Below are 57,671 nucleotides of genomic sequence, written 5' to 3'. Positions count from 1 at the left end.
GGTTCTTGCCCTGGAAGACGATCTCGCCCTTGGTGATGAAGCCGGGCGGCGAGTCGAGGATGCCCATGATGGCCTGCGCGGTCACGGACTTGCCGGAGCCGGACTCGCCGAGCACGGCCAGCGTCTCGCCCTCGGCCACCGAGTACGTGACGCCGTTGACCGCCTTGGCGACCCCGTCCCTGGTACGGAATTCGACGTGCAGATCGTGGACGTCCAGCAGGTTGCCGCTGGGCGGGGCGCTGGTGTGTTCTGCGGCCAGGTACTCGGTGCTCATGTACGGGCTCCTCAGCGCAGCTTGGGGTCGAGGGCGTCGCGCACCGCGTCGCCGAGCATGATGAAGGCCAGCACGGTGATGCTCAGCGCGCCCGCGGGCCACAGCAGCATGTGCGGCGCGTTGCGGATCTGCGAGGACGCGTCGGAGATGTCGATGCCCCAGGAGACGGTGGGCGGTTTGAGGCCCACGCCGAGGTAGGACAAGGTCGCCTCCAGCGCGATGTACGTACCCAGCGCGATGGTGCCGACGACGATGACCGGCGCGACGGCGTTGGGCGTGATGTGCCGCAGCAGGATGCGGGAGTTGCCCGCGCCAAGCGCCCGCGCGGCCTGCACGTAGTCGTTCTCCCGCGAGGTGATCACCGAGCCGCGGGCGATACGGGCGATCTGCGGCCAGCCGAGCAGCACCATGAAGCCGATGACCGGCCAGACGGTGCTGTTGGTGACCACGGACAGGAAGACCAGGCCGCCGAGGATGACCGGGATGCCGAAGAAGATGTCGCTGATCCGGGAGAGGACCGCGTCCCACCAGCCGCCGAAGAACCCGGCGAGGCCGCCGAGGACGCTGCCGAGGAGGACCACGCCCAGGGTCGCGCAGACGCCGACGGTGACCGAGGCGCGAGCGCCGTAGACCACGCGCGTGTAGACGTCGCGGCCCTGCTGGTCGTAGCCGAAGGGGTGGCCGGGGCTCGCGCCCTGCTGGGCCTTGGACAGGTCGGCCTTCAGCGGGTCCTGGGTGGCGATCAGTCCGGGCCAGATCGAGATGATCACCAGGAAGAGGATGATCAGCGCGGCGATGATGAAGATGGGGTTGCGCCGCAGGTCGCGCCAGGCGTCCGACCACAGGCTGCGCGGCTTCTCCGCGGGGTCGCCGCCGTCGGGCCCCGGCCCCTTCTCCAGTGACCCGGCCTCCTCCGCCGCCAGGTCGAAGCCGCCGCCACCGCCCGCGGCCGAGACGGACTGGCCGGGGTCGAGCGGGTTGCTCTGTTCAGGCATAACGAATCCTCGGGTCCAGGACCGCGTACAGCAGGTCGACTAGCAGATTCGCCAGCAGGAAGACCAGCACCAGGATCGTGACGAAGCCGACCACCGTCGGCGAGTTGTTGCGCAGGATGCCCTGGTAGAGCTGGAAGCCGACGCCGTGGATGTTGAAGATGCGCTCGGTGACGATCGCGCCGCCCATCAGGCCGCCGATGTCGGTGCCGATGAAGGTGACCACCGGGATCAGCGAGTTGCGCAGCAGGTGCCGGAAGATCACCTTGCGGCGTGGCAGGCCCTTGGCGACGGCGGTGCGCAGATAGTCGGCGCGGGTGTTCTCGGCGATCGAGGTACGGGTCAGCCGGGTGACGTACGCGAGCGAGACCAGGGCGAGGACCAGGCCCGGCAGGATCAGTTCGTTGAACGGGGCGCTGGGCGAGACCGAGGGGCTGACCCAGCCGAGCTTCACGCCGAACAGGTACTGGAGCACGTAGCCGGTCACGAACGTGGGCACCGAGATGACGACCAGGGTCATCAGCAGCACCCCGGTGTCGATCGGCTTGCCGCGCCGCATGCCGGTGATCACGCCGAGCAGGATGCCGATGATGATCTCGAAGATGATGGCGACGATGGTGAGCCGGATGGTGACCGGGAAGGCGCTGCCCATCAGGGAGGTGACGGACTGCCCGTTGAAGGCGGTGCCGAAGTCGCCGCGGAAGATGTTCCCCATGTAGAGCAGGTACTGCTTCCACAGCGGGTCGTTCAGGTGCAGGTCCGAGCGGATCTGGGCAGCGGTGGCGGGGTCCGGTGCGCGGTCGCCGAAGAGCGCGGCGACGGGGTCGCCGAGCGCGTAGACCATGAGGAAGATCAGGAATGTGCTGCCGATGAACACCGGGATCATCTGGAGCAGCCGCCGGATCACATAGCGTCCCATGCGGTGCCTTCCGAAGGGCCTTCCGGGCAGTGACGGGGAGGAGCGGGAAGCGGAGCGGCCGGAGGCCGCACCGGGTTACCGGTGCGGCCTCCGGCGGACGTCACTTGACCTTGATCTCGTTGTAGACCGGGACGCTGAACGGGTTCAGCTCGACGTTGGTGATCTTGTCGGAGTACCCGGCGCTGCCGTTCTGGTACCACAGCGGGATCGCGGGCATGTCCTTGACGAGCTGGCGCTCGGCGTCCTGGAAGAGGCCGACGGCCTTGGCGGTGTCGGTCTCGGCGTTGGCCTGGTTGACCAGCTTGTCGAAGTTGGCGTTGCTGTAGTGCGAGTCGTTGGACGACGCGTTGGTGTAGTACAGCGGCTGGAGGAAGTTCTGGATCAGCGGGTAGTCCATCTGCCAGCCGGACCGGAACGGGTTGTCCATCTGCTTGTTGACGATCTTGTTGCGGAAGTCGGCGAAGGTGCCGGTGGGGCTGCCGACGCACGCCTTGTTGTTGCCCAGCACGTTGTTGATGCTGTTGCAGACCGCGTCGACCCACTCCTTGTGGGAGCCGGTGTCCGCGTTGTAGCCGATGGTGATGCTGCCGCCCGGCAGGCCGCCGCCCTCCTGGATGAGCTGCTTGGCCTTGGCCGCGTCGTACGTGCACTCGGCGCCGCACAGGCCCGCCTTGTAGCCGCCGGACGCGCCCAGCACCGGGGAGGTCCAGTCGGTGGCCGGGGTGCGGGTGTTCTGGAAGATCTGCTGGGTGATCTGCTGGCGGTTGATCGCCATCGACAGGCCCTGCCGGACCTTCGCGGAGTTCGCGGACGACCACCGCGAGTTGTACAGCGGGAAGGCGAGGGTCTGGATGATGCCGGCGGGCTGGTTGATGTACCGGTCGCCGAGGTCGCTCTTGACGTTCTTGAGCTGCGAGGCCGGGATGTCGTCGACCAGGTCCAGGTTGCCCGCCTGGAGGTCGGTGTAGGCGGTGTTGTTGTCGGTGTAGACCCGCAGGTCGACGCCGCCGTTCTGGGCCGGGTCCGGGCCCTTGTAGCCGTCCCACTTGCGCAGGCTCATCTGCGAGCCCTTGCTGTACGACTGGATGGTGTACGGGCCGTCGCCGATCGGCTTCTTCAGCCAGGCGGCGTGGTCGTCGAAGAACGCCTTCGGCAGCGGGTAGTACGCCGAGTACCCGAGGGTGTCGGGGAAGGTGGAGAACTTCTGGTTGAGCTTCACCTTGAACTCGGTGTCGCTGACCTTGGTCAGACCGGAGAGCGTGGTCGCGGAGGACTTGGCGCCCGCGGTGTCCGGGTGGACCTTGTCGTACCCGTCGATGTACTGGAAGAAGTACGCGTTGATCTGGGCGTTCTTCAGCAGCGCGCCGTAGTTCCAGGCGTTGATGAAGGAGTCGGAGGTGACCTTCTCGCCGTTGCTGAAGGTCCAGTCCGACTTGATCTTGATGTCGAAGGTCTGCGAGTCGGTGGTGGTGATCGAGTCGGCGATCATGTCGGTCGCCTTGCCGGTCTTCGGGTCGTACTTCTTCAGGCCGCGGAAGACCATGTCGAGCACCTTGCCGCCCTGCACCTCATTGGTGTTGGCGGGCTCCAGCGGGTTCTGCGGGTCGCCCCAGGAAGCGCGCACGACGCCGGAGCCGCTGCCGCCGCCGCCCCCACCGCTGTTGTTGCTGCTGCTGCCGCAGGCGGCGGCTGCCAGGGCGACGGCCGTCGCACAGACGGCCCACTTCAAGCGCGTGGCTCCGCGCATCGCGTGCCTCCTCATGGATCACAAATGACACTTAGTCACCCATGACACCGCAATAGAGCCAAAGTCGCACTTCTACTACTCCGTGTCGGCATGTCCAATGCGTTGGCCATGGCGCAACGCACTGTCAGAAAGCCGTGTCACGGCCCGCACGGAGTGACCTGTCCGCGTCAAAAATGGAGGCGGCCGCGCCCGCTCGCCCGTCCGGTCCCGTGCGGCGGGAGAGCGGCACCGTCCGAGGACGTGTCCGGCGGATACCCGGTGGCGCCGGGCGCCGGGATCGGGAAGGCTCGGGCCATGGTCTCGGTAGTGCAGAACGTGGCGATCGACTGTGCGGACGCCTACAGCCTGGCTCTCTTCTGGAGCGGCGTCACCGGCCGTCCGCTGGATCCGGAGGACCGGCCGGGCGACCCGGAGGTCCAAGTGCTCCTCGCGGACGGCCCCCTGCTCCATTTCAACCAGGTGCCCGAGCCCAAGACGGTCAAGAACCGCGTCCACCTGTGCCTGCGGCCCGACACCACCCGCGACGAGGAGGTCGACCGCCTCCTCGCCCTCGGCGCCACCCTCCTCACCGACCGCCGCCACCCCGACGGCACCGGCTGGGCCGTCCTCACCGACCCCGAGGGCAACGAATTCTGCGTCCTGCGCAGCCAAGCCGACCGCGAGGCCGCCGACGCCTGACGGCCACGCCTGACGCGCGCGAGAGGGGCGCCCCCCGGGGTGGGGGGCGCCCCTCTGGGGTGGGGGATCGTCAGGCGGCGCCGACGACGTCCTTTTCTTCGGCGAAGTGGCAGGCCGACTCGTGCGTGGCCGGGGTGGAGCCGCCCTGGAAGCGGGCGGGGATCGCCAGCAGCGGGGTCTCCTCGGCGCAGCGGGACTCGGCCTTCCAGCAGCGGGTGCGGAAGCGGCAGCCGGAGGGCGGGTTGGCCGGGGAGGGCACGTCGCCGGAGAGGATGATCCGCTCGCGGTGCTCACGCGCGGCCGGGTCCGGGACCGGGACGGCGGAGAGCAGGGCCTGGGTGTACGGGTGAGTCGGGTGCTCGTAGATCTCGGTGTCGGTGCCGATCTCCGCCATCCGCCCGAGGTACATCACGCCGACGCGGTCGGAGATGTGCCGGACGATCGACAGGTCGTGCGCGATGAAGAGGTAGGAGAGGGTGAACTCGTCCTGGAGCTTCTCCATCAGGTTGATGACCTGGGCCTGCACCGAGACGTCGAGCGCGGAGACCGGCTCGTCGCAGATGATGATCTCCGGGTTGAGCGCCAACCCCCGTGCGATGCCGATGCGTTGCCGCTGGCCGCCGGAGAACTGGTGCGGATACCGGTTGATGTACTCGGGGTTGAGGCCGACCACGTCCAGCAGGTCCTCGACCCGCTTGCGGCGCGACCCCTTGGGAGCCACCTCGGGGTGGATGTCGAAGGGCTCACCGATGATGTCGCCGACGGTCATACGGGGGTTGAGCGAGGTGTACGGGTCCTGGAACACCATCTGGATGTTGCGCCGGACGGCCTTCAGGGCCCGCCCGGTCAGCTTGGTGATGTCCTCGCCCTTGTAGAACACCTCGCCCGCGGTGGCCTGTTCGAGGTTCATCAGCAGCTTGGCGACCGTGGACTTGCCGCAGCCGGACTCGCCGACGATGCCGAGCGTCTCGCCCCGGTAGAGGTCGAAGGAGATCCCGTCGACCGCCTTGACCGCGCCGACCTGCTTCTTGAACAGGATGCCCTGCGTCAGCGGGAAGTGCTTCACCAGGTTCCGCACCTGGAGGATGGGTTCACCCCGGTTCGAGAGGTCACTCACCGAGCGTCTCCTTCCAGAAGTGGCAGGCACTGCCGCGCCCGTCGCCGATCGTGTGCAGCACGGGCACCTCGGTCCGGCAGATGTCCTGCGCCATCGGGCAGCGCGGGTTGAAGGCGCAGCCCGACGGGATACGCAGCAGGTTGGGCGGCAGCCCCTTGATCGCGTACAGCTCCTGGCCCTTCTGGTCCAGCCGGGGAATCGACTGGAGCAGGCCCTTGGTGTACGGGTGCGCCGGGTTCTTGTAGATCTCGTGGACCGGCGAGCTCTCGACGATCCGGCCCGCGTACATCACCGCGATCTTGTCGGCCACGTCCGCGACCACACCCAGGTCGTGGGTGATCAGGATCAGGCCCATGTTGAACTCCCGCTGGAGTTCGGCCAGCAGATCCATCACCTGCGCCTGCACCGTCACGTCGAGCGCGGTCGTCGGCTCGTCCGCGATGATCAGGTCGGGTTCGAGGGCGAGCGCCATCGCGATCATGATGCGCTGCCGCATACCGCCGGAGAACTGGTGCGGGTAGTCGTTCACCCGCTCCTTCGCCGCCGGGATGCGCACCCGGTCCATCAGCTCGACCGCCTTGGCCTTGGCGGCCTTGCGGGACAGGCCCTGGTGCACCCGGAACATCTCGCCGAGCTGGTAGCCCACCGACAGCACCGGGTTGAGGGACGACAGCGCGTCCTGGAAGATCATCGCGATCTTCCGGCCGCGCAGCTTGCGCCGCTCCTCGCCGGACATCGTGAGCATGTCGCGGCCCTGGAACAGGATCTCGCCCTGCGGGATACGGCCGGGCGGCATGTCGAGGATGCCCATGATCGCCTGCGCGGTCACGGACTTGCCCGAGCCGGACTCGCCGAGCACGGCCAGCGTCTCCCCGGCGTTCACCGAGTAGTTGACGCCGTTCACGGCCTTGGCGACACCGTCGCGGGTGTGGAACTCGACGTGCAGGTCCCGTACTTCGAGCAGCGGAGCCGTCGGCACGCCGGGCGCCGGGGCGCTCGCGGTCTCATCGATGACAGTCAACGCCGTACCTCCTAGCGCAGCTTGGGGTCGAGGGCGTCGCGCACCGCGTCGCCGAGCATGATGAACGCCAGCACCGTCACGCTGAGCGCGCCCGCGGGCCACAGCAGCATGTGCGGCGCGTTGCGGATCTGGGTGGACGCCTGGGAGATGTCGATGCCCCAGGAGACGGCCGGCGGCTTGAGGCCCACGCCGAGGAACGACAGCGTCGCCTCCAGCGAGATGTACGTGCCCAGCGCGATCGTCGCGACCACGATGATCGGGGCGAGCGCGTTGGGCGCGATGTGCCGCAGCAGCATCCGCGCGTTGCCCGCGCCGAGTGCCCGCGCTGCCTGCACGTAGTCCTGCTGCTTGGCCGTGATGACCGAGCCGCGCGCGATACGCGCGATCTGCGGCCAGCCCAGCAGGATCATGAAGAGCGAAACGGTGGTGACGCTGCCGCCCTTGACCACGGACAGGAAGACGATGCCGCCGAGCAGGATCGGGATGCCGAAGAAGATGTCGCTGATCCGGGAGAGGATCGAGTCCCACCAGCCGCCGAAGTAACCGGCCAGGCCGCCGAGGAGCGAGCCCAGCACGGTGACGCCGAGGGTCGCGAAGATACCGACCGACACCGAGGCGCGCGCGCCGTAGACGGTGCGGGTGTAGACGTCGCAGCCCTGCTGGTCGAAGCCGAAGGGGTGCCCGGAGGTCGCCCCGTTCTGCGACTTGGCGAGGTCGCAGGAGAGCGGGCTGCCCCCCGCGATCAGGCTGGGCCAGATCGAGATGACGACCAGGAAGAGGATCAGCAGCCCGGACACGTAGAACATCGGCTTGCGGCTGAGGTCGTGCCAGGCGTCGTTCCACAGGCTGCGCGGCTTCTCGCGCTCCGCGTCACGCGACGGCTTCGACGGCTCCCCCGGGCCGCGCGGTCCGTCCACGGGCAGCCCGGCGGGCGCTGTGGATATCGCGTTCGCGGCGCTCCGGGCGTCGGACATCTCAGACATAGCGAATCCTCGGGTCCAGAACCGCGTAAAGCAGGTCGACGAGCAGGTTGGCGGCCAGGAAGACGATCACCAGGATCGTCACGAAGCCGACGACGGTCGGCGGATTCTGCCGCAGGATGCCCTGGTAGAGCTGGTAGCCGACGCCGTGGATGTTGTAGATCCGCTCGGTGACGATGGCGCCGCCCATGAGCGCGCCGAGGTCGGTGCCGAGGAAGGTCACCACGGGTATCAGCGAGTTGCGCAGCAGGTGGACGGTGACCACCCGGCGCTTGGGCAGGCCCTTGGCCACGGCCGTGCGCAGGTAGTCCGCGCGGGAGTTCTCCGCGACCGAGGTACGGGTCAGCCGGGCCACATAGGCGAGCGAGACACCGGCCAGGACGAGTCCCGGCAGGATCAGGTCACCGATCGGGGCGCCCTCGGCGACCGCCGGATTGGCCAGGCCCCACTTCACGCCCACGAAGTACTGGAGCAGGAAGGCGGTCACGAAGGTCGGGATGGACACGACGAGCAGCGTGAACGCGAGCACGCCCGAGTCCGCGAACCGTCCGCGCCGCAGCCCGGCCAGCAGGCCGAGCCCGATGCCGACGACCGCCTCGATCGCGAAGGCGACCATGGTCAGCCGGATGGTGACCGGGAAGGCCGTGCCCATCAGCTCGGTGACCGGCTGCCCGGTGGCGGCGGTACCGAAGTTGCCGCTGAGGATCTGCCACATGTAGTGCCCGTACTGCGCGGGCAGCGAGTGGTCCAGATACAGGTCGTGCCTGATCTGGTTCGCCGTGGCGGGGTCGGGCGCCCGGTCGCCGAACATGGCGGCCACCGGGTCGCCGAGCGCGTAGACCATGACGAAGATCAAAAAGGTGGTTCCGATGAAGACCGGAACCATCTGGAGCAGTCGTCGAATGACGTAGCGCCCCATCTGTCCTCCAGGGATCGGGGCAGACGTGAGCCGGGGCTTGTGACCCCGGCCGACCTCCGCACCGCGAGCGGTTGCTGTCAGTTCCCCCCGAACGCGCGCCCGCCACGGGGTGCCATGGCGGGCGCGCTTACCGCATCAGGTCAGTTGTTGACCGTGATGTCGGTGAAGACGGGGACACTGAAGGCGTTCTCCGTCACGTTGGACACCCGGGACGACCAGCCGGCGCCACCGTTCTGGTACCAGAGCGGGATGACGGGCATGTCCTTCATCAGGATCTTCTCGGCGTCCTGGTAGAACCCGATCGCCTTGGCGGTGTCCGGCTCCGAGTTCGCCTGCTTGATCAGCGAGTCGAACTGCGGGTTGCTGTAGTGCGAGTCGTTCGAGCTGGCGCCCGTCACGTACAGCGGCGTCAGGAAGTTGTCGATCAGCGGGTAGTCCATCTGCCAGCCGGAGCGGAACGGCTGGGTCATCTCACCCTTGGTGATCTGGTTGCGGAAGTCCGCGAACGTGCCGGTGGGGGCGCCGACGCACGCCTTGTTGTTGCCCACCACGTTGTTGATGCTGTTGCAGACCGCGTCGACCCACTGCTTGTGCGAGCCGGTGTCGGCGTTGTACCCGATGGTCATGTGACCGCCGGGAATGCCGCCGCCCTCCTGGATGAGCTGCTTCGCCTTGACCGGGTCGTACGTGACCGACTCGCCGCCGACGGAGTCGCTGTAACCGCCGGCCGCGCCCAGCACCGGGGAGGTGAGGTCGGTGGCCGGGGTGCGGGTGCCCTGGAAGATCTTCTCGGTGATGGTCTTCCGGTCGATCGCCATGGACAGGCCCTGGCGGACCTTCTCCATGCCGGGGGCGCTCCACGCCTTCTGGTTCAGCGGGAAGGAGACCGTCTGGATGATGCCGGCCGGCTGGTTGAGGTAGCGGCCGCCGAGGTCCGACTTCACGTGGCTGAGCTGCTCGGCCGGAACGTCGTCCAGGACGTCCAGGTTGCCCGCCTGGAGGTCGGCGTAGGCGGTGTTGCTGTCGGTGTAGACCTTCAGCAGCACGCCCTTGTTCTTCGGCTTGCTCGGGCCCGTGTAGTTCGGGTTCGGGACCAGCTTCATGCTGGAGCCCTTGCTGTACGAGTCGATCATGTACGGGCCGTCGCCGACCGGCTTGTTCAGGTAGCCGGCGTGGTCGGTGAAGAACGACTTCGGCAGCGGCGCGAACGCCTTGTAGCCGAGGCGGTCGGGCCACGTGGAGAACTTCTGGGTGAGCTTGACGGTGAAGGTGGTGTCGTCCACGACCTTCAGACCCGACATGGTCTTCGCGGTCGGGGCGGCGCCCTCCTTGTCGGGGTGCACCGCGGCGTAGCCGTCGATGTCCGCGAAGAAGTACGCGTTGAGCTGCTTGTTCGTCAGCAGCGCGCCGTAGTTCCAGGCGTCGACGAACGAGTTGGCGGTCACCGGGGTGCCGTCGGAGAACTTCAGGCCCTGCTTGATCTTGATGGTGAAGTTCTGCTGGTCGGTCGTGGTGATCGAGTCAGCGGCCTCAAGGTTGGCCTTCCCCGTCTTGGGGTCGTACTCCTTGAGGTTCATGAAGATCATGTCCAGGACCTTGCCGCCCTGGACCTCGTTGGTGTTCGCCGGCTCCAGGGGGTTCTGGGGGTCTCCCCACCACGCCCTGACGATGCCGTCGTTGGAACCGCCGGCCTTGTTGTCCGAATCACCGGAACCGCAGGCGGTTGCCGCGAGGGCGACGACTGCCGCGCCTATGACCCACTTGGCGCTCTTGGCACCGCGCATGGGTTTGCCTCCTCAGGAGTCACTGTCGATACGTGAAAGGAAGGCCGGTCGCCGCTGACACTCCTGACACCCCTGACAGGAGAAGGGCCTGGCCTTCCGTGCTCGTGAGTCGGCGCTCCCCATCAGCGCGTGACCCATTGACCCGAGCTCAACTTCGTCCACTATCGGGCACGTTTGAGGTCGCTCGGAACAGGGTCTGGTTTCGCTTCGGTCACGATGGGCAGAGGAGCCTGCTCAAAATTCGGACAATCTGGAACGTACACAGACAGGTTCGAAACGGACAGTGTGATCTTTCTTACGCCGCTGAGCGGAGATGAACGTCCGGATAACGGACAGTGCGAAAAACCCAAAAGGGGCGCGGAGAGCGCGTGACCGGTCTCCGCCGTCCGGCGGCGGAGTCTGGTCGCGCGGCTCCCCGCGCCCCTACGGGCGCTGCGCGGTCAGCGCTTGGCCCGAGCGGCCGAGCGTCCCCGCTCCTTCTGGTCCAGGACGACCTTGCGGATGCGGACCGTCTCCGGGGTCACCTCGATGCACTCGTCCTCGCGGCAGAACTCCAGCGACTGCTCCAGCGAGAGCTTGCGCGGCGGCACCACGTTCTCGGTGTTGTCCGCGGACGCGGCGCGCATGTTGGTGAGCTTCTTCTCCTTGGTGATGTTCACGTCCATGTCGTCGGACCGCGAGTTCTCACCGATGATCATGCCCTCGTAGACCTCCGTGGTCGCCTCGACGAAGATCACGCCGCGCTCCTGGAGGTTGATCATGGCGAACGGCGTCACGACACCGGCGCGGTCGGCCACCAGGGAGCCGTTGTTACGGGTCCGCAGGTCGCCGAACCACGGCTCGTGGCCCTCGAAGATGCTGTGCGCGATGCCGGTGCCGCGGGTGTCGGTGAGGAATTCCGTACGGAAGCCGATCAGGCCGCGGGCCGGGACGACGAACTCCATGCGGACCCAGCCGGAGCCGTGGTTCGTCATGGTCTCCATGCGGCCCTTGCGGGTCGCCATGAGCTGGGTGATCGCGCCCAGGTACTCCTCGGGGCAGTCCACCGTCATCCGCTCGACCGGCTCGTGGATCTTGCCGTCGATCACCTTGGTGACCACCTGCGGCTTGCCGACGGTCAGCTCGAAGCCCTCGCGGCGCATCTGCTCGACCAGGATGGCCAGCGCCAGCTCGCCGCGGCCCTGGACCTCCCAGGCGTCGGGGCGCTCGGTGGGCAGCACGCGGAGCGAGACGTTGCCGATCAGCTCCCGGTCGAGGCGGTCCTTGACCTGGCGGGCGGTGACCTTGTGGCCCTTGCCGCCCTTGCCGACCAGCGGCGAGGTGTTCGTACCGATGGTCATCGAGATCGCGGGCTCGTCGACCGTGATGAGCGGCAGCGCGACCGGGTTCTCCAGGTCGGCCAGCGTCTCGCCGATGGTGATCTCCGGAATACCGGCCACCGCGCAGATGTCGCCGGGGCCCGCCATCTCGGCGGGCTTGCGGGTCAGCGCCTCGGTCATCAGCAGTTCGGTGATCTTGACCTGGCTGACCGAGCCGTCGCGCTTCATCCACGCGACCTGCTGGCCCTTGCGCAGCTCGCCCTCCTCCACCCGGAGCAGGGCGATACGGCCGAGGAAGTTGTCCGCGTCGAGGTTGGTGACGTGCGCCTGGAGCGGCGCGCCCTCGGTGTACGTGGGGGCCGGGACGGTGGACAGGATCGTGGAGAAGAACGGCTCCAGGCTGTCGCTGTCGGCCGGAACCGTGCCGTTCTCCGGCTTGGTCAGCGAGGCGATGCCGTCCCGCGCGCACGCGTAGACGATCGGGAACTCGATCTGGTCCTCGGTGGCGTCCAGGTCCAGGAACAGGTCGTACGTCTCGTTGACGACCTCGTCGATCCGGGAGTCGGGGCGGTCCGTCTTGTTCACGCAGAGGATGACCGGCAGGTTCGCCGACAGCGCCTTGCGGAGCACGAAACGGGTCTGCGGCAGCGGGCCCTCGGAGGCGTCCACCAGCAGCACGACCGCGTCGACCATGGACAGGCCGCGCTCCACCTCGCCGCCGAAGTCGGCGTGGCCCGGGGTGTCGATGATGTTGATCGTGATGACATCGCCACCGCCCTTGGGGTGGTACTTCACGGCGGTGTTCTTCGCGAGAATGGTGATGCCCTTCTCGCGCTCCAGGTCGTTGGAGTCCATCATCCGATCGTCGAGATGCTGGTGGGCGGCGAATGCGCCGGCCTGCTTGAGCATCGCGTCGACGAGGGTCGTCTTGCCGTGGTCGACGTGGGCGACGATGGCGACGTTACGAATATCGTGGCGCGTGGACATGCTGCGGCGCTTCTCCCGGAATCGTGGATGGACGTCGCGTTCCTCGTTGACGCGCTCGCCTGCCGGGCAAGGTCACGCCGCGGCCTTACCCCATGGTACGGGCCCCAACCCCCCTCGGCCGCCGATGGCTGGCTTCAGAGGGGATTTGGGGCCCGTAATCGCACGGTTTTCCGCGACCGCGCGCGCCTACTTGCGGAAGCCGAGGTTCTGGTAGTCCGGGGTCTGGAAGCCGAAGGCGCCCGCGTTGGCGACGGTGGTGCGCAGCGCGACCAGGCCGGGGCGCTGGTAGAGCGGGATGGAACCGGCCGCGGCCCAGATCCGGGCGTCGGCCTTGGAGGTCAGGTCGCGGGCCGCGGAGGTGTCCAGCTCGCCGCCCGCCCGGTCCAGGAGCTGGTCGATCTGGTCGGTGCCGACCCGCGTGTAGTTCTGCGCCACGGTCAGCGAGCCGTCGGGGGCGGGCACCGGCTTGGCGAAGATCGGGGTGTCGTCGGTGGCCGGGTAGGCCGTGCCGGGCCAGGAGTAGAGCGCCAGGTCGAAGTCGCCCGAGGCGATGTGGTCCTGGAAGTAGCTGTCGCCCGCGACCTTGGTGATCTCGGTGCGGATGCCGATGCCGGAGAGCATCGAGGCGATCCGGGTGCCGACGTCGTCCAGCGTCGGGGAGTCCGCCGGGAGCACGAAGCGCATGGTGAGCTGCTTGCCCGCCTTGCTGACGGCGGCTGCGGGCTCCACGACGGTGACGGCGCCGGAGGCCGCGGTACGGCCGGGGCCGCCGGCCGCCTGGTCGCCGGTCTTGGCGTTGCTGCGCGTCCAGCCCGCGTCGGCCAGCAGCGCCTGGGCCTGCTGCACGTCGTTGGTGCCGAGCGCCGAGCTGTTGTCGCGGTAGCCGTCCTGCGAGGGCAGCACCAGGTGGTTGCCGAGCGCCTCGTCGGGCAGCCCGAGCGGCTTGAGCACGGCGGTGGCGATGGCCTTGCGGTCGATGGCGCGGGCCACGGCGTGCCGGATGCGCTCGTCGGCCAGCGGTCCCGTACTGCCGTTGATGGCGAGCTGCGCGTACGCGGCGTCGGGCGCCTTCCGTACGGCCAGGCCCTTGGTCCCGGTCACGGCGGTGACCGCGCCGGGGTCGATCTCGGCCAGGTCGAGGGTGCCCGCGGCGAGCGCGGCGGGGCGCTTGTCCACCGGCACGGCGGTCAGCACGATCCGGTCGAGCTTGGCGGGCTCGCCCCACCACGCCTTGTTGCGGTCCAGCGTGACGGTGCCCTTCTTGGTGTCCACGGCCTCGACCGCGAAGGGGCCCGCGACGACCGGCAGCTTGGTGCGCACGCCGTCGTTGAAGGTGTCCGCGTCACTGGTCACCGACTTCGGGTACAGCGGGCTGAACAGCGACTTCCAGTCCGCGTACGGGCTGGCGAAGGTGACGTCGACCTGCTGGGCGTCCTTGCCCTGCCGGACGTCGGAGATCCGGTCGTAACCGGCGTTGCGGGCCGTCCAGAAGGCGCTGTTCTTGCCGTTCAGCGCCTTCCACTGGGCGACGAAGTCGGCCGCGCCGACCGCCTGGCCGTCGCTCCACTTCGCCTTGGGGTTCAGGTGGTACGTGACCACCTGGCGCGGTGACTGCGCGACGTCCGCGCTCGCCAGGAAGTCGCTGTCGGCCCGCGGGGAGCCGTGGCCGTCGAGCCGGTACATCGCCGGGAGGGTGGCTCCCGCGATCGTCAGCGTGTCGGCGTCCGCGTCCGCCTGGTACGCGTTCAGCGTGCGGGGCAGCTCATCGGTCGCCCAGCGCAGCGTGCCGCCGTCGCGGACGCCCGCGCGCGAGACGGTCGCGATGTCGGTGCCCGCCGTCCCGGCGGCGCCGCCGCCCGAGGAGCAGGCGGTCAGGGTCATGGCCGCCCCGGCGGTCAGCGCCACGGCGGCGCGCAATACGGGTGGGTTCGCGCTGCGGTTCATGGATCGGACACCTCCGGCGGCCCGGCATAGACCGGGGACATACTCATTTGGCCTGATTTCCGGGTAATCACTTCCCAGTGGAGGGGACGAGGAGCGGCTCTCCGCCCCGACACGACCGCAATGCCCCGCTCTTCCACCCGGACGGCCCCTTGGCGCGGGGGGCGGCCCATGAGGGGCGCGGGGGACTGCGCGGGGTGGCCGGGCGGGGTGGCCGGGCGGGCGGCGCGCCCGGAGACCGGCGAACCGCCCCGGAGGGGAATTGGTGCACGCGTCTTCCCAACCGAAGGTGTGACGCGCGACACTTCCAGGCGCGGCAGCGTCATCAACCGCATCACCCCCGCACGGCGGAGAAGGTGAGGCATCCGTATGTCCCTGCAAGACGATCTGACGTCGGTCACCCGGCGGCTCGACGATTTGATGCGCTGCGTCGGGCGGCTGGACGAGCACGTGGGCGACAGCCTGGACATGCGCAGGGTGCGGGCCGACGCGGCCCATCTGCGGGAGAGCCTGGCTCTGCTGCACGAGGCCGTCCCGACGACCGCGGGCATCCGCAAGGTCGAGATGGTGACGATCCCGGACGCGCCGTACGACCGCGGCCTGTGGGCCGACGCGGAGGACGAGGGGCTGGGCTCGCCGCACCGGCACGCGCCGTAGCGCGCGGCACCGGCCCGCGGCGGCCGTACCACCCCCGCACCCCTCGGCGCCCGCACCCGGCGGCGTCCCCTCCCCCGTTCCTTCGGAGTCCTCCTTGGCCACCGGAACCACCCCCTCCCCCACCGCGCGCCGCGGCGTCCTGACGCCGGGGCGCGCGGCCATTTCCGAACGGCATCTGCGGACCGACCGGTGGTGGGTGCCACCGCTGGTCACCGCGCTCGGCCTGGCGGCCTTCGTCGTCTACTCGACCTGGCGGGCCTTCGCCAACAGCCACTACTACGCGGCGCCCTACGTCTCGCCGTTCTACTCGCCGTGCCTGGCGTCGAACTGCGCGGACATGAAGGGCGGCGCCAACTGGCCACTGTTCGGCGACTGGTGGGGCCTGTCACCGGCCCTGCTGGTGCTGGTCTTCCCGCTCGGCTTCCGGCTGACCTGCTACTACTACCGCAAGGCGTACTACCGGGGCTTCTGGGCCTCGCCGCCCGCCTGCGCGGTCGCCGAGCCGCACGCGAAGTACACCGGCGAGACGCGGCTGCCGCTGATCCTGCAGAACGTGCACCGCTACTTCTTCTACTTCGCGCTGCCGGTGGCGGGCATCCTCACCTACGACACGGTGCTCGGCTTCCGCGACGAGCACGACCGCTGGGGCCACATGGGTCTGGGCACGGTCGTCCTGCTCGTGAACATCATCCTGATCTGGGCGTACACGCTGTCGTGCCACTCGTGTCGGCACATCATGGGCGGCAAGCTCAGGCACTTCTCCGCGCACCCGGTGCGCTACCGCCTCTGGGGCTGGGTCGGCGTCCTCAACGGCCGTCACATGCTGCTCGCCTGGTCGTCCCTGATCAGCGTCGGCCTCACCGACCTCTACATCTATCTGGTCTCCAGCGGCGTATTCGACGATCCGAGGTTCTTCTGAGATGACACAAGTCGAACGGCACGCGTACGACGTGGTCGTGGTCGGCGCGGGCGGCGCCGGGCTGCGGGCCGCGATCGAGGCCCGGGAGCGGGGCATGCGTACCGCCGTGATCTGCAAGTCGCTGTTCGGCAAGGCCCATACGGTGATGGCCGAGGGCGGCATCGCGGCCAGCATGGGCAACGTCAACTCCGGTGACAACTGGCAGGTGCACTTCCGCGACACCATGCGCGGCGGGAAGTTCCTCAACCACTGGCGGATGGCGGAGCTGCACGCCAAGGAGGCTCCCGACCGGGTCTGGGAGCTGGAGACCTGGGGCGCGCTGTTCGACCGCACCCCCGACGGCAAGATCTCGCAGCGCAACTTCGGCGGCCACGAGTACCCGCGGCTGGCGCACGTCGGCGACCGTACGGGCCTTGAGCTGATCCGCACCCTCCAGCAGAAGATCGTCTCGCTCCAGCAGGAGGACTTCGCGGAGACCGGCGACTACGAGTCGCGGCTGAAGGTCTTCCAGGAGTGCACGGTCACCCGCGTGCTCAAGCAGGACGACAAGGTCGCGGGCGTCTTCGGTTACGTGCGCGAGTCCGGGCGGCTGTTCGTGATCGACACGCCCGCGGTGGTGCTGGCGACCGGCGGCATCGGCAAGTCCTTCAAGGTGACGTCCAACTCCTGGGAGTACACCGGCGACGGGCACGCGCTGGCGCTGCTGGCCGGGGCGCCGCTGATCAACATGGAGTTCATCCAGTTCCACCCGACGGGCATGGTCTGGCCGCCGTCGGTGAAGGGCATCCTGGTCACCGAGTCGGTGCGCGGCGACGGCGGGGTGCTGCGCAACAGCGACGGCAAGCGGTTCATGTTCGACTACGTGCCGGACGTCTTCAAGGAGAAGTACGCGCAGTCCGAGGAGGAGGCCGACGGCTGGTACTCCGCCCCGGACACCCACCGCCGACCGCCGGAGCTGCTGCCCCGCGACGAGGTGGCGCGCGCGATCAACTCCGAGGTGAAGGCCGGGCGCGGCACCCCGCACGGCGGCGTCTTCCTCGATGTGTCGACGCGGCTGCCCGCCGAGGAGATCAAGCGGCGGCTGCCGTCGATGCACCACCAGTTCAAGGAGCTGGCGGACGTCGACATCACCGCGGAGCCGATGGAGGTCGGCCCGACCTGTCATTACATGATGGGCGGCGTCGACGTGGACCCGGACACCGCCGCGGCGCGCGGGGTGCCGGGGCTCTACGCGGCGGGCGAGGTCGCGGGCGGCATGCACGGCTCCAACCGGCTGGGCGGCAACTCGCTCTCCGACCTGCTGGTCTTCGGCCGCAGGGCCGGGCTGCACGCGGCGCGGTACGCGGCCTCGTTCGTCGAGGGCGCGCGTCCCGTCGTACCCGAGGAGCAGATCGACACCGCGGCGGCCGAGGCGCTGCGGCCGTTCAGCGCGGAGGACGCGGACGCGGCGGAGGCCGCCGGGGGCGCGCAGGCGGGCGGGGCGCGGCCCGCGGAGAACCCGTACACCCTGCACCAGGAGCTCCAGCAGGTGATGAACGACCTGGTGGGCATCATCCGGCGCGGTCCCGAGATGGAGGACGCGCTGAACCGGCTGACCGGGCTGCGGGCCAGGTCGCGGCGGGCGGGCGTCGAGGGGCACCGGCAGTTCAATCCCGGCTGGCACCTGGCGATCGACCTGCGGAACATGCTGCTGGTCAGCGAGTGCGTGGCGCGTGCCGCGCTGGAGCGGACCGAGAGCCGCGGCGGCCACACCCGCGACGACCATCCGAAGATGGACCGCGCCTGGCGCAAGGTCAATCTGGTCTGCGAGCTGGCCGACCCCACTGGGGGCCTGGCGGCCACCGACCCCGACCACGGCCAGATCGGTCTGCGCCGGCGCGCGACGGACCCGATCCGGGGCGACCTGCTCGACCTCTTCGACAGGGACGAGCTGCTCAAATACCTGACGGACGAGGAGCTCGACGGGTGAGTTACGAAGCGCACTTCAAGGTGTGGCGCGGTGACGCCGAGGGCGGCGAGCTGCGCGACTACCAGGTCGAGGTCAACGACGGCGAGGTCGTGCTCGACATCATCCACCGCCTCCAGGCCACCCAGGCGGGCGACCTGGCGGTCCGCTGGAACTGCAAGGCGGGCAAGTGCGGGTCGTGCAGCGCGGAGGTCAACGGACGGCCCCGGCTGATGTGCATGACCCGCATGTCGGTCTTCGCACCGGAGGAGACGATCACGGTCACGCCGATGCGGACCTTCCCCGTCGTGCGCGACCTGGTCACCGATGTCTCCTTCAATTACGACAAGGCCCGGCAGGTCCCGGCCTTCGTGCCGCCGAAGGGGGTCGCGGCCGGGGAGTACCGGATGCAACAGGTCGACGTGGAGCGCTCGCAGGAGTTCCGTAAGTGCATCGAGTGCTTCCTGTGCCAGGACACCTGTCACGTGGTGCGCGACCACGAGGAGAACAAGACGTCGTTCGCCGGGCCGCGCTTCCTGATGCGGATCGCGGAGCTGGACATGCATCCGCTGGACGCGGCCTCCGAGGCCGGTCTGACCCGCGCCTCGTCCGCGCAGGAGGACCACGGGCTCGGCTACTGCAACATCACCAAGTGCTGCACCGAGGTGTGCCCGGAGCACATCAAGATCACCGACAACGCGCTGATTCCGCTCAAGGAGCGGGCGGTGGACCGTAAGTACGATCCGCTGATCTGGCTGGGCAACAAGATCCGCCGCCGCGGCGAGTAGTTCCCCCTCTCCGCTGCCTGCCCGCCTGCCTGCCCGCCCCGCACGGGGCGGGCAGGCAGGGGGAGGAGGCGGGCTGGCGGGCTGGCGGGCTGGCGGGAACAGAAACGGAACTCCGAGTCGCGCTCCGGACACACCGGACATAGCCTCCGAAAAGGAGCACGCGGCAAGCGGCCGTGGCGCGGCGAAGGGCGCGGTACGCATGCGGCGACTCGCGGGAATCGTTGCGGCGCTCGGCGCCCTGATGCTGCTGTCCGGCGCGCCGTCGGCACGGGCGGACGACCCGATCACGCTGTCCAGGTCCGGCCAGATAACCGACAAGGTCGGCGCGCTGGGCGACCGGAAGCCGCAGGTCGTCACGGCGCTGGACGGCCTCTACCAGAAGCAGCGCGTCCAGCTCTTCGTGGCGTACGTCCGCACCTTCTCCGGCCGCGCTCCGCAGGACTGGGCGAACGCGACCGCGACCAAGAACGGCCTGGGCCAGCGGGACGTCCTGCTGGCGGTGGCCACCCACGACCGGCAGTACGCGGTCTCCGCCGACCAGGACTCCGGCCTGACCGCGGCCCAGCTCAACGAGGTCAGCAGCCAGGCCGTCGAGCCCGCGCTGCGGCAGAACGACTGGGCGGGCGCCGCGATCGGCGCGGCCACCGGCTACGACGCGGTCCTCAGCGGCCTTCCGGTGACCGTCCCCTCGATCACCCCCGGCACCGCGGACCCGGGCGGCAGCGGAGCGCCCCCGGGCGACTCCGCGGCCGACCTGTGGATTCCGGTGGTGGCCGTCGGCGCCGCGGGCGCGGTCGGGGTGTGGGCGTTCCGCAGGAAGCGCGGCCCGCGGCAGCCCGCCCGCCCGGCGCCCGGCGAGCGCGGCTGGGGCGCCCCGCAGCCGACCCCGCTGCCCGAGCTGGACTCGCAGGCCAAGCACCTGCTGGTGGAGACCGACGACGCGGTCCGCACCAGCCAGGAGGACGTGGGCTTCGCGGCGGCGCAGTTCGGCGAGGAGGCCGCGCGGCCGTTCGCCGAGGCCGTCGAGTACGCCAAGACCGAGCTGACCGCGGCCTTCCGGCTGCGCCAGCAGCTCGACGACGCGATACCCGAGGACGACGCGACCCGCCGGCAGATGCTGGACGAGATCCTGTCCCGCTGCACCCAGGCCAACCGGCGGCTGGACGCGGAGTCCGAGGCGTTCGACCGGCTGCGCGCCCTGGAGGCGAACGCGCCGGAGGTGCTGGAGCAGGCCGAGGCGAAGGCGGCGGCGCTGCCGAGCCGGATCGACACCGCCGAGGCGTCCCTGGCGCCGCTGGCCCAGAAGTACGCGGACGCCGCGCTCGACCCGGTCACCGGCCACCCGGCAGAGGCCAGGGACCGGCTGGAGTTCGCCCACGCCAGCCTCGTACAGGCCAGGGCCGCCGTCGGCACCGACCACGGCAAGGTCGCCGTGTACGTACGGGCCGCCGAGGGCGCGCTGGACCAGGCGGTCATGCTCACCGACTCCGTCACCCGAAGGGCCCAGGAGCTGGCGGAGGCCGACGGGAAGCTGCGGGACGCGCTGACCGAGGCCGACACCGACCTCGCCGAGGCCCGCGGCCTGCTCGGCGGCACCGCCGCCGGGGTCTCCACCGCCGACCTCCAGGGCAGGATCGCCCGCGCCGAGACGGTCGTGGCCGACGTACGGCAGGAGCTGGCGGCGGGGCGCTACGACCCGATCGCCGGGCTGCGCCGGGTCGAGGAGGCGGACGCGGCGCTGGACGAGGCGCTGGCCGGGGCCCGCGAACGGGAGGTCAGCGAGCAGCGGGCGCGCGGGCTGCTGGACCAGGCGCTGCTGGGGGCGCGCAGCGAGGTGGCCGCCGCCCGCGACATGGTCACCACCAACCGCGGCGCGGTCGGCAGCCAGGCCCGTACCCGGCTCACCGAGGCGGAACGGCGGCTCCAGCAGGCCGAGGCGCTGGCCGGTTCCGACGCGGCGGGCGCGCTGGCGCACGCGCAGGAGGCGGACCGGCTGGCCCGGCAGGCGCAGGACGCGGCCCGGCGGGACGTCGGCGGGTACGGCGGGGGCTTCGGCGGGCCCGGCGGCCGGCGCTCCGGCGGCGGCATGGGCGGCGCGGTGCTCGGCGGGATCATCCTCGGCGAGATCCTCGGCGGCGGGCGCGGCCGGGGCGGCGGCGGCTTCGGCGGGGGCTTCGGGGGCGGCGGCTCGGGACCCGGCAGCTTCGGCGGCGGCCAGACCCGCGGCCGGATGGGCGGCGGCGGCCGCTTCTGAACTCCCCTGACGCCCCTTCTATCCGGCCCCTTCCTTTCCGGCCCCCTACTTTCCGGCCCCTACTTTCCGGCCCCTCTTTCCGGCCCTTTCTGGCTCACGGATACGGACACGCAAGGAGTACGACCATGACGAAGCAGACCGTCCTCGGCCGGGTGACCCAGCTCGCCAAGGCCAACATCAACGCCCTCCTCGACCAGGCCGAGGACCCGCAGAAGATGATGGACCAGCTCATCAGGGACTACACCACCAACATCCGCGAGGCCGAGGAGGCGGTGGCCACCACCATCGGCAATCTGCGGCTGATGGAGCAGGACCACGCCGAGGACGTCGCGGCGGCCAAGGAGTGGGGCGACAAGGCGCTGGCGGCCAGCAAGAAGGCCGACGAGCAGCGCGCCTCGGGCAACGCCGCGGAGGCCGACCGCTTCGACAACCTCGCCAAGATCGCGCTGGGCCGTCAGCTCCAGTCCGAGAAGGAGGCGCGGACGGCCGAGCCGACGATCGCCTCGCAGAACGAGATCGTGAGCAAGCTCAAGTCCGGCCTGGACTCGATGAAGGCCAAGCTGGGCGAACTCCAGGGCAAGCGCGACTCGTTGGTGGCGCGCGCGAAGTCCGCGCAGGCGCAGAACCAGATGATGGACGCGGTCAAGAACATCGACGTGCTCGACCCGACCAGCGAGCTGGGCCGCTTCGAGGACAAGGTGCGGCGCGAGGAGGCCAGGGCCAAGGGCAAGGAGGAGCTGGCCGCGTCCTCGCTCGACGCGCAGTTCGAGTCGCTGGACGCGCTCGGCGACAGCGCGGAGATCGACGCGCGACTGGCCAAGCTCAAGGACCGCGCGGCCTGACCGCCGAGGGCCGTCCGCCTGCCGCGCGCGGCAGGCGCTAGAACATGCTCAGCAGTTCGTCCACCGAAGGACCGCTGGAGTGGGACTGCTCGCCGGGCAGGGCGAGTTCGAACCAGACGGTCTTGCCGCGGTGGGTACGGCGGCTGCCCCAGCTCTCGCTGAGCATGGTGACCAGTTGCAGGCCGCGCCCGCCCTCGTCGGTGTCACGGGCGCGGCGGCGGCGCGGCTGCACCAGGGCGCTGTCCCACACCTCGCACACCAGGGTGCGGTCCAGCAGCAGCCGCAGTCGTATGTCGCCGTAGCCGTGCCGCAGCGCGTTGGTGACTAGCTCGCTGACCAGCAGTTCCGTGGTGTCGACCAGGTCGCCGAGCCCCCAGCTCAGCAGTTGCTCGCGGGCCAGCTCGCGGGCCCTGGCCACCGACGTGGGGCGCGGTTCCAGCGTCCAGTCGCCGACCTGCTCCGCGGGCAGACCGCGGATTCTGGCCATCAGCAGGGCGATGTCGTCCTCGCCGTGCGCGGTGTCCAGGGTGGCCAGCACGTGGTCGCAGATGTCCTCAAGGGGTCTCGGCGGCCCGGCCAGCGAGTCCCGGAAGGCGTCGAGGCCCTCGTCCAGCGGGTGGTTGCGGGACTCCACGAGACCGTCGGTGTACAGGGCGAGCAGCGCGCCCTCGTTCAGCTCGACCTCGATCTCCTCGAACGGCTCGCCGCCGACGCCCAGCGGCACTCCCCTGGGCACTTCGAGCAGCAGCGGCGACTCGCCCGACTCCACGACGACCGGCGGCAGATGGCCCGCGTTGGCGATCGTGCAGCGCCGGGTGACCGCGTCGTAGACCACGTAGATACAGGTGGCCAGGTAGACCTCGGACAGGTCGGCGCCGCCGCGGTCCTTGGCCCGGCGGGTGCGGCCCTGGTTCGGGGAGCCGAGGCCGTTGGCCACTTCGTCCAACGCGCCCAGCACTTCGGCGGGTTCGAGGTCGAGCGCGGCCAGGGTCCGTACGGCGGTGCGCAGTTCGCCCATCGCGACGGCGGCGCGCAGGCCGCGGCCCATCACGTCGCCGACCACCAACGCGGTGCGGTGGCCAGGCAGTTCGATGACGTCGAACCAGTCGCCGCCGACCTCGGTCTCCATGCTGCCCGGCAGGTAGCGGCAGGCGATGTCGAGGCCCGCGGCCTCGGGGTCGTCGGGGGGCAGCAGGCTGCGCTGGAGGATCAGCGCGCGCTCGTGCTCGCGCCGGTAGAGCCGGGCGTTGTCGATGAACACCGCGGCGCGGGCGGCCAGTTCCTCGGCGAGCATCCGGTCGCGGTCCACGAACGGCTCGCTGCCCTTGGCGCGGGAGAACTGCACCAGCCCCAGTACGGTGTCGCGGGCGACCATCGGCACCACGAGCGTGGACTGCACGAGGGTGCCGCCGAGGTCGGGCCCCCCGTCGCCGTCGATCACCTGCGGCTGCGCGGTGCGCAGCGCCCGCGCGCTGGCGGAGCTGAAGCGGTAGCGGTGCACGGCGCCGACCGCGACCGGGCCGTCCGCCACATCGTCGTCGTCCCCGGCCATCGCTATCGGCGCGTCCGACACGGAACTGGCGAACGCCACCCGGCGCACGTCCCCGCTGCCGTCGGTGGTGCCGGTCAGATCCTCGGCGCCGGACAGCAGGGCCTGGTAGAGGTCGACGGAGGCGATGTCGCAGAAGTGCGGGACGGCGACGTCCAGCAGTTCGCGCGCGGTGGTCTCCAGGTCGAGCGAGGTGCCGATACGGGCGCCCGCCTCGTTGAGCAGCGCGAGATTGCGGCGGGCGTGCGCGGCCTCGCGCTCGGCTCGCTGACGTCCGGTGACGTCCATCGCGAGTCCCGCGACGCCGATCGGCCGCCCGGTGCCGCTGTGCAGCCGGTACAGCGACATCGACCAGCGCCGCCGCCCCGGATCGCCGGGCACGGTGCCGACCAGCGGCATGTCCAGGACGGGCTCGCCGGTCTCCAGCACCTGGCGCAGCGCGGCGCTGAGCCGGTCGGCCTCGACGCGGGAGAGGAAGTCGTGCGGGCCGCGGCCGTGGTTCTCCTCGGCCTCACGGCCGAAGACGGTCGCGAAGCGCTCGTTGACCCGGATCAGCCGCAGGCTGGTGTCGAAGAGCACGAAGCCCATCGGCGACTGCCCGAACACCGCCTGGGAGGCGGCCAGATCGGTCTCGATCTGGCGCAGCGTGGCGACGTCGACCGCGATGCACAGCGCGCCGTGGTCGGCGGGCATCACGTAGACCTCGGCCAGGCCCTGGCCGCCCGAGGCGTCCCGGTACGGCACGAGTCCGGTCCACTCGTGGCCGTCGAGGATCTCCGCGAGGCGCTCGTGCGCGCGCTCGCGTACGTGCTCGGGCGCGAAGGCGTTCACCGGGTCGCGGCCGAGCGCGCGTTCCGCCGGTACGCCGAAGAACTGCGCGGCCCGCGCGCTCCACTGGTCGATCCGGCCGTCACCGTCGAGCGAGAACGACGCCACGCGTATGTAGTCGTAGAGCGAACCGGGCGGACTCGACTGCCAGACCGCGTCGACCGCGTCCGTGTCGTCTCGGGGCGGTACCGCCCTCGCTGGCATGTCGCTCACTCGCCCGACCCCTCCAGCTCAGCACACATGGACCGGTTGGAGCCGAGTATTCAGCATGAGGACCGTCCAGCACACGGTCTTGTCGATCACAGCATCATCTCGGCTCCTGGGGTACGGGGACCGTCCCCGGGACAGCGCGGTCACACCCCTCGCTCCCGCGTCTTCGGCATACCCGGCACAGCTCCCGTGAATCATCGCGCGCGTCACGGCAGAGCCAGTTCGAACCAGACGGTCTTTCCGAACGGTCCGTGACGCGTTCCCCAGCGCCGTGAGGCCCGTGCGACCAGTTGCAGACCACGGCCGCCCTCGTCCTCCAGGGTGGCGATCCGCTCGCGCGGCGGGTCCGGCAGCGGGTCGGAGACCTCCACCAGCAGCGAGCCGCCGCGCACCATCCGTACACCGATCGGTCCGTGCGCGTACCGCAGCGAATTGGTGACCAGCTCGCTGACCAGCAGCATCGTGACGTCGGTGAGCTGCGCGAGACCCCATTCGACCAGGGTGTCACGGACCCGGCGGCGCGCCAGCCGGACGGCGCTGGGCTCGGCGGGGAACGTCCAGGAGGCGGTGGATCCGGCGGGCAGCCCGCCGAGCCTGGCCATCAGCAGCGCCACGTCGTCGGGCTCGCGGCCCGGCTGCATGATGGCCAGCACGTCGTCGCAGGAGTCCTCCAGTGAGGGCAGCGGGCGGCACAGCGTCTGGCGCAGCCGTTCCAGGCCCTCGCCGATGTCCTGGCCGCGGGTCTCCACCAGGCCGTCGGTGTAGAGCACGAGGACCGTGCCGTCGGCGACCGCAAGCTCCGTGGTCTCGAAGCGTACGCCGCCGACGCCCAGGGGGACGCCGGAGGGCAGCTCGACCAGCCGGGCATGGCACTCGTCCGGGTGGGCATCGGGTTCCTCGCCGCCCGGCGCCCGCGTGACGGGTTCGACCAGGACCGGCGGCAGGTGGCCCGCCTGCGCGATGGCGATCCGGCGCGTCGAGGGGTCGTAGACGGCGTAGACGGCGGTGGCCATCCAGCCCTCGGCCTGGCCCTGCGCGAGGTCGTCGCCCAGCTCGTTGACCCGGCGCAGCAGCTCGTCCGGCGGCATGTCGAGCCCGGCGAGCGTCCGTACGGCGGTACGGAGCCGGCCCATGGTGGCCGCCGCGCCCAGGCCGTGGCCCATCACGTCGCCGACGACGAAGGCGACCCGGCCCCCGGCCAGCGGGATCACGTCGAACCAGTCGCCGCCGACCTCCGCGCCGCTGCTGCCGGGCACGTACCGGAAGGCGACGCCGACGCCGGGCGGTTCCACGACGCTCTGCGGGAGCAGGCTGCGCTGGAGCATCAGGGCGCCCTCGCGCTCGCGGACGTAGAGCCGGGCGTTGTCCAGGGCGGCGCCCGCGCGGTTGGCCAGCTCCATCGCGAGGGCCAGGTCGTCGTGGTCGAACGGCTCGCGCTCGCGGGCCCTGCTGACCACCAGCAGGCCGAGGACGACGCCGCGGGCCCGCAGCGGCAGCACGAGCAGCGAGTGGACGTCGAGCGCGATGGCCGCGCGCACCTTCGGGTCGCCGGGGAAGGTGGTGGCCAGCAGCTCCTCCTCCGAACTCACCATCCGGGGCTGCCCGGTGGTCAGCACCGTGCCGAAGATCGACTTGCGGGTGAAGCGGATCGGCTGCCCGGTCAGGATCATCCGCTCGACCTCGGGCCCCCAGCGCACCGCGCCCGTGCCGAGCTGCCGCATCGGGGTGTTGTCGCCGTACGGCGCGGTCGGCAGCTCGCCGCCGTCGGCGACCTCGGCGTGCAGGATCACCCCGGAGTAGTCGCTGAAGGTCGGCACGACGGCGGCGGCCAGCGCCTCGGCGCACCGGCGGACGTCCAGCACGTTCGCGATCCGGGTGCCCACGTCGTTGAGCAGCGCCAGCCGCCGCCGGGCCCGCTCGACCTTCGCGGCGGCCTGCACGCGCTCGGTCACGTCGATGACGGTAGCGCTGATCCCCAGCACCCGCCCGGCCCGGTCGACCAGCCGGTGGTACGACAGCGAGCGGTGGCCGCGGCCGTGCGGCGCGTACGTGACCAGGTCGATCACCGGCCGCCCGGTGGCCAGGACGTCCCGCTGGAGCGCGGTGAGGTCGGCGGCCGACCGCTCGTCCAGCACCTCCCGCACGGTGTGGCCGATGTGGTCGGCGACGGGCCTGCCGTTCATCGCCGCCAGCGCCTCGTTGAGCCGTACGTAGCGCAGGTCGCGGTCGAAGATGGCGACGCCGAGGGGTGAGGAGTCGAAGAGCGAGTCGAGGGCGGCGAGGTCGTGCTCCAGCGTCCGCAGGCGGCTCGTCTCGACCATCGAGGCCAGGACGAAGGGGCGGCCGTCGCCGTCGACCAGCAGCGAGGCACGGGTCTCCACCTGGACGGTGTGGCCGTCGCGGTGCCGCAGCGAGAGGATGCCGTCCCAGCGGCCCCCTCGCAGCAGGTCGGCGAGGATCTGCTCGGCGGGGCTGGGGTCCGGCATCCGCGGGATCTCGTCCGGCCCGCGCCGCGGGGAGTGTCCCGGCGGGCTCTCGGGCGGCCCGAACAGTCCGCCCACCCGGCGGCCCACGATGTGCTCCCCCGCCCAGCCCAGCACTTCCTGTGCCAGGGGGCTCCACAGCAGCACCCGCCCCGACGTGTCCAGCATGACGACCGCCACCCGCAGTGTGTCGAGCAGCGTCCCCGTGCTCTTTCCCCGCCCCTCACCCCACGACTCCGGATCGGGATCCATATCCGGATGATGATGCCGATGCGGCCGCCCCACCCCCGGCTCCCCCTCCCCGGCCCGGTGGCTCTCCCCCGCCGGGTGGCTCTCCCCTGCGGGGACCTGGCCGCCTGCGGCGGGGGCTGGGCCGACCTCGGCGGGGGCCTGGCCACCTTCCGCAGGACCGCCATCGGCGGGGACCTGGCCGCCCTCGGCGGGGTCCGGGCTGACCTCAGCGGGACCGCCTGCGGCGGGGTCCGGGGCGCGGTTCGGGGACGCCTCAGGGCCATCGCCGCCGCTGGCGCTCATGCGTCACCCCCGACCGGGTCGGGCCGGTTCCGCCCCGGCCACTGTCAGTGGGAATTATCCCTCTTACCCGATATTCCCCCAAACACCCCGATACCGCGCGGGCCACGGGGAGACGGCGCAACGGCCGGGGTCGGCCGGGAGGCCGGGGCCAGCGGGAAGCGCGCGGCGCGGCGCGGGCGGCGGAGGCGGCCGGGGTCCGGGGTCGGCCGGAGCCGGGAGCGCCAGGCGCGGCGGGGGCGAAGCCAGCGGCGCGGGAAACGCCTGGAGCGGCGCTAGCGACGGGAGCCCGAGGTCGGGAGTCGGCCGGGGCCGGCTGGAGGCCGAGGGCGGCCGGGTTGGCCAGGCGCAGGCGCCAGATGCGACCAGGGGTCGGGGTCGGTGGCACGGAAAGCCCCGGGCGCGGCGGGGTCCGCGCCGGGGGCAGGTGCGGCGAGGGCGGACACGGGGTCAGGTGCGGCGGGGTCCCGCCGGGGGCAGGTGCGGCGAGGGCGGGCCGAGGGCGGGCGGGGCCGTCAGGCTAGGGCTAGGGCTTGGGTGAGGGCGGCGGCCAGGGCGGCCGGGCCCTGGACGTGGGCGAGGTGGCCCTGGCCCGGAATGACGTGGACGCGGGCGCGGGGCATGGCGCCCGCGATGCGGGCGAAGGGCTCCCAGTAGGGCCCGGCGCCGTCGTTGTCGCCGCCGATCAGCAGGGTGACGGGCATGTCGAGCTTCCCGTAGGCGGCCAGGTCGGCGTGGTGCTCGTTCAGGGCGGTCAGCTCGCGCCCGAGCGGCGCGGCGAGAGGCCGCAGCACCTGCCAGGCCGGGCTCCGGCGCAGCTCCGCGACGTACTCGGCGGAGAATCCGGACACGTCCCGGTTGACGATCTCCACGGCCCGGTCCAGGTCACCGGCCGCGTCGGCCGCGCGCAGCGAGTCCAGCACCTGCGCGCCGAAGGGCCGCACCACCGGCTCGTAGAGGGTCAGGGAACGCACGCCGGAGTGCCGCGTCGCGGCCTCCAGCGCGATCAGGCCGCCGTAGCTCCAGCCGAAGAGGTCCACCCCGCCGTCGCCGCCGTGCCGCCCGGCCACCTCGTCGAGCACCCGCCGCAGATCCGCGACCTCGGTGCCGACCCCGTATCCGTCACCCAGCTCACCGCTGGGCCGTCGGCCGCGCCGGTTCAGTACGTACACCGGCCGGCCGGCCGGAAGCGCGTCCACCACCGGCTGCCACGACACGGCGTCGGCCATGACCCCGGGAACGATCAGCAGCGGCCTGCCCTCGCCCACCCGGTGGCCGAGCACCAGCACCACACCGTCGCGTTCCACCTGCACCAGCATCGAATCCCCCGTCTCGGTCGCGGACACCGAAAAACCCTACCCTCAGGCCGTCAGCCGACCAGAAGGCGTGTCGCCCACTCGACCGCCGGGCGGTCCTGGTCGAGCCAGTCGACGTCGGAGGTCTGCGCGGGGAGCAGCCAGCGCAGCTCGTCGTGGTCCTGGAGGGGGCTGGGCGTGCCGCTCACCAGGCGGGCGGTCCAGACGTGCAGGGTGAGGCCGTTGGCCAACGGCCAGGCGCCGGGGACGCGTTGAAGGGGCTCCACCGTGACGCCCAGCTCCTCGCGCAGCTCGCGCACGAGCGCGTCCGGCGGGCTCTCCCCCGCCTCGACCTTGCCGCCCGGCAGTTCCCAGCGTCCCGCCAGCGCGGGCGGCGCGGTCCGCCGCGCGGCCAGCAGCCGTCCGGCGTCGAGCACGGCCCCGCCCACCACCACACGTTCGGTCATGCGACGCAGGATACGTAAGACGGAGACCCGCGACCCGCACAGCGCGCGGCGCGAACCCGTTACGAGGACTGCACGGCGCGCGGCGTCAACCGCTCGATCACGTAACGCCGTTGCTGCTGGTCCCGGTTGAGGCCGGGACCGTTCAGCGTGGCCGCGACGCGCTCGGCCTCGGCGCGGGTGGCGTAGCGCCCGACCCGGTACCGGTTGCCGCTCTCGTCCTGCCGTATGAGGAGCCATACGAGGTCGGTCGTCATCAGCTCAGGCCCCCTCAGGCGAGGTCGCGGCAGCGGAACCGGCTTCCAGGTCCGCCAGGTGCGCGACATTGTCCCGGTCGTCCGCCGCATCGCTCGCGGCGCTGTCGAACCAGGCGTCCAGGATCTCGCCGAGTACGGCGCCGGACACCGAACGCAGGCTCAGCGCCGGCGCGTTGGCGTCGTTCCACCGGCGGGCACCCCGCGCGGTGTACGCGTCGGCGCACAACGCGGCCCGGACGCCCGGGAGTTTGTTCGCGGCGATGGACGCGCCGGTGCCGGTCCAGCAGCAGACCACCGCCTGGTCGGCCGCGCCCTCGGCCACCGCGCGGGCCGCCGCCTCCGCGCTCCAGGCCCAGTCCTTGCGGTCTCCGGGGCGCAGCGCGCCGTAGGCGAGCACCGTGTGACCACGGTGACGAAGCTCGTCGACGACCTGCCTGGCCACCGGTTCATCCATGTCCGAGGAAACGGCGATGCGCATATGCCCGACCCTACGCCCGAGGTTCACGGCGCGGGCACGGAATGACACGAAGAGGTACCGTTCCGGCCAGGTGTTCGACCAGAAGTTGACTGTAGGTCACACGTGTCCGATGCCCCCGGCGGTCACGCCGGGCGCACGCCGGAGTGGGCACCAGCGCCCGTACCGCCCGGACCATCCGTACCGCCAGGCGCCGTAAGGGAGTTGACGGCGGGTCAGCGTACCGGCAGGTGGTAGACGGCCCGGTACCGCTCCGCCGGGATGATGACGTCCGCGGTCTCCACCGGCTGCCCCGAGCAGTAGTACGTGCGCTGGATCTCGATGACGATGTGCCCCGGCACTCCGCCGAGCGCCGCCGTCTCCTCCGCGAGCCCCGGCCGGGCGCCGACCTCCTCGGCCATGTGGTCGACCACCAGGTCGATCGCCGCCATCCGCTCCACGACGCCCTGGCCGCCGACCGGCCCCTCCTCCGGCAGCAGCACCGGTGTGCGGGCGGTCAGCGCCAGCGGCTCCCAGGAGGTGGAGAGCATCGAGGGCTCACCCTCGGTGCGGAAGAGGTAGTGGGTGCGCATCACCCGGTCGCCGGGCTCGATCCGCAGCCGCTCGGCGACGGCGGGCGAGGCGTGGTCCTGGACGCTGCGCGACTCCCAGGTGCCCTTGCACCCCTCGTCCCCCTGCTCCTGCCGGAACGGGCTGGCCGTCCCGGCGGGCCGGTAGCCGCTGCGGACGATGCGCCGCGGCCTCGGCCGCTCCCGTACGTACGTGCCGGAGCCGGACCTGCCCTCCACGAAGCCCTCGGCCATCAGCACCTTGCGCGCTTCGAGCGCGACGGTGTCCGAGACCCCGTACTCGGTACGGATCCGGGCCTGCGAGGGCAGCCGCGCGTGCGGCGGGAGCGTCCCGTCGAGGATCTTGCGCCGCAGATCCTCGGCGACGCGAAGGTAGGCGGGCTGCTCACCGAAAGGCACGTGCCCCTCCCAAGGGGTTGACTGTCTGCGACAGCTTGACAACCGTCGGTGCCCGTCCGCAAGCCCTCCCCCGAGCATCACACTCCGAATCCGGAGTTGGTGCCTCCGTCCTTCACCGAGCCGGTCATCGAGCCGTGCGTGGCGCCGAAGAAGCAGGTCACCTTGTGGTCGCCGCGGCGCCAGCCGTCCGCCGGCGGCATGTAGTAGTAGACGTCGGCGCTCTTCTCCCAGGGCGTGCCGTCCGCGTAGTCGTCCGCGTAAGAGGCGCACTTCGACTCCGCGACGGCCGAGATGCGATCCGTTCCGGGGTAGCCGCCGTCGTCCGCCGCGTCGACGGTGAAGATCGCGTACGCCTCCGCGTCGTGCTCCTCGGAGCAGTCGACGACGTCCACGGTGGTGGAGCGCGCGCCGTCGCCGCCGTAGTCGCCCAGCGAGCTGTCGACCGTGTTGAAGCACTGGCCGACCCTGATCCGGTCGACGCGGGTGTTGCCGTCGTCGAAGGCGCCCGCCACGCCGAGCGCGATGAAGACCGCGAGAAGCACCGTGGCGACGCCGTTGAGGATCAGGCCCGCGACGGCCAGGCCCTTGCCGCGCTCGCCGCGCTTCTTGATCTGGCTGAGCGCGACCAGGCCGAAGATCACCCCGAGGACGGGGATGCAGGTGAAGCCCACCACGAGCGAGGCGATGGCCATGCCGTTGGTGTTCGCCTGCGGGTTGTACCAGCCGGCGGTCTGCGGATAGCCGGGATACGGCTGGGGACCGTACGGATTCTGCCCGCCGTACGGATTCCCGCCGTAGGTTGCCTGACCGCCGTACGGAGCCTGAGCGCCGTGCGGACCCTGGCCGCCGTAGGGAGGCTGCCCGGAATACGGGGCCTGGCCGGGATACGGGGCCTGCCCGCCGTAGGGCGGCGCGGAGCCGGGGGGCTGCTGTCCGCTGTAGGGCGGGGGCACGGAGCCGTAGGGGCCGGGCCCGCCCGATGACGGGCCGCCGTACGTCGGCTGTCCCGGACCGCTGTACGGCGGTCCGCCCTGCTGGTCGTACGGCTTCTGCGGATACGAGGGCAGCCCGGCGTACGGCGAAGTGGGGGCGTCGTGCGGCGGCTGGGACGGGGGCGCGTCGTCGGAGGACGGCGGAGGCGGGGGCGGCGGCGGTATGTCCACTGGGGGATCCTACGGTTCGGCGCCGACGGGTTGTGAACGGGTTGTGCCGTCCCCCTTGACCCTTATTGGTCCAGACCAATACCTTCACGCGCATGCGTCGAAGAATTCTCGGCCGTATGGCCGCAACCGCAGCCACCCTCTCCCTGGTCGCCGTCCTGCCCGCCGTCACGGGCGGCTCCGCCGCCCAGGCGCACGGCCGCGACGACCACGGCTCCTCCGCCTCGTCGTACAAGAGCGTCGGCTACTTCACCCAGTGGGGCGTCTACGGACGCGACTACCAGGTGAAGAACGTCCAGACCTCGGGCACCGCGGCCAAACTCACCCACCTCAACTACGCGTTCGCCAACATCGGCGCCGACGGCAAGTGCTTCGAGGCCAACGTGGCCGGCGAGGGCGACGCCTGGGCCGACTACCAGCGCCCGCTCGACGCCGCCTCCTCGGTCGACGGCACCGCGGACACCGCCGAGCAGCCGCTGGCGGGCAACTTCAACCAGCTCCGCGAACTGAAGGCCGCCAACCCGAAGTTGAAGGTGATGATCTCGATCGGCGGCTGGGGCTGGTCGACGCACTTCTCCGACGCGGCCCGCACCGCCGCCTCGCGCAAGGCGCTCGTCGCGTCCTGCCTGGACATCTTCGTCAAGGGCAATCTGCCGCTGCTCGACGGCAAGGGCGGCCCCGGTTCGGCCGCCGGGCTCTTCGACGGCGTGGACATCGACTGGGAGTGGCCCGGCTCCTCCGGTGACGTCGACACCGTCTACCGGCCCGAGGACAAGCGGAACTTCACCGCGCTCGCGGCCGAATTCCGCGGCCAGCTCGACGCGTTGGGCCGCACGGCGCACAAGCACTACGACCTGAGCGCCTTCCTGCCCGCCGCACCGGCCAAGATCGACGCGGGCTTCGAGGTCCGGAAGATCTTCAAGTACCTCGACTTCGGCACCGTCCAGGGCTACGACTTCCACGGCCCCTACGAGGCCACCACCAACCAGCAGTCCGCGCTCAAGGCCCCGCGCAACTCGCCCGTCCCGCACGACTTCAGCGACACCCAGGCGGTCGGCGACTGGCTCAAGCGCGGCGCACCCGCCCGGCAGCTCGTCCTCGGCGTGCCCTTCTACGGCCAGGGCTGGACCGGCGTCCCCGACGGCGGCACCGCGGGCCTCTTCCAGCCGTCCACCGGCCCCGCCCCCGCCACCTGGCAGGCGGGCAACGAGGACTACCACGCCCTCAAGGCCCTTGCCTCCTCCGGCACTTACACCGTCCACCGGGACGTGCGGAACGGCTTCGCCTGGCTCTACGACGGCACCAACTTCTGGACCTACGACGACCCGCAGGTCATCGCCCAGAAGACCGCCTACATCAAGCGGGCCCACCTGGGCGGCGCGATGGTCTGGTCCCTGGACGGCGACACGGCGGACGGCGAGCTGATCAACGCCGTTCACCAGGGTCTCGCCGCGCACCACCGGTGACCCGGACCCCCAAGTGGCCCCGCTCCACAGGTGACCCGGCGCCTCGGGTGACCCGGCTCCTCGGGTAACCCCGCCCCTCACGCCCGGTGCTCCCCAGCCCTCCCTCTCCGCGGGGGAGCACCGGGCCTCCCCACGCGCGGCGGATACGTCAGCCGCGCGCGGCGGAGGAGGCGGCCCGTTTGGCGGCCAGCTTGGCCGCCTGCATGTCGCCGACGACCTGCGTCACCATCCGGACGGACGCGGCGTCCAGCACATTGCCGAACTCGACCACCTCGACCCGCTCCTCGAAGCGCGCCTTCAACTGCGGCATGTCGCTGGGGATCACGACGAGGTCGAGGTCCCCGACGTCCTCCCCCTCGTCCCCGTGCAGCACCCTGACGTTGCTGATCCCGGACTGCGTCAGGGAGTCCCGGATGCTGACGGCCTGGCCGTAGGTGGAGTAACAGATGCCCACCGTGCCGCTCCTGGCGGCGGAGGCGATCCGCACCAGCGTCTGCACATGCGGCGCGGCGACGATGGCGACCACCTCGGTCGGCTCCCCGCGCCACAGCCGCCGCACCTCGGCCAGATGGAAGAACGTGGTGAGGGCGAGGTCGTCGTGCTCCTCCTCGGGCGAGAAGTCCCCGAGCACCAGGGGCTTGACCTTGAGACCGAGGTGGAGGCCGAGTTCGCTCGCGAAGTAGCCGGCCCGGTCGGCGTTGCACTCCACGAACGCGACCTTGAGGACGTCGTCCTCGGCGCGCAGGGCGAGGCTCGTCACGAGTGACTGGATCTCGACGGCGGACAGGCCGAGCGCGACGCACTCCCTGGCCGCCGCGTCCAGTACCGCCCACGCCCGGTCCCTGGCGGGCGAACTCGTACGCGCCCGGCCCGTACCGACCACGGTCGTCCCGCTGCGGCCCCGGCTCTCGACCAGGCCCAGCTCGCTCAACTCCGCGTACGCGCGGGCCACCGTGTTGCGGTTGATCTGGAGGTTGTCCGCCAGCAGCCGGGCGCTGGGAAGGGTCTGGCCGACCGCGAGATCGCCAGTCTCGATCATGAACGACACCTGGGTCACGATCTGCCGGTAGATGGGTACGTCCGAGTGACGACTCACCTGCACGTCGCTGTCCACCAGGTGCCCGGCCTTCCCCGTTGCGCATCTCAGCCAAACCACCTTATCCACGCGGGAGGCAGTCAAGCATGCCTCGTGCGCCCTCTTGCCTTCGGCTTGAATTGGCCCAACCGGCTAGGCAGAAAGCACGTCAGGCCGTCCCGCCCCGGCGGAGATCGACAGCGCCCGCACCCCGCTTCGCCTGCGCAAATGCGCTGCAACAGCACAACGGGACATATATCTCTGGCCGTCGCCCGTCCGTGAATCGATGGGTCTAACATCGACCCACCAGGGTAGGCAGTACCCCGCCGCCGAGTGACGGCCCCGGTCGCGCCGGCCTGTGGCGCCCACCCCCATCCGCGACGGGAGCGATGAGTGACCCTTCTCGTTCGAGCCCACGGCACCGGCGACCGACGCGGGACCGGACGTCCCGGCGCCCGGGGGAACCGCACCCGCTCCCGAGGACTCATCAATAGATGATGCGCATATCCCCCACACCCCTGCCGGCCGACTCCCACGGGTACACACTGGCGGCCCGCAGGAGAGCGGTGTTCACCGGCAGGACCGCGGAACTGCGGCTGCTGCGGGACCTGATGCTCAGCGACCGGCGCTCCTGCTTCGTGGTGTGGCTGCACGGCATGGGCGGCTTCGGCAAGAGCAGCCTGCTGCACCGGTTCGCCGACGAGGCCGAGGCGCACGGCAGGACGGTCCGCACCGTCGACATGCGCGCCACGGCCGCGACACCGGAGGCGTTCCTGGCCGCCCTCGACGCGCAAGGCCCGTCGCAGGAAGCCCAGTTGCTGCTCATCGACTCCGGTGAGGCGCTCGGGCCGCTGGAGCAGTGGCTGCGGGACGAGTTCCTGCCGCGGATGCCCTCGCACCTGTTCCTGGTGGTCGGCAGCCGGCGGCCCCCGTCGGCCGAGTGGCGGGCCGACGTGCAGTGGTGGCAGGCGCTGCGGAGTGTCGAACTGCGCGGCATGGACACCGCGGAGGCCACGAAGCTGCTGCGCAACCGGGACGTGCCGGAGGCGGACATCCCCGACATCGTGCGGGCCGCGCACGGCGTGCCGCTCGCCCTGGCGCTCTTCGCCGACGCGCGCGAACGCGCCACGGACTCCGTGCAGCCGCGCACCGCCTGGGAGTTGGCCGACTCCCCCGACCTGGTGGGCGAACTGCTGCACCTGCTGCTGCGCGAGAGCCTGTCGCCCGGTCAGGCGGAAGCGCTGCACGTCCTGGCGCTGGCCCGGGTCACCACCGAGGACCTCCTGCGGCACACGCTCGACGTACCGTCAGCGGAGGCCGGAGAGCTCTGCGCCTGGCTGCGCGGACTCTCCTTCGTCCGCAGCACCGCCGAGGGCCTGGTCCCGCACGAGCTGGTCCGCGAGGCGCTCCTGGTCGAGCTGCGCTGGCGCGACCTGTCGGCGTACGAACGGCTCTTCACCCGGCTGCACGCGCATCTGGCCGAGCAACTGGCGTGCCGCACCGGCAGCCGCTGGGCGTTCGGCGCGGGCCTGGCCTATCTGGGGCGCTCCGGCCGCTTCCCGCGGGAGACGGTCGACTGGCGCGGTACGGACCGGCTGCGGCTGCGCACCGCCCGCCCGGAGGATCTGGACGAGGTGCTGGCCGCGATCGGCAAGGAGCACGGCGACGAGGCCGCCGCTCTGGCCCGGCAGTGGTGGGACCGGCAGCCGGGCGCCTTCTGCGTCGCCGAGGACGGCCGCCGCGGCGTCACCGCCGCCCTCGTCGCGCCCTGCCTGGACCCGGGGGCCACCGGGCTGCCCGACGACCCGACGGCGCGTGCCGCGCTGGAGTACACCGCCGGCCGCCGGCCGCTGCGGCGCGCCGAGCGGCTGCTGCTGGCGCGCTGGAGCACCGGCGGCGCCGCCGCCGCGGCCTTCGCGCTGACCACGCTGTGGGCGACCACACCGAACCTCGCGGTGAGCTGGACCTGCGCGGCCCCTGACCGGCCGGGTCTCGCCTCGCTGCTCGACCTGTACGGGCAGCAGCGGGTGGCACCGGCCGAAGGACCGTACAGGGAAGGACCGTACGGCGAAGGGGCTTACGGCGAAGGGGTGTTGGCCTTCGTGCAGGACTGGCGCAGCGCGCCCTTCGACCGGTGGGCGGTGGATCTGCGGGTCCGGCTGCTGGCCGACGAGCCCGCGCCGGGCCCGGCGCCGGTGACCGTCACCGCGGAGGCCGCCATGCCGTGGCCGGAGTTCGCCGAAGCCGTCAAGCACGCCTACCGCAGCCTCCAGGACGCGCGGCAGCTCGCGGAGAGCTCGCTGCTCGGCACCCGGCTGGTGGCGCCGGACGGGGACGCGGCGGCGCTGCGCGAGGTGCTGACCGAGACGGTGGCGTACCTGCGCGCGCAGCCGGGACGGCGGCAGTTGGGCAACGTCCTGGAGATCACGTATCTGAGCGGGCCGCGCAGCCAGCAGGCCGCCGCGAGCCGGGCGGGACTGTCCTTCAGCACCTACCGGCGCCGCCTGTCCACCGCGCTGGCGACGGCGGCGGAAGTGCTGCGCGAGCGCGAGCTGTACGGATCGGCGCCGCGGTGAGCCGCGCCCGTCCCGGCCCGCGTGAGCGGGCGGCGCGAACGCATCTGCGTACCCTGCCAGTTGGACCTTCCGCGAGTGGGGAGCGGCGTTGAGCGAGAGTGACCACGACGAGGCGAAGCGGCGGCAACGGGCGCGGTTCGTCGAGGCGTTGACGACGCACACCCGTCAGCCCGGCGAGCACTCGCGTGTGGGCAGCAGGGTCGCGGGCGCCGTGGCCGTACTGGCCCTCGTCGCGGGCGCCACCCTGGGCATGGGCGCCTGGCGCAGCCACCAGGCGGACGAGCACGACAAGAAGCGGGACCTGGCGGCCCAACGGACCGCCGCGTACAAGAACATCGCGCACTCCGCGTCGCCGTCGCCCACCCCGAAGCCGACAAAGACCGTGCCGAAGCGGACCGGGAAGCCCGTCCCGCACACCGCCTCGCCCAAGCCGCACAGGACCCCTTCCACCACGCCGACGCCGAAGCGGACGGCCGGGTCGGGCGGCGAGGACCCGCGGGCGCTGACCGCGCACGACCGCAAGGTGCTGATCATGAACGCCTACAGCGGGATGTGCGTCGACATCCCCTACAACGGACCGGGCCAACTGGGCCTGGAGATCGACCAGTACCACTGCGACGGCACCGACCAGGACAACCAGTTCTGGAACATGACGGTCAAGCTTCCCGCGAGCGGCCCCGGCGGCACCGATCTCGTGCAGTTCTCCAACACGATGGACGGTCTGTGCATCGACCCGCCGGAGCGCGGGGCGCAGCCGTCGGGGACCGAGCTGTCCGAGGCGAACTGCACCGGGACGCTGGCGGACAACCAACTGTGGTGGCTCGCCCCGGCCGGGGGCGACACCGTGTGGATACGCAACTACGCGAGCAACCATCTGTGCCTGCGCGTCGAGGGCGCCGACAAGAAGGCGCCCTCCGCCCGGCTCGTGATCGGCTCGTGCGGCACCGACGACGACAGCCGCTGGCGGCTGCTCGGCTGACCCGGACCGTCGGCGGACGGCCGGCGTGCGGCCGTCCCCTGCCCGTCGGCGTCCGTCAGACGGTGAACCGCACCGCGTCCAGCCAGCGCGTCTCGTCCAGCGTGCCGCCGAAGATGTAGTTGTCGGCGGTCTGCGGGGTGTCGCAGGCCATGCTGCCCCACGGTCCGCCGCGGCTGTACGTGTTCTGGCAGACGGTGCCCGTGGCCCTGCCGACGCTGATGCCGAAGCCCGAGATGTTGGGCGCGTCCTGCCTGGCCGCGCCGAGGGTCAGATCGGCGCCGTCCTCCACGGTGACCCACGACTTGTTCACCCACCCCTTCGCCTGGAAGTAGGCGTTGGCGGAGGTGCCCTTGGTGCCGGACACGGCGATCTGGATGGCCTTGATGCTCCGCGCGTCCACCTCGGAGCCCGCCACGGACCCGTCGCAGACGGCGAGTTGCCAGCCGAAGGTCGCCACGTAGACCCGGTAGCAGATGTGGCGGCCGGGTTCGCGCGCCGCCAGCCGGAGGACCGTGGCCGAGGCGGTCCTGTCGTCGCCGGGCATCTGCGGGCCGGGGCCGAGGTACGGGGTCGTCGCCTTCCTCGTCGGTGTCGCGGTCGGCCGGGCCGTCGGGCTCGGCGGCGCGGGCGGGCGCGGCGCCACGGCCTTGGTCCTGGCCTTGGGCTTCGTCGTGGGCTTGGCGGCGGGCGACGCCGAGGACTTCTGGGGCAGGGGGATGTGCGGGACGGTCGCGGGCGGGTCGGTGATCCGCCCGGCGGTGCTGGCCGCCGTCGTCAGATGGTCGTTCTTGTGCCCGGAGCCGCTGGTCGCCCAGGCCACCAGGGGCACCGCGAGGATGACCACGCCGACCAGGCCGACGGCGGCGAGCAGCGGCTTGCGGGACGGGCCGGAGGGCGGTCGCTCGGCCGGGAGCGCGGCCCCGGGGCCGGTCTCGCGGGTGAGTTCGCGGGTGGCCTTCGCGTCGGGGGTCTCGGCGGGTGTTTCGCCCGCTTCGGTGGTGGGGGCCGAGGCGGAGGTCGGGGCGCTGGCCGATGCGGTGGTCAGGGCCGTGGTCGGGGCGGAGGCCGAGGCACGGGTTGGGGCAGGGGCCGGGGCCGGGGTCTGCTCGGCCGATCCCTTGCCGGGCAACGTCGGCTCCTCGGACGTACCGCCCGCCTCCGCCGTACCGCCCGCCGCGGGCTCAGGCCGCGCGGCGGCGGCCGTCACGGGGGCGGACGACGTACCCGGGCGCGAGGAGGTGTCGGGGGCCGAGGGCGCCGCCGCGCCGGTGGTCCGCGGCACCGCGGGCGTCAGCGCCTCGCCCGGATCGGCCGCCACGGGCCCCAGCGTGACCGCCCGGCGCACGGACGAACCGCCCCTGGAGGAAGCCGAGTTCGCGCCGCCTTCGGTGGCGCGGGGCGTTCCGTCGGGGTCGGGTCGGGTCTGACGGCTGCTCATGGTTCTCCTTCGGCCTGGTGGTCAGTCGGTCGTGCGGCGCGGTGTCCTGCCCTGCGTGCCGGCGGGCGTGCGGCCCGGATGTGCGGTGCGGGCGGCTACCCGCTGCCGCCCACGGGCCCGACACAGCGCTCGGGCCAGCTCCGGCCCTCCTCGGCGGGCGGACCACCGGCGAGCGCGTCCTTCAGTTCGGCGAGCGCGGTGAGGTCCCGTGGGCTCAACTCCCGTGCTCCGTCCATGTACGTGGTCGCGTGCGCGGGCAGTTCCCGCAGCAGTACGACCGGGGTCCCGGCGGGTGCGGTCCACGTCCCCAGCACGCGGAATCCGGTGCCCGGCGCGAAGACGATCTCACCGTCCGCCGCCGCCAGATCACCCACCTCGCGGCCGGTCGTCGACCAGATCGCGTAGCGCACGGCTGTCCCGCCCGCCGCCGGAATCCGGGCCAACGCCCCTATCGGCGCCGGGTCCTGGAGCAGCGCGCCCAACCTCGGCTCGGCACCGCCCGCCGCGCCGCCGCGCAGGGCCACGCCCCGGTACGACGGCAGCCGCCGCAGCCCGGACGCCACGCACCCGGCGTACGCCTGCGACCGCGCCTCGCCCGCCCGCAGGCCCCGCGCCAACTCCCGCTGGCTCAGCGGCCCTTCGTCAGCCGACAGATACGCGCGCACCGCGACCAGATCGAGCCGCGCCGCCTCCCGCTCGTCCCCGCGCAGCGCGAGCTTCCGCTTCAACAGCCCGTCCACGGCTGCCGCGTGCCCCTCCCAGCCGTCCCCCACCAGCTCGCGGAACGCCGCCCTTTGCGCGGCGGTGCTGACATGTCCGGGCAGCACGAGGCGGGGCTCCTCCCGCCTGACGGCCAACGGGGCCGTTGGCTCGGGCTGTTCGGGCCGTTCGGACTGTTCGGGCTGAGCGACGGGTGCGGGGTCGGGCTCGGGGGTGGGGTCAGGCTCGGGGCCGGGTGAGACGACGAGTGCGCGGACGAGTGCGGAGCCCCGCAGGGGCGCGGTGATCGCGGGTGCCGACCGCGTCGGACCGGGCCCCCGGCTGTTCGTGCGCGGGCCGGGGGCGACCGTACGGCCCGCCTCGGCCGTACCGTCGGGCCGTTCACCGCCCCGCTCCCCCGGAGCGCCCGGCGCGGAACGGTCGCGCGCGGCGACATCCGTCTCCGTCGTCGGCGTGCGGACGAGCGTTCCGTCGGCGCCGCTGTCCCCGGCCGGGGACGCGCTGTCGGTGGGCACGCTCGCGGCGGCCGGACGGCGTACGGGCTCCGCACCCGGCGCCGGAGCCGGTGCCGTACCGGTCAACTCCACGACAGCGGAAGGTCCTTCACGGGGAGCGTCGGGCGGTACGGCCACGGGCGCGGGAGGGCGCGGGGACGCTGCCGGTCCCGGGCGGTCCGGTCCCGGGCGGTCCGGTCCCGGGCGGTCCTGATTCGGGCGGTCAGGTCCCGGACGGTCCTGGTTCGGGCGGGGCGGGGTCTGCCAGGGGGGCGGGGCCTGGCGGGCGGCGGTGACGTAGCGGATGCCGCGTACGCCGTGTTCCGCCGCGAGGCGGCGCAGTTCGGCCTCGCCGCTGGTGAGCCGTCCTCGCACGAGGAGGGTGGTCCTGGCGCGGGCCGTGGCGCCGAGGCCGGTGAGCAGGCGGGCCAGCGCGGTGAGCAGGGAGGCGTCCAACCGCTGTCCGGGCGCGCCGAGTTCGATGGCGCAGGTCTCGGGGTCGACGGCGGTTCCCACGAGCGGGGGGCGGGGCGTGCCCTGGGCCCACAGGGCGAGGCCGGAGCGCGTCACCGTCGCCTGCCAGCCGTCCGTGAGCCGTACGGTGCCCGGTTCTGTGCCGCCGGGGAGCCAGTCGGGCGGGAGGCTGCCGAGCAGCCGGGGCAGGGGCGTTCTGCCCCGCGCGTCGGTCGGGAGGCACGCGACGGCGGTGACGTACGGCTGCCAACTCGGTTCGCCGTCACGGCCGATCAGGGTCGGGCGGGGTACGGCGCCGGGCGGCGCGTGGTCGGCGAGCAGCGGCAGGCCCGTCAGGACGTCGACCCGGCTGTCCAGCGTGTCGGCGACCGTGTGGGCCAGCCGCAGCAGGTCGGCCTGTCCGCCGGGTGCGAGGCACACGCGGGCGCGGTGTTCCGCCGGGAGCGCGGACAGGACGGCGGCGACCTCGTCGGCGGCGACGTCCTCCGCGTGCGGGGCGCCGACCAGCACGACGGCGTGCGCGGAGTCGAGCGGCACCGCGAAGCACAGGTCGTCGGGGCGCGGCCCGGGCGCGTCGGCGGGGCGGATCACCAGGCCCGCCGGAATCTGCTCGACCACGCAGCCGCCCGATGTCCGCGTGGGCACGCGGCCGACGGCCTCCTGCCAGGCCGGTGCGGGCGCGCGGGGGCCCAGCTTCCGGGGTGCCTCGCCGGGCGCGAAGCGCCACCAGCATCCCTCGGGACGGTCGTCGCCCCGGACGAAGAGGCTGCCGCCGGGCGTGATGAGGACGACGCCGTCCGGCGCGAACACCTCGAAGCCCCAACCGTCGGCGATCCTGCGGGCGGTGCCGGGGCGGCCCGGCCGGTCGTCGCCCGCGCCGGACAGGACGAGGCGGACGCGGCGGGTGCCCTGCGCGCGCAGCGAGTCCAGGAGGGTGACCAGGCGCGGCCAGTGGCCGCCGCCGTTGCCCTGCCCCGCGCCCTCCGAGCCGACCATGACGGTGACGATGTCCGCCTCGGCGCCGAAGGTGTGGGCCACTTCGGCCAGGACGGCCATCGGGAAGGAGTCGTCGTCCACCGAGCGGACCAGGAGGACGCCGTCGATGTCCTCGACGAGGGGGGCGGGGACGGACTCCGCCGCAGCGGCGCCGCGGCTCGTACCGGCCGTAGCGCTCGTACGGGTCGCGCCGCCCGTACCGCTCGCGCCGCCGCCCTTGCGGGACAGGCGGGAGGCCCAACGGCTCATGCCTGGCCCTCCCCGTGGTCCCCGTACCGTGCCGTCGTGCGCGACGGCGACCCCGGCCGTCCCGCGCCCTGCTGGCTCATCACTGTCCTCGTTCGGTGAGTCGTTCCCGGCCGGTCACGCGAGCCTGCGTGCGCCGGCGGGTCTCCGCGGACCGGGCGGATGCGTCCTCATCTCGCGCCACGAGAGACCGGCCCGCGCGGTGTCAGCGCGGGAGCGACGGGACAACGATGTCCGTCACCTCGCGCCGTACCGGACGCGTACCGCTCGCGGACGTGTGGGAGACACCCCACCACCTGCCCTCCCCTGCCCAATCCCGGCCGAACGGAACGACGTTGCTCGGCGGCCGGTGCACTGCCTATCCCTGTGGAGCGATAATCGGCCCTATTGGTTGGGTCATTCAGGCATCCAGATATATCAGACCCCAATGGCACCACGGTGTCGGACCGGCCAACGCCGCGTGGCCGCCCACCGTATGCCCCGGCCGGGAGCACGGCGGCCGACCGCGACCGACGGCCCTGCCGGCCTTCCGGCCCTTCTCCCGCCTGCCCCTCCGGACGCTCAGCACGGGGCCCGATCGTGCTCAGACGGTGACCAACCCGTGCTCAGCCACGGGGAATCGGGGATCGCCGTCAGTAACATCGCGTCCCGTCCCCCGCCTCCCGCACCCGAGTGCCGTCCCCGGCTCCCGTGACCGTCCACAGGAGAGGTCCGTGTCAGCGGCATTGCCATGCCTATTGACCTGTTTGGCGAGAAGTTAATTCGCTCCCTCCCGGCCGAGGAGCAGTTCACGTATCCCGTGAGCGTCGTTCTCTCGCTGCACCGCGAGCGGACCCCGGCCCTGCTGCGCGCCCTGCGCACCCACCACGTACTGCCCGCGCTGTGCCACCCCTGGGGCTCGGAATCCGCCTACCGCACGCTGCTGCGCAGGGCCGGGACCCCCCTCACCGTGCTGGACGTCCCGAGCCCGCGCGGGACCGGTGATCTGGGCCAGCGCGTCCACGCCCTCAGCCACCTGTCGTCCGTGGTGGTGCTGGTGCCCGACCGTACGGACTCCGCTGACCTGCTGCTGGCCGGCGCCGCCAACGTCATCCCGCGCGACACGGACCCCCGTGAACTGGCCGGCCGCATCCTCGCCGAACGGCGCTGGCTCGACACCAGGTCCTCGCCCCGCCGGCCGCCGGAAGCACCGCGCCACGGATCGCCGCGCCCTCAACGCGGCACTCAGCAGGTCCTGTTCGACATCCTCCGCACCACCGCGCGCCCCTGGTGCTGCCACGACCTGTGCCTCCTGCTCGGCGCGGCCGACGAGCCGATGACCCGCCGCGCCTTGCAGGCCCGGATCGTACGGCTCAACGAGCGCTTGGCGCCTGACGGCATATCAGTCGACTGCGCCTCCCAGTGGGGCCGCACCACCTTCAGGGGCCTCACCGCCGAACCGCCAAGAGCGGAAGCCCCATTGAGGCCCGCATGAGGCCCTGACGTCGTGGCCCAGGCGGGCAAGGACGATCCCTCCCTGCGTAATCTCGCGGGTTACGCCTTCCTCGGCGGGGTCTTCTTCCTCGTCTCCGCACTGCGCCTCAAGCGCGCGGGCTCTGCCGCCTGAACGCCCCTGGCCGGGCTGCGCGTTGGCGCTCCCGCCCGCTTTCCTGACGACGCGTCGTCGTGGCTACGCGTAGCCGTGCCGTGCGGCCAGGATTCCGATCAGGCGCGCCCGTTCGGCCTCGGTCGCCCCCGGCAGCGTGATGCGGTCCCCGCCGACCTCCCACACGACCGTCGTGTCCGGCCCTTGCCGCGCCAGCCGGCCGCTGACCGCCGTGATCAACGTCGTCAGCACTCCCCCCGACGCCGCCGGCGTGATCACCGGCGCCGCCCACGAATGCGCGTCCCCCTTCGCCCCCTCCGGCGCCGCCCCGCCCCGCGGGCGCACCGCCCGTACCCCGTCCTCGTCCCCCGCCAGGAGCTCCGCCCTCAACCCCCGCGCGGCCCACTCCACTTCCCCGCCACCCGCCCCGTCCCCCGGCCCACCGGCCGAGTCACCGCGAGTGCGAAGTGAGCGAAAGCAGCAGATGCGAGGACTCCGGATGCTGGAAGTCCGAGTGCGCCCCGGCGGGCGACAGCCGGGTCCCCCAACCACCCCGGTAGAGCCATCCCGCGTCCACGTTCACGATGCGGTGGTCGAGATCGTCCAGCCGGTACGCGGTGCGCGTCGTCCGCAGCCGGATCGAGGACTGCGGTACGGGCGTCCTGCCGACGCCCGAGTGGCCGATCCCCGACGCCCCTTCCGCCCGCAGATGCCAGAAGCCCGTCGCCCGGTCCCAGCGGGAGTGGGTGAGGACCAGCGGACCCCGCAAGGGCGCGCCCGCCCGGCCGGGGGCAGGGAACAGCGAGGTGAAGGAGTCGGTGAACGCGTCGCGCGGCGCGGCCATCTGGAAGATCAGCATGCTGTCGACGATGAGGGCCGGGCACCCCGTAGGACAGCCCGGTGACCGGCGCGAAGACGCCCCGGGCCGCCGTCTCGTACGGATCGATCTCCTCCCACCCCCGCCACGGCTGCCCGCTGGGCTCCGGGTCCACCGTGAACGTGCCCCGCGCCATGAGCACCGGGAGCTGCACCGCGTTCCCTTACCTCTGATACGCGTCGACCGGCAGCTCAACTTGCGACACCGAGGCGGTCAGCTCACCGCCACATCCCGCGCACGCAAAACGAACAACCACCCTGCAAAACAGCCGCATCGTCGCATTTCAGCGGCAACCGCCTCACCGGTTTTCCGCGCCGCGACGGCCGCCATGCGGTGATGCTCGCTTGCCGCTCGCAAGCGGACTACGGGAGGCGGGGGGATAGCCTTTTCGGCCTCAGCCGAGCCGTTCCAGGCGAAGAGTGCGTGGTGCGCGAGAACGTCCCGGATGCCGCGCTGCGACGCGCCGTCCTGGGTGGCGCCGCCGAGGCGTTGCCCAGGACGGTTTCGAGGCCGCAGCCATGGCGCGATGAAGGGCAGTGCGCCGCACAGCAGAACGGATAGCTCCCGGCGTCCGAGGAAGTGCCCGGCTTCTTCTGCGGAGGTACAGCGGGGCGGCGAAGGTGTGATGACGCTCACTTCGTCAAGTGTTTCAGGTGCGATACGCGGCTTTTAGTTGCTACGCAAGCGGTGATTCGTGACGGTCTGCAGTTATTTGGCGAGCCGACTGAGCCTTCGGCTCACTCAAGTCGTCTATGCCTGCCCTTTAGCTCCACATGGCAGTTCCTTTGAACTACTCCCCTCCGTGTGATGGATGTGTGAAGATCCGACCGTTTTCTAGTCGCGGGGGCAGCTCTGCGCCTTGGGGGTTCTGACGAGGAGGGGTCGTGGGGATGTTCTGGGGGGGTGCTCGGCGTTCCGCGCCGGGCGGTCTGAGACACGCACGTTCATCGTCTTGCTCGTCGTTGTGGTTGCGGCGGGTGTCGGTGCTTGTGGTGATGGCGCTGGCCGTTGAGGCGGCGACGGTCGCGGCGGATTCGGGGGTGGCGTTCGCTGCTCCTGGGTCCGAGGGGGAGGGGACGGTCGCGTCGGCGCCGTCGTACGGGGTGGCGGAGGCGCGGGATGTGCTGTCGGCGCGGCTGATGGCACGGTTGCAGGGCCGGCGGATCGAGGCGTTGAGCGAGCGTACGGATGCTTCGCAGACGTTCGTGAACGCCGACGGAACGGTGACGTACACCGCGTTCGCGGAGCCGAAGTGGACCCAGCGCGGCGGCTCGTGGGTGAATCTGGACCCCACGCTCCAGTTGCGGGCCGATGGCAGTGTCGTGCCGGTGGCGGCCGAGACGGATCTGGTGCTGTCCGGCGGTGGTTCGGGGCCGTTGGCTTCGTTGACGGTCGACGGCAAGAACCTGTCGCTGACGTGGCCGACGGCGTTGCCGATGCCGGTGCTGTCCGGTGCGAAGGCGACGTACGCGAACGTGCTGAAGGACGTGGACCTTGAGTTGACCGCTTCGCTGAAGGGCGGGGTGGAGGAGACGCTGGTGGTCAAGTCCGCCGAGGCGGCCTCCGGCCCGGGGCTGTCGGATCTGGTGCAGAGCGTGTCGACCAGCAACGGCGTCATCGCGGCGACGGACGCGGGCGGGAATCTGACGGTGACCGACGGCACCGGCCGTCTGCTGGTGAACTCTCCGGCGCCGGTGATGTGGGACTCCGCGACCAGTACCGAGCCCGCTGTGGCGGGCGGCGGGAACAGCATCGCCGGGCTCGCGCCCGCGGAGGCGGGCAAGGCGAAGCCCCGCGCGGGCACCCGTTCCACCGCGCAGGGGCCGGGTTCGCACGCCCACCATGCGGCGGTGAAGACCACGTTGAAGGACCGCAAGCTCCATCTGACGCCCGACCGTGGGCTGTTGACGGCGAAGAGCACCGTCTTCCCGGTCTACATCGACCCCGCCTATGTGCCGCATCCGGCCAGTGGCAGCCGCCTGCACTGGAACGAGGTGCAGCAGGCGTATCCGAACACGTCGAACTACGACTCCAGCCCATCGAACGGCAACGGTGTCGGGTACCAGGGGTTTTCCTCGCCGAAGGGAATCGAGCGGACCTACTACCGCGTCAGCATTCCCTCGGCGATCTGGGGTGGCACGGTGCTGAGCGCCGACATGAAGATGACGGAGAGCTATTCCGCGTCGTGCGGCACCACGTCCTACGGTGTCCAGGCGTGGTCCACGAATGTCTTCGACGCCTCCACCACGTGGGCCAACGCGCCGGGGAAGGTCGCCCAGCAGAGTTCGGTGAACTTCGGTCCGGCGTGTACGTCCAGCCCGTCGGGGACGTTCAGTTTCATGAACCAGGTCACCAACGCCGCCGCGAACCACTGGCAGACCATCTGCTTCGTGCTGGTCGCCAGCAGTGAGACCAACGAGGTCCAGTTCAAGCGGTTCTCCAGCGCCGCGTCACTGTCGATCACGTACAACACCCCGCCCACCACGCCGACTTCGCTGGCGGCCTCGCCGACGGCGACCGACGGTTACGCGGCCAGTGCGACTCCGACGCTGTCGGCGAAGGCCACCGACGCCAACAGTGACACCGTGCGTCTTGACTACCAGGTGCTGTCGGGTACCACCGTCAAGGCTTCGGGGAGTTCGGCGTTCGTCAACTCCGGCACTGCTGGTACGTGGAAGGTGTCCACGGCCCTGGCGGACGGCTCGTACACCTGGAAGGTCAGGGCGTACGACGGCCGCGACTATTCCGCGTGGACGGCGGCCAAGTCCCTGATCATCGACACCACGGCACCGGCCAACACTACGGTCTCGTCCAGCGACTTCCCTTCGAACGTGTGGTCGGGAACCCCGGACTCCAAGGGGAACTTCAGCGGTGCGTTCACTTTCGCACCGCCCACCAGTGACGTGGCGCAGGTGGCGTGGACGCTGGACAGCGGCACGTGGACGTACACCGCGACGAGCGGGGCGGCGTTCACCAAGACTCTGACCTTCGGGGCGGGTCGGCACGTGATCAGTGCCAAGACCCACGACAAGGCCGGGAATATCGCCACTGGGACCTCGTACGTCTTCTACGGCGGTGACGGCGCGGCGTTGACCGCCCCGGCGCCCGGTGACCGTCCCGCGCGCAGGGTTGCCCTGACCGCCCAGGGCAAGCCCAACTACACCGGTGTCACCTACCAGTACCGTGTCGGTGAGACCGATACCTGGCACGACGTTCCCGCCTCGCATGTCACCAAAGCGGACGGGACGACGCTGGCGGCCTGGCCGGTCGCGCTGACCGTTTCCAACGGGCTGGCCACCCCCGCCCCCTTGACGTGGAATATCACCGACACGCTCGGCGACGGGCCGGTGGACGTACGCGCGAACTTCACTGACGGCACCACCCCCGGAGCCTCCCCGGCCACCACGATCACCGTGGACCGCAACGCGGGCACCGCCCCCTTGCTGAGCGCGGGTCCGGCCTCGGTGAACGCCCTGACCGGTGACGCCTCGCTGTCGGCCACGGACGCCTCCGGGTTCGATCTCACCGTCACCCGTAGCGCCTCCTCCCGCCGTCCCACGAACGGGTCGGCGCAGGAGGGGCAGGCGGCGATCTTCGGTCCGCAGTGGACGGCGGGCACCACCGCCGAGATCACCGGCTCGGACTGGTCCTACCTCCGTAAGGCGTCGGACAGGTCGGTGGCGCTGGTCGATGGGGACGGTGATCCGACCGGGTTCACCGCGGCCTCCGGCGGCGGGTGGAAGCCCGAACCGGGCGCGGAGGACCTGACACTGACCGGCTCCCTGCTCACCGGCACCTTCACCCTGAAAGACAGCGAAGGCACGACCACCACGTTCGCGAAGGTCGACCCCTCGGCCACGACGTGGCAGGTGACCTCGACGTTCCTGCCGACCACCAACTCCACCACCCAGGTCGTCTCGGAGAAGATCCCGGTCGGCAACACGTTCCTGGCCCGCCCGAAGTACGTGATCGCGCCGACGTCCGCGGTGACGCAGTCCACCTGCGCCACGACTCCCGGAACCAAGGGCTGCCGCGTACTGGAATACGTGTACGCCACGGCCACGACCGCGACCGCCTCGGCGTTCGGTGACTTCACCGACCGGGTCTCCCAGATCAGACTGTGGGGAACCGACCCCGGCGCGTCCGCGGCGACCGCGGTCACGGTCGCGCAGTACGCCTACGACACCACCGGCCGCCTGCGCCAGCAGTGGGATCCGCGTATCAGCCCGTCGCTGAAGACGGCTTACGACTACGACAGCGCGGGCCGGATCACCACGCTGACCCCGCCCGGTGAACTGCAGTGGACGTTCGCCTACGGCAGCGCCGGGAACACCGCGACGGCGGGCGACGGGATGCTGCTGTCGGCCTCCCGGCCGACGCTCACCCCCGGAAGCGCCACCCAGACCAACGGCACCGCGAGCACGAACCTGGTCTACGACGTGCCGCTGAGCGGCGGTAAGGCGCCCTACCCGATGTCCGGCGGCGACGTCACCGCCTGGGGGCAGAGCGACGCGCCCTCGGACGCGACGGCGCTGTTCCCCTCGGACGCCGTACCCGCGTCGCACGACGGCGCCGCGCTGACCGCCAACGCCTACCAGCGCGCGATCATCGCCTACACCGACGCCTCGGGCCGTCAGGTCAACACCGCCAACCCCGGCGCACGCATCACCACCACCGAGTACGACCGGTACGGTCACACCGTCCGTGAGCTGACCGCAGCCAACCGCGAACTGGCCCTCGCCACCGACGGCGACAGCCTGGCCGAGCAGCAACAACTCGGCATTGACGCTCTGCCGTCCGCCGAGCGGGCCCAACTGCTGTCGACCGTATCGGTGTTCAACACCACAAGCGTGGCGGCCGACGCCGGTACGAACAAGGACACCGACCCGGCCAACGCCGGCCAGCGGGAGCTGGAGAAGTCCGGCCCCCTGCACATGGTCACCCTTGCCAAGGCCCTGCCCGCGACCGCGGGCGGCACCAGCCTGCCCGCAGGGTCCTTCGTCCCGGCACGTGCGCACACCGTCACCGCGTACGACCAGGGCCGCCCGACCAACGGCACCGCCACCGTGACCAACCAGCCGACCACCGTCACCATCGGCGCCGACGTCCACGCGGGCGACGCCTACACCAGTGACGGTGACACCCGGACCAGCACCACCGGATACGACTGGGCCAAGGGCCTGCCCACCACTACGGTCACCGACCCGGCCGGACTGAACCTGGTCAGGACCACCGCCTACGACGCTCAGGGCCGCGTCATCAAGACCACCCTGCCAAAGTCCACCGGCACCGACGCGGGGGCCACCGTCACGACCTACTGGTCCGCCACCGGCACCGGCGCCTGCAACGGACGACCTGAATGGGCCGACCTGCTCTGCTCGACCGGCCCGGCCAGTGCGATCACCGGCGGCGGCACCAACCCGTCGCAACTGCCCACCACAACCACGACCTACGACCGGTGGGGCAGCGCCGCCACCGTCACCGACACGGCGGGCAGCAGCACCCGCACCACCACCACGAGCTATGACGCGGCCGGACGTACCACCGGCACCTCGGTGACCGGAGGAATGGGCACCGCCGTGCCTGGTGCCACGACGTCCTACGACCAGGCGACCGGCAAGCAGGCCACCATCACTGCCGGCGGCCACACAGCCAGCCAGACCTACGATCTCCTTGGTCGGCAGACCTCCTACAGCGACGGTGCGGGTAACACGGCCACCACCTGGTACGACGCCCTCGACCGGCCCATCAGGGTGACCGACTCGGCCCCGTCGACCACCACCTACACCTACGACACCGCCAGTGATCCGCGGGGTCTCGAAACCGGCCGCGCCGACTCCGTCGCAGGCACCTTCAACGCCACCTACGACTCCGACGGCCGCCTGGCCACAGAGGCCCTGCCAGGCGGTTACACCGTGACGTTCACTCGGGACGAAACCGGCGCCGACACCTCACGCACCTACGCCAGTGACAACGACGGCCTGATCGTCACGGCTGACTCGGCCACCCTGACTGTCCATGGCCAGCAGGTCACCCACACCACCGACACCGGAAACCAGGCCTACACCTACGATGCCGCAGGCCGGCTGACTAACATCGAAGACGTCCAAGACGCCACCATCACCCACCGCGCCTACGCCTTCGACAAGAACACCAACCGCACCAGTCTCACGACAACAGTCGACAACCCCGACGGCACCGCCGAAACCCCGGCCACAGTCAACTACACCTACGACAGCGCCGACCGTCTCTCCACAGCGGGCACGGTCTACGACGCACTTGGCCGGACCACTGTCCAGGCCACCGGCGCTACCCTCGGCTACTACGCGAACGACGTCCTCCAGCAGGAGACGATCGGCGGGAAGCGCGAGCGCTGGAGTCTCGACGCTGAGAACAGGCTTTCTCTGTCCACCGTGGAAACCCAGCAAACAGATGGCAGTTGGACAGCAACGAGCAGCACGGTCAGTCACTTCGGCTGCGGTTGTGACAGCCCAACCTGGTCACAGAGCGGCGGCACTATCGCCCGTAACGTTCAGGACTTGGAAGGTCGGTTGAGTGCCATCACTACCGCGACCGGTGGTGTGAGCCTCCAGCTCACCGATTTGCACGGCGACGTCACTGTCCAGCTTCCCTTGGACGCAAGCCAATCGCTCTCGGTTTACCGTTACGATGAATTCGGCAACGCCATCGGAACATCCGCAACCCCAACCTACGGCTGGCTTGGCGCTTACGAGCGGGGCAGCGATCACATCGGGGGCGTGATGCTTATGGGCGTGAGGGCGTACGACCCCTCCACGGGTCGCTTCCTCCAGACGGACTCCGTGCCCGGCGGCAACGCGAACGCCTATACCTACCCTTCGGACCCAATCAGATCCTTTGACCTCACAGGCCAGTTCAAGGTCACCTGGGGGTGGGTCAGCGGGACGATCTACCTCAACAGAAGGGAAACCAAGAAGGCGGGCCGCGCCGCCACTGCGGCCACCATCGTCAATGCGGCGTCCACAGTTCTCGTTGGCTCGGGTGTCGGGGTCATCGCGAAGTGGGTCTTTATGAACGCCGGGACCATCGCGGTGAAGGCCCAGTGGGCATACGCGGACCACAAATGCCTCAAGCTGAAGTGGCCTTTTGGATATCCTGGGTTGATTCCAGGTAGCTACAAAAAGGGGTACTGCAAGTAACATGCGCAATCTGAGTGCATTCAGCATGCTATTGAGCGGCCTCGTCCTCGTAATCGCGACAATCGCCATGATCACGACGGACGACGTGTGGGTGCGTATCGGGTTCGGCGTGGCGGCGGTGTTCGTCGTGGTGGGCACCGTGCGAGAGATTCGGAACTCTCGACGAGACTGATAAGCCATCTCGGCCAGGTGCCGGGTCACGCCCACATGGCGTGACCCGGCATTCGGTAAGTTCGAAGACCCGCTATGCGCCGCCGCGATCGACCAACGCCTCGCCTACGACGAATTCGGCAACCCCGAAACCCTCACCGCCGCCACCCTCATGGGCGTCCGCCTCTACGACCCCACCACCGGCCGCTTCCTCCAAACCGACCCCATCCCCGGCGGCAACGCCAACGCCAACGAATACTGCAACGGCGACCCCGTCCACTGCTACGACCTCAACGGTAAATTCGGCAGTTGGCACTGGCGCAACCCGATCCACGTAAGCCGCTGGAGCCCTCTCCACCGCGACTGGGGAAGCGTTGCCAAGAATTCCTGGAAATGGACGAAGCGGCGCACTCGTCACTATTCCCCCGCACCCTTTAATAGTGCCCTGCGCTATACAAGCACAGTTTTTCGAAATCACTATTTCCGGGCCTGCCTCTGGGGCGGAGCCTCGGGAATAGGTATTTCCGCAGTGACCAAGGTGGCCAAAAGACTTTTGCCAGGCGCCCTGCTGGTTGGCTGTGCGGTCGGAGCAGGGCAATATCGATGGAACTAAAGAGGGCCAATCGTATGGAAAATAAGCAAAGCAGAAGTCAGGGGAGGTGGCGGGTGAACGAACCTCTGAATTTCATCGGGTTCACCTGCTGCATGGTGTCCATGGTGGTCATACGGGCGGTGTGGCCGCGTTCTCCCGAGTGGGTACCTCCGCTTGCCTCAGTGGCGATTGGCTACGCCTGCTGGTTGGCGTATCGCCTACTGAGAAGGAGAGGGGAATGAAAGAAGAGCGAGAATTCGGAACTCTCGACGAACGGACCCGCGCCGCCGTCGGCAAGGCGTACGCGGACAGCCCCGACGAGGGCGACGAGATGTCGGTACGCCTGCGGATTCGGTGCGGGCCCTGAGGCCGCGCACCTCCTCCGCCGCAGGTCAGACGGCCCTCAGCGCAAGCGGCTACACGTTAAAGCGGAATTCGACCACGTCGCCGTCCTGCATCACGTATTCCTTGCCCTCCATGCGGGCTTTGCCCTTGGCGCGGGCTTCGGCCACGGAGCCGGTGGAGACGAGGTCGGCGAAGGAGATGACCTCGGCTTTGATGAAGCCCTTTTGGAAGTCGGTGTGGATGACGCCGGCGGCCTCGGGGGCGGTGGCGCCGCGCTTGATGGTCCAGGCGCGGGATTCCTTGGGGCCGGCGGTGAGGTAGGTCTGGAGGCCGAGGGTCTCGAAGCCGACGCGGGCGAGGGTGGCGAGGCCGGGCTCCTCCTGGCCGACGGACTGGAGGAGTTCGAGGGCTTCGGCGTCGTCGAGCTCGACGAGGTCGGACTCGAGCTTGGCGTCGAGGAAGATCGCCTCGGCGGGGGCCACGAGGGCGCGCTGCTCGTTCTTGAAGTCCTCGTCGGCCAGCTCGTCCTCGTCGACGTTGAAGACGTAGAGGAACGGCTTGGTGGTGAGCAGGTGCAGCTCGTGGAGGAGGGTGCCCTGCTCGGTGCCCTTGGTGATGCCGCGCGAGAAGAGGGTGTCACCCGCGGCCAGGATCTCCTGGGCGGCCTCGGCGGCGGCGAGGACCGCGGCCTTCTCCTTCTGGAGGCGGGCCTCCTTGGTGAGGCGCGGGATCGCCTTCTCGACGGACTGGAGGTCGGCGAGGATCAGCTCGGTGTTGATCGTCTCGATGTCGTCCTTGGGCGAGACGCGGCCGTCGACGTGCACCACGTTGTCGTCCTTGAAGGCCCGGATGACCTGGCAGATCGCGTCGGACTCGCGGATGTTCGCGAGGAATTTGTTGCCCAGGCCCTCGCCCTCGGAGGCGCCGCGGACGATGCCCGCGATGTCCACGAAGTCGACGGTGGCGGGCAGCACCCGCGCCGACCCGAAGATCTCCGCGAGCGTGCCGAGGCGGGCGTCGGGGACGCCCACGACTCCGACGTTCGGCTCGATCGTGGCGAACGGGTAGTTGGCCGCCAGCACGTCGTTCTTGGTCAGGGCGTTGAAGAGCGTCGACTTGCCGACATTCGGCAGACCGACGATTCCGATGGAGAGCGACACGTGGAGACTTCCCGGAGCGGTGGGCTGGTGGGTGTTCGGACGGCCACCAGTCTACGGGCCGCCGCCGTACCGCCCGGCCGCCCGTCGAACACCGGCCCGAGGACGTCACCGCACCCGGTACGGGGACCGCTCCGAGGACGCGCGCGCCAAAAAGCCCCGCCCCGCCCCGGAGGGGCAAAGCGCGTGTCCCGCCGTGCGATCACCCGACTGCCGTGCCTACTGTAAGTAGGTGGACCAACACAGTGCGCGTTCAGGTGCCGCTCCGGGACCCGGCGGAGAGGCCACAGTCGGGGTGTACCGCGCCCCGCGCCCCCGGCAGGCCGTCATGGCCACCGCGGTACGGCAGACCGTCCACCGGCTGCGTACCGCCCAGCGGCCCAGGCCACGGCTGACCGGCCTCGGCACCGGGCTGCTGACCACCGCCGTGACGGTCGCGGGCGGCGGGATCGACGTCCTGCTCTTCGACGGCCCCGGCGTCTTCTTCGGCCTGGTCTTCGTCGCGGTGTGCGTGGCGGCGGCGGTGTACGTACGCCCGTACGACCTGGTGGCGGCCCCGGTGGCGGCGCCGATCGCCTTCGCCGTGGGCATCGCGCTGACCGCCGACAGCGGGGGCGGCGGCCTGGCCGGTCATCTGCTCGGCGTCTTCACCGGGCTGGCGCTGATGACCGGCTGGCTCTACGCCGGGACGGTGCTGGCCGCCGCGATCGTCGGGATCAGAGCTTTGCGGCTGCCATCGCGGCGCCGACGATCCCCGCGTTGTTCTGCAGTTCAGCGGGAACGATCTCGGCGCTGATCCCCTTCACCAGGGGCAGGAACTTCTCCGACTTGCGGCTGACGCCGCCGCCGATCACGAACAGGTCGGGCGAGAAGAGCATCTCCACGTGCGCCAGGTACTTCTGGAGCCGGTGCGCCCAGTGCTCCCAGCTCAGGTCCTCGTCCTCGCGGGCCTTGACCGACGCCTTCTTCTCCGCGTCGTGCCCGTGCAGCTCCAGGTGGCCCAGTTCCGTGTTGGGCACGAGATTGCCGTCCACGAACAGGGCGCTGCCGATGCCGGTGCCCAGCGTCAGCATGATGACCGTGCCGCCCCGGCCGCGGCCCGCGCCGAACGTCATCTCCGCGACACCCGCCGCGTCCGCGTCGTTGAGCACCACCACGGGCAGGCCGAGGCGGTCGCCGAGCATCCCGCGCGCGTCCAGGCCGACCCAGCCGCCGTCCACGTTGGCCGCCGTACGGGTGGTGCCGTCCACCACCACCCCGGGGAAGGTCACGCCGACCGGGCCCGACCAGCCGAAGTGCTCGATGACCTGGTGCACCCCGTCGATCACCGACTCCGGAGTCGCGGGCTGAGGGGTGTCGATCTTGTAGCGATCGTCCGACAGGGCGCCCTGGTCCAGATCGACCGGAGCGCCCTTGATTCCCGTACCACCGATGTCCACACCGAACATATTCATGGCCCCCAGGTTAGAGGTGACGGGAAAAAGTCACCTCTTGGCGGATTCCCCGGCGGCGGCCTCGGCACGCAGATCGCGGCGCAGTTCCTTGGGCAGCGAGAACTGGATGGACTCCTCGGCGGAGGTCACCACCTGCACATCGGCGTAGCCGCGCTCGGCCAGCCAGTCCAGGACGCCGTCGACCAGGATCTCCGGGACGGACGCGCCGGAGGTGACGCCGACGGTGGTGACGCCGTCCAGCCACGCCTCGTCGCACTCCTCGGCGAAGTCGACCAGGTACGAGGCGCCGGCGCCGGACTGGAGGGCGACCTCGACCAGCCGGATGGAGTTGGAGGAGTTGCGCGAGCCGACCACGATCAGCAGGTCGGCGTCGGCGGCGATCTGCTTGACCGCGACCTGGCGGTTCTGCGTGGCGTAGCAGATGTCGTCGCTGGGCGGCGAGAGCAGGTTGGGGAAGCGCTCCTTGAGCGCGTCCACGGTTTCCATCGTCTCGTCCACCGACAGGGTGGTCTGGGAGAGCCAGACGACCTTGGACTCGTCGCGGACCGTGACCTTGGCGGCGTCGGCGGGGCCGTCGACCAGGTGCATGTGGTCGGGCGCCTCGCCCATCGTGCCGACGACCTCTTCGTGGCCGTCGTGGCCGATCAGCAGGATGTCGTAGTCGTCCTTGGAGTAGCGGACGGCTTCCTTGTGGACCTTGGTCACCAGCGGGCAGGTCGCGTCGATCGAGGCGAGGCTGCGCTGGGCGGCCTCCTCGTGGACGACGGGGGCCACGCCGTGCGCGGAGAAGATCACGATGGCGTTCTCGGGCACCTCGTCCGTCTCGTCGACGAAGATCGCGCCCTTCTTCTCCAGCGTCTGGACCACGTATTTGTTGTGCACGATCTGCTTGCGCACGTAGACCGGGGCGCCGTACTGCTCCAGCGCCTTCTCGACGGTGATCACGGCCCGGTCCACGCCCGCGCAGTACCCGCGGGGGGCGGCGAGGAGGACGCGGCGGGGGCTCGTAGCGGCAGTCATGGGGTCCATCGTACGGGGGCGCTGATCGCACGCGCGGGGGCGTACGGGGGTGCGGCCGTTCGGCGGCGGTGTCGGTCGCGCCCACTACGCTGCGGGCATGGCTCTGAACACCTCGGCGCAGACGCCGATCCCCGTCGGTGAGGTGTCGCGGCTGATCGGCGGCTGGATCGACCGGCTGGGCGCGGTGTGGGTGGAGGGGCAGATCACCCAGTTGTCGCGGCGGCCGGGCGCGGGCGTGGTGTTCATGACGCTGCGCGATCCCTCGCACGACGTGTCGATCACGGTGACGTGCTTCCGCGGTGTCTTCGAGCAGGTCGCGGACGTGGTCGGCGAGGGCGCGCGGGTGGTGATGCACGCCAAGCCCGAGTGGTACGGGCCGCGCGGCCAGCTCTCGCTGCGCGCGGTGGAGATCCGCCCGGTCGGGGTGGGCGAACTGCTGGCGCGCCTGGAGCAGTTGAAGAAGACGCTGGCGGCCGAGGGGCTCTTCGCGCTGGACCGCAAGCGGCCCATACCGTTTCTGCCGCAGCTCATCGGCCTGGTGACCGG

The 57,671-nt window shown here is 70.9% G+C and carries 46 protein-coding genes (2 of these 46 only partly in view); 18 read left to right on the top strand and 28 right to left on the bottom strand.

The genetic code is table 11. The features are described from left to right. From ACIO6U_RS23270 to ACIO6U_RS23255, 4 genes are all read right to left on the bottom strand, one after another. On the bottom strand, nucleotides 1-274 hold the beginning of the coding sequence (locus tag ACIO6U_RS23270) for an ABC transporter ATP-binding protein (RefSeq protein WP_355348260.1). The gene continues 752 nt to the left of window position 1, outside the view; only the first 274 of its 1,026 coding nucleotides appear in the window; its start codon is at nucleotides 272-274; its stop codon lies off the left edge, out of view. Nucleotides 275-285: 11 nt separating this feature from the next. Beyond that, nucleotides 286-1,269: an ABC transporter permease gene (locus ACIO6U_RS23265; RefSeq protein WP_355348263.1), complete on the bottom strand. Its 984-nt coding sequence runs from the start codon at nucleotides 1,267-1,269 to the stop codon at nucleotides 286-288. After that, complete coding sequence (locus tag ACIO6U_RS23260) at nucleotides 1,262-2,185, bottom strand: ABC transporter permease (protein WP_355348266.1); 924 nt, start codon at nucleotides 2,183-2,185, stop codon at nucleotides 1,262-1,264. The genes ACIO6U_RS23265 and ACIO6U_RS23260 overlap by 8 nt, the downstream gene beginning before the upstream one ends. Nucleotides 2,186-2,285: 100 nt before the next feature. Then, a complete protein-coding gene (locus ACIO6U_RS23255; protein ID WP_355348269.1) occupies nucleotides 2,286-3,932 on the bottom strand; it encodes an ABC transporter substrate-binding protein in 1,647 nt (548 codons plus the stop codon). Nucleotides 3,933-4,226: 294 nt separating this feature from the next. Between ACIO6U_RS23255 and ACIO6U_RS23250 the strand changes: the two genes are divergently transcribed. Next, nucleotides 4,227-4,610 (top strand): VOC family protein, encoded by a 384-nt coding sequence (locus ACIO6U_RS23250; RefSeq protein WP_401721822.1) that lies wholly within the window; start codon nucleotides 4,227-4,229, stop codon nucleotides 4,608-4,610. Between the two features lie 70 nt (nucleotides 4,611-4,680). On the opposite strand, the gene ACIO6U_RS23245 is transcribed toward ACIO6U_RS23250, so the two are convergent. The 7 genes from ACIO6U_RS23245 to ACIO6U_RS23215 all read right to left on the bottom strand — a co-directional run bounded on the left by ACIO6U_RS23245 (nucleotide 4,681) and on the right by ACIO6U_RS23215 (nucleotide 14,681). Beyond that, entirely contained in the window at nucleotides 4,681-5,757 is a 1,077-nt protein-coding gene (locus tag ACIO6U_RS23245; protein ID WP_355348275.1) for a dipeptide ABC transporter ATP-binding protein, read from the bottom strand. Continuing rightward, nucleotides 5,720-6,748, bottom strand: a complete 1,029-nt coding sequence (locus ACIO6U_RS23240) for an ABC transporter ATP-binding protein (protein WP_355348278.1) — start codon at nucleotides 6,746-6,748, stop codon at nucleotides 5,720-5,722. The genes ACIO6U_RS23245 and ACIO6U_RS23240 overlap by 38 nt, the downstream gene beginning before the upstream one ends. 11 nt (nucleotides 6,749-6,759) lie before the next feature. Further along, complete coding sequence (locus tag ACIO6U_RS23235; RefSeq protein ID WP_355348360.1) at nucleotides 6,760-7,722, bottom strand: ABC transporter permease; 963 nt, start codon at nucleotides 7,720-7,722, stop codon at nucleotides 6,760-6,762. A gap of 1 nt (nucleotide 7,723) precedes the next feature. Then, the gene (locus ACIO6U_RS23230) at nucleotides 7,724-8,647 is read right to left on the bottom strand and encodes an ABC transporter permease (RefSeq protein WP_188285682.1); all 924 of its coding nucleotides are present in this window, start codon (nucleotides 8,645-8,647) and stop codon (nucleotides 7,724-7,726) included. Nucleotides 8,648-8,787: 140 nt separating this feature from the next. Next, nucleotides 8,788-10,431 (bottom strand): ABC transporter substrate-binding protein, encoded by a 1,644-nt coding sequence (locus tag ACIO6U_RS23225; RefSeq protein WP_391049267.1) that lies wholly within the window; start codon nucleotides 10,429-10,431, stop codon nucleotides 8,788-8,790. Nucleotides 10,432-10,871: 440 nt separating this feature from the next. Beyond that, entirely contained in the window at nucleotides 10,872-12,737 is a 1,866-nt protein-coding gene (gene typA / locus ACIO6U_RS23220) for a translational GTPase TypA (RefSeq protein ID WP_355348285.1), read from the bottom strand. Nucleotides 12,738-12,923: 186 nt separating this feature from the next. Next, a complete protein-coding gene (locus ACIO6U_RS23215) occupies nucleotides 12,924-14,681 on the bottom strand; it encodes an ABC transporter family substrate-binding protein (protein WP_355348288.1) in 1,758 nt (585 codons plus the stop codon). A 366-nt stretch (nucleotides 14,682-15,047) separates the two neighbouring features. Between ACIO6U_RS23215 and ACIO6U_RS23210 the strand changes: the two genes are divergently transcribed. The 6 genes from ACIO6U_RS23210 (at nucleotide 15,048) to ACIO6U_RS23185 (ending at nucleotide 22,083) form a co-directional block, all read left to right on the top strand. Next, nucleotides 15,048-15,335, top strand: coding sequence for a hypothetical protein (locus ACIO6U_RS23210; protein WP_355348291.1), 288 nt, complete (start codon nucleotides 15,048-15,050; stop codon nucleotides 15,333-15,335). A 94-nt stretch (nucleotides 15,336-15,429) separates the two neighbouring features. Continuing rightward, nucleotides 15,430-16,254 carry a hypothetical protein gene (locus ACIO6U_RS23205; protein WP_355348294.1) on the top strand — a complete coding sequence of 275 codons (825 nt, stop codon included), beginning with the start codon at nucleotides 15,430-15,432 and terminating at the stop codon, nucleotides 16,252-16,254. A gap of 1 nt (nucleotide 16,255) precedes the next feature. Then, the gene (locus tag ACIO6U_RS23200) at nucleotides 16,256-18,223 is read left to right on the top strand and encodes a fumarate reductase/succinate dehydrogenase flavoprotein subunit (RefSeq protein WP_401721816.1); all 1,968 of its coding nucleotides are present in this window, start codon (nucleotides 16,256-16,258) and stop codon (nucleotides 18,221-18,223) included. Further along, nucleotides 18,220-18,987, top strand: coding sequence for a succinate dehydrogenase/fumarate reductase iron-sulfur subunit (locus ACIO6U_RS23195; RefSeq protein WP_355348299.1), 768 nt, complete (start codon nucleotides 18,220-18,222; stop codon nucleotides 18,985-18,987). The genes ACIO6U_RS23200 and ACIO6U_RS23195 overlap by 4 nt, the downstream gene beginning before the upstream one ends. 199 nt (nucleotides 18,988-19,186) lie before the next feature. Further along, on the top strand, nucleotides 19,187-21,241 hold the full coding sequence (locus ACIO6U_RS23190) for a TPM domain-containing protein (protein ID WP_391049260.1): 2,055 nt from the start codon (nucleotides 19,187-19,189) through the stop codon (nucleotides 21,239-21,241). Between the two features lie 125 nt (nucleotides 21,242-21,366). Continuing rightward, nucleotides 21,367-22,083 (top strand): PspA/IM30 family protein, encoded by a 717-nt coding sequence (locus tag ACIO6U_RS23185; RefSeq protein ID WP_391049258.1) that lies wholly within the window; start codon nucleotides 21,367-21,369, stop codon nucleotides 22,081-22,083. A gap of 37 nt (nucleotides 22,084-22,120) precedes the next feature. Here the strand turns inward: ACIO6U_RS23185 and ACIO6U_RS23180 are convergent, their stop codons facing one another. The 8 genes from ACIO6U_RS23180 to ACIO6U_RS23145 form a co-directional block, all read right to left on the bottom strand. Further along, nucleotides 22,121-24,664 carry a SpoIIE family protein phosphatase gene (locus ACIO6U_RS23180; protein WP_391161743.1) on the bottom strand — a complete coding sequence of 848 codons (2,544 nt, stop codon included), beginning with the start codon at nucleotides 24,662-24,664 and terminating at the stop codon, nucleotides 22,121-22,123. Nucleotides 24,665-24,876: 212 nt separating this feature from the next. Continuing rightward, entirely contained in the window at nucleotides 24,877-27,405 is a 2,529-nt protein-coding gene (locus tag ACIO6U_RS23175; protein ID WP_401721811.1) for a SpoIIE family protein phosphatase, read from the bottom strand. 794 nt (nucleotides 27,406-28,199) lie between these two features. Then, entirely contained in the window at nucleotides 28,200-29,030 is an 831-nt protein-coding gene (locus tag ACIO6U_RS23170) for an alpha/beta fold hydrolase (RefSeq protein ID WP_401721808.1), read from the bottom strand. A gap of 23 nt (nucleotides 29,031-29,053) precedes the next feature. After that, nucleotides 29,054-29,446, bottom strand: a complete 393-nt coding sequence (locus tag ACIO6U_RS23165) for a (deoxy)nucleoside triphosphate pyrophosphohydrolase (protein WP_401313002.1) — start codon at nucleotides 29,444-29,446, stop codon at nucleotides 29,054-29,056. A gap of 59 nt (nucleotides 29,447-29,505) precedes the next feature. Next, complete coding sequence (locus tag ACIO6U_RS23160; RefSeq protein WP_355348316.1) at nucleotides 29,506-29,700, bottom strand: SPOR domain-containing protein; 195 nt, start codon at nucleotides 29,698-29,700, stop codon at nucleotides 29,506-29,508. 4 nt (nucleotides 29,701-29,704) lie between these two features. Beyond that, nucleotides 29,705-30,178, bottom strand: coding sequence for an RpiB/LacA/LacB family sugar-phosphate isomerase (locus ACIO6U_RS23155; protein WP_401721804.1), 474 nt, complete (start codon nucleotides 30,176-30,178; stop codon nucleotides 29,705-29,707). Between the two features lie 212 nt (nucleotides 30,179-30,390). Next, the gene (locus ACIO6U_RS23150; RefSeq protein ID WP_355348321.1) at nucleotides 30,391-31,143 is read right to left on the bottom strand and encodes a GntR family transcriptional regulator; all 753 of its coding nucleotides are present in this window, start codon (nucleotides 31,141-31,143) and stop codon (nucleotides 30,391-30,393) included. A 77-nt stretch (nucleotides 31,144-31,220) separates the two neighbouring features. Further along, nucleotides 31,221-32,306: a DUF4190 domain-containing protein gene (locus ACIO6U_RS23145; protein ID WP_401721801.1), complete on the bottom strand. Its 1,086-nt coding sequence runs from the start codon at nucleotides 32,304-32,306 to the stop codon at nucleotides 31,221-31,223. A gap of 92 nt (nucleotides 32,307-32,398) precedes the next feature. Here ACIO6U_RS23145 and ACIO6U_RS23140 point away from each other — a divergent pair, with 92 nt between their 5' ends. Beyond that, a complete protein-coding gene (locus ACIO6U_RS23140; protein WP_401721798.1) occupies nucleotides 32,399-33,769 on the top strand; it encodes a glycoside hydrolase family 18 protein in 1,371 nt (456 codons plus the stop codon). Between the two features lie 148 nt (nucleotides 33,770-33,917). Here the strand turns inward: ACIO6U_RS23140 and ACIO6U_RS23135 are convergent, their stop codons facing one another. After that, nucleotides 33,918-34,826 (bottom strand): GntR family transcriptional regulator, encoded by a 909-nt coding sequence (locus tag ACIO6U_RS23135; protein WP_401722244.1) that lies wholly within the window; start codon nucleotides 34,824-34,826, stop codon nucleotides 33,918-33,920. Nucleotides 34,827-35,410: 584 nt separating this feature from the next. Here ACIO6U_RS23135 and ACIO6U_RS23130 point away from each other — a divergent pair. Further along, nucleotides 35,411-37,420, top strand: a complete 2,010-nt coding sequence (locus tag ACIO6U_RS23130; RefSeq protein WP_401721795.1) for a hypothetical protein — start codon at nucleotides 35,411-35,413, stop codon at nucleotides 37,418-37,420. A gap of 88 nt (nucleotides 37,421-37,508) precedes the next feature. Further along, nucleotides 37,509-38,399: an RICIN domain-containing protein gene (locus ACIO6U_RS23125; RefSeq protein WP_401721792.1), complete on the top strand. Its 891-nt coding sequence runs from the start codon at nucleotides 37,509-37,511 to the stop codon at nucleotides 38,397-38,399. A 55-nt stretch (nucleotides 38,400-38,454) separates the two neighbouring features. Here ACIO6U_RS23125 and ACIO6U_RS23120 read toward each other — a convergent pair whose 3' ends face one another. Both ACIO6U_RS23120 and ACIO6U_RS23115 read right to left on the bottom strand, forming a co-directional pair. Next, nucleotides 38,455-39,837, bottom strand: a complete 1,383-nt coding sequence (locus tag ACIO6U_RS23120; RefSeq protein ID WP_401721790.1) for a hypothetical protein — start codon at nucleotides 39,835-39,837, stop codon at nucleotides 38,455-38,457. Nucleotides 39,838-39,932: 95 nt separating this feature from the next. Beyond that, complete coding sequence (locus tag ACIO6U_RS23115; RefSeq protein ID WP_401721787.1) at nucleotides 39,933-42,770, bottom strand: hypothetical protein; 2,838 nt, start codon at nucleotides 42,768-42,770, stop codon at nucleotides 39,933-39,935. A 727-nt stretch (nucleotides 42,771-43,497) separates the two neighbouring features. Between ACIO6U_RS23115 and ACIO6U_RS23110 the strand changes: the two genes are divergently transcribed. After that, nucleotides 43,498-44,241: a hypothetical protein gene (locus ACIO6U_RS23110; protein ID WP_401721785.1), complete on the top strand. Its 744-nt coding sequence runs from the start codon at nucleotides 43,498-43,500 to the stop codon at nucleotides 44,239-44,241. Between the two features lie 195 nt (nucleotides 44,242-44,436). On the opposite strand, the gene ACIO6U_RS23105 is transcribed toward ACIO6U_RS23110, so the two are convergent. Then, the gene (locus tag ACIO6U_RS23105; RefSeq protein WP_401721782.1) at nucleotides 44,437-44,631 is read right to left on the bottom strand and encodes a hypothetical protein; all 195 of its coding nucleotides are present in this window, start codon (nucleotides 44,629-44,631) and stop codon (nucleotides 44,437-44,439) included. Between the two features lie 172 nt (nucleotides 44,632-44,803). After that, nucleotides 44,804-45,211: a hypothetical protein gene (locus ACIO6U_RS23100; RefSeq protein ID WP_401721779.1), complete on the bottom strand. Its 408-nt coding sequence runs from the start codon at nucleotides 45,209-45,211 to the stop codon at nucleotides 44,804-44,806. A gap of 41 nt (nucleotides 45,212-45,252) precedes the next feature. Between ACIO6U_RS23100 and ACIO6U_RS23095 the strand changes: the two genes are divergently transcribed. Then, a complete protein-coding gene (locus ACIO6U_RS23095; RefSeq protein WP_401721776.1) occupies nucleotides 45,253-45,402 on the top strand; it encodes a hypothetical protein in 150 nt (49 codons plus the stop codon). A gap of 40 nt (nucleotides 45,403-45,442) precedes the next feature. Here ACIO6U_RS23095 and ACIO6U_RS23090 read toward each other — a convergent pair whose 3' ends face one another. Then, complete coding sequence (locus ACIO6U_RS23090; RefSeq protein ID WP_401312973.1) at nucleotides 45,443-45,865, bottom strand: hypothetical protein; 423 nt, start codon at nucleotides 45,863-45,865, stop codon at nucleotides 45,443-45,445. 341 nt (nucleotides 45,866-46,206) lie between these two features. On the opposite strand from ACIO6U_RS23090, the gene ACIO6U_RS23085 reads away from it, so the two are divergent. The 4 genes from ACIO6U_RS23085 (at nucleotide 46,207) to ACIO6U_RS23070 (ending at nucleotide 53,516) form a co-directional block, all read left to right on the top strand. After that, nucleotides 46,207-52,407: an RHS repeat-associated core domain-containing protein gene (locus tag ACIO6U_RS23085; protein ID WP_401721773.1), complete on the top strand. Its 6,201-nt coding sequence runs from the start codon at nucleotides 46,207-46,209 to the stop codon at nucleotides 52,405-52,407. Between the two features lies 1 nt (nucleotide 52,408). Next, nucleotides 52,409-52,579: a hypothetical protein gene (locus ACIO6U_RS23080; protein ID WP_401721770.1), complete on the top strand. Its 171-nt coding sequence runs from the start codon at nucleotides 52,409-52,411 to the stop codon at nucleotides 52,577-52,579. 6 nt (nucleotides 52,580-52,585) lie between these two features. Then, the gene (locus ACIO6U_RS23075; RefSeq protein WP_401722242.1) at nucleotides 52,586-53,170 is read left to right on the top strand and encodes an RHS repeat-associated core domain-containing protein; all 585 of its coding nucleotides are present in this window, start codon (nucleotides 52,586-52,588) and stop codon (nucleotides 53,168-53,170) included. A gap of 217 nt (nucleotides 53,171-53,387) precedes the next feature. Continuing rightward, on the top strand, nucleotides 53,388-53,516 hold the full coding sequence (locus tag ACIO6U_RS23070; protein ID WP_401312967.1) for a hypothetical protein: 129 nt from the start codon (nucleotides 53,388-53,390) through the stop codon (nucleotides 53,514-53,516). 49 nt (nucleotides 53,517-53,565) lie between these two features. Here the strand turns inward: ACIO6U_RS23070 and ychF are convergent, their stop codons facing one another. Then, entirely contained in the window at nucleotides 53,566-54,654 is a 1,089-nt protein-coding gene (gene ychF / locus ACIO6U_RS23065) for a redox-regulated ATPase YchF (RefSeq protein WP_355347978.1), read from the bottom strand. Nucleotides 54,655-54,883: 229 nt separating this feature from the next. On the opposite strand from ychF, the gene ACIO6U_RS23060 reads away from it, so the two are divergent. Then, on the top strand, nucleotides 54,884-55,447 hold the full coding sequence (locus ACIO6U_RS23060) for a DUF6542 domain-containing protein (protein ID WP_391049220.1): 564 nt from the start codon (nucleotides 54,884-54,886) through the stop codon (nucleotides 55,445-55,447). On the opposite strand, the gene ppgK is transcribed toward ACIO6U_RS23060, so the two are convergent. Continuing rightward, on the bottom strand, nucleotides 55,368-56,105 hold the full coding sequence (gene ppgK, locus ACIO6U_RS23055) for a polyphosphate--glucose phosphotransferase (protein ID WP_355347972.1): 738 nt from the start codon (nucleotides 56,103-56,105) through the stop codon (nucleotides 55,368-55,370). The two genes, ACIO6U_RS23060 and ppgK, sit on opposite strands and share 80 nt — an antisense overlap. Before the next feature lie 30 nt (nucleotides 56,106-56,135). Continuing rightward, a complete protein-coding gene (locus ACIO6U_RS23050; protein WP_355347969.1) occupies nucleotides 56,136-57,134 on the bottom strand; it encodes a 4-hydroxy-3-methylbut-2-enyl diphosphate reductase in 999 nt (332 codons plus the stop codon). A gap of 88 nt (nucleotides 57,135-57,222) precedes the next feature. On the opposite strand from ACIO6U_RS23050, the gene xseA reads away from it, so the two are divergent. Then, nucleotides 57,223-57,671, top strand: the 5' end (the start) of a protein-coding gene (gene xseA / locus ACIO6U_RS23045; RefSeq protein ID WP_401721765.1) for an exodeoxyribonuclease VII large subunit. Its footprint extends 760 nt past the window's final position; 449 of the gene's 1,209 nt are visible here — the first part of the coding sequence; its start codon is at nucleotides 57,223-57,225; its stop codon lies beyond the right edge, outside the window.

The sequence above is a fragment of the Streptomyces sp. NPDC087422 genome (assembly GCF_044744145.1).
Taxonomy (GTDB): Bacteria; Actinomycetota; Actinomycetes; order Streptomycetales; family Streptomycetaceae; genus Actinacidiphila.
Note: the sequence above shows the minus strand (reverse complement) of the source record. Positions and strands in the feature narration are given on the sequence as shown.

What these genes read in the sequence shown, in the direction of transcription:
- ACIO6U_RS23185 (WP_391049258.1), top strand. Translation starts at nt 21,367, where the DNA reads ATGACGAAGCAGACCGTCCTCGGCCGGGTGACCCAGCTCGCCAAGGCC.
- ACIO6U_RS23260 (WP_355348266.1), bottom strand. Translation starts at nt 2,185, where the DNA reads ATGGGACGCTATGTGATCCGGCGGCTGCTCCAGATGATCCCGGTGTTC.
- ACIO6U_RS23140 (WP_401721798.1), top strand. Translation starts at nt 32,399, where the DNA reads ATGCGTCGAAGAATTCTCGGCCGTATGGCCGCAACCGCAGCCACCCTC.
- typA (WP_355348285.1), bottom strand. Translation starts at nt 12,737, where the DNA reads ATGTCCACGCGCCACGATATTCGTAACGTCGCCATCGTCGCCCACGTC.
- ACIO6U_RS23180 (WP_391161743.1), bottom strand. Translation starts at nt 24,664, where the DNA reads ATGCCAGCGAGGGCGGTACCGCCCCGAGACGACACGGACGCGGTCGAC.
- ACIO6U_RS23175 (WP_401721811.1), bottom strand. Translation starts at nt 27,405, where the DNA reads ATGGATCCCGATCCGGAGTCGTGGGGTGAGGGGCGGGGAAAGAGCACG.
- ppgK (WP_355347972.1), bottom strand. Translation starts at nt 56,105, where the DNA reads ATGAATATGTTCGGTGTGGACATCGGTGGTACGGGAATCAAGGGCGCT.
- ACIO6U_RS23050 (WP_355347969.1), bottom strand. Translation starts at nt 57,134, where the DNA reads ATGGACCCCATGACTGCCGCTACGAGCCCCCGCCGCGTCCTCCTCGCC.
- ACIO6U_RS23100 (WP_401721779.1), bottom strand. Translation starts at nt 45,211, where the DNA reads ATGCTGATCTTCCAGATGGCCGCGCCGCGCGACGCGTTCACCGACTCC.
- ACIO6U_RS23250 (WP_401721822.1), top strand. Translation starts at nt 4,227, where the DNA reads ATGGTCTCGGTAGTGCAGAACGTGGCGATCGACTGTGCGGACGCCTAC.
- ACIO6U_RS23070 (WP_401312967.1), top strand. Translation starts at nt 53,388, where the DNA reads ATGAAAGAAGAGCGAGAATTCGGAACTCTCGACGAACGGACCCGCGCC.
- ACIO6U_RS23165 (WP_401313002.1), bottom strand. Translation starts at nt 29,446, where the DNA reads ATGACCGAACGTGTGGTGGTGGGCGGGGCCGTGCTCGACGCCGGACGG.
- ACIO6U_RS23215 (WP_355348288.1), bottom strand. Translation starts at nt 14,681, where the DNA reads ATGAACCGCAGCGCGAACCCACCCGTATTGCGCGCCGCCGTGGCGCTG.
- ACIO6U_RS23190 (WP_391049260.1), top strand. Translation starts at nt 19,187, where the DNA reads ATGCGGCGACTCGCGGGAATCGTTGCGGCGCTCGGCGCCCTGATGCTG.
- ACIO6U_RS23230 (WP_188285682.1), bottom strand. Translation starts at nt 8,647, where the DNA reads ATGGGGCGCTACGTCATTCGACGACTGCTCCAGATGGTTCCGGTCTTC.
- ACIO6U_RS23225 (WP_391049267.1), bottom strand. Translation starts at nt 10,431, where the DNA reads ATGCGCGGTGCCAAGAGCGCCAAGTGGGTCATAGGCGCGGCAGTCGTC.
- ACIO6U_RS23210 (WP_355348291.1), top strand. Translation starts at nt 15,048, where the DNA reads ATGTCCCTGCAAGACGATCTGACGTCGGTCACCCGGCGGCTCGACGAT.
- ACIO6U_RS23200 (WP_401721816.1), top strand. Translation starts at nt 16,256, where the DNA reads ATGACACAAGTCGAACGGCACGCGTACGACGTGGTCGTGGTCGGCGCG.
- ACIO6U_RS23080 (WP_401721770.1), top strand. Translation starts at nt 52,409, where the DNA reads ATGCGCAATCTGAGTGCATTCAGCATGCTATTGAGCGGCCTCGTCCTC.
- ACIO6U_RS23160 (WP_355348316.1), bottom strand. Translation starts at nt 29,700, where the DNA reads ATGACGACCGACCTCGTATGGCTCCTCATACGGCAGGACGAGAGCGGC.
- ACIO6U_RS23115 (WP_401721787.1), bottom strand. Translation starts at nt 42,770, where the DNA reads ATGAGCCGTTGGGCCTCCCGCCTGTCCCGCAAGGGCGGCGGCGCGAGC.
- ACIO6U_RS23120 (WP_401721790.1), bottom strand. Translation starts at nt 39,837, where the DNA reads ATGAGCAGCCGTCAGACCCGACCCGACCCCGACGGAACGCCCCGCGCC.
- ACIO6U_RS23110 (WP_401721785.1), top strand. Translation starts at nt 43,498, where the DNA reads ATGCCTATTGACCTGTTTGGCGAGAAGTTAATTCGCTCCCTCCCGGCC.
- ACIO6U_RS23265 (WP_355348263.1), bottom strand. Translation starts at nt 1,269, where the DNA reads ATGCCTGAACAGAGCAACCCGCTCGACCCCGGCCAGTCCGTCTCGGCC.
- ACIO6U_RS23255 (WP_355348269.1), bottom strand. Translation starts at nt 3,932, where the DNA reads ATGCGCGGAGCCACGCGCTTGAAGTGGGCCGTCTGTGCGACGGCCGTC.
- ACIO6U_RS23155 (WP_401721804.1), bottom strand. Translation starts at nt 30,178, where the DNA reads ATGCGCATCGCCGTTTCCTCGGACATGGATGAACCGGTGGCCAGGCAG.
- ACIO6U_RS23235 (WP_355348360.1), bottom strand. Translation starts at nt 7,722, where the DNA reads ATGTCCGACGCCCGGAGCGCCGCGAACGCGATATCCACAGCGCCCGCC.